Source organism: Novosphingobium sp. Chol11 (assembly GCF_900218065.1).
Classification (GTDB): domain Bacteria; phylum Pseudomonadota; class Alphaproteobacteria; order Sphingomonadales; family Sphingomonadaceae; genus Sphingobium; species Sphingobium agri.
Window position 1 is genome coordinate 1936969 of sequence record NZ_OBMU01000001.1, and the last position, 53524, is coordinate 1990492.

Consider the following 53524-nt stretch of genomic DNA (forward strand, 5'->3'; position numbering starts at 1 on the left):
CTGTCGAATATCTCCGGATGGATGTAGCATTTTCGGCAGACCGTCGGCGTGTTGCCGAGCCGAGCCGCCACCGTCTCGATGGCGGCCCGAATGTTTCGCTTTGCCGCCGCCTGGCTGTCGACCTTCTCAAGTTCAGCAAGCGCCAGCGCTGCGAGCACCGTGCCGCTCCACGTCCGGAAATCCTTGGCGGTGACGTCGCGCCCGGAGATTTCCTTCAAATAGCCATTTATATCGCCGGAGGTCACCTCCCGCTGCTCGCCCGCATCATCGATATATTGAAAAAGGTGCTGACCTGGCAGGTCCTGGCTGTTCTTGACGATCTTCGCGATACGACGGTCGCGCAGGGTCAGCCGCCATTGCTTCCCACTCTTGCCCTTGAACCGGAAACGCATTTCAGATCCATTCACATCGACATGCCGATCGCGCAACGTCGTCAGTCCATAACTCTTGTTCTGTTTGGCATAATCAGCATTTCCTACGCGGATCATTGTTGTCTCAAGCAGGCGGACGACAGCGGCGAGGACTTTCTCGCGTGGCATGCCTCTCAAACTCAGATGCTCTTCCACCTTAGCTCTGATCCTGGGCAGGGCAGCGGCAAATTCCAGCAAATGCTCATATTTGGTGCTGTCACGAATTTCGCGGAATTTTTGATGATAGCGATATTGTTTACGGCCTTTAGCATCCCTGCCCGTCGCCTGAAGGTGACCATTGGCGTCCGCGCATATCCAGACGTCGGTGTAGGCTGGCGGAATAGCAAGCTTGCGAATGCGCGCGAGGGTTTCCGCATCGCGAACCGCACTTCCATCCGCCCGGCGATATTGGAACCCCTTCCCTCGTTTGATCCGCCTGACGCCCTCTTCTTCATCGCTTGTGTAAACGAGCCCAGCCACTTCCGCAGCTTCTCGCGCGTCCACAATCGCGCCATTTTCGTTGTCATCGGGGACGATCGGCGAGGTTTCAAGGTTCATGGACGGAAATCGCCTGGGATGAGGCGCCGGTTCCCGCAATCTGAAATAACGGCGGCACTAACCGGAAAGTGAACCGTTCAAGAGCGCTGAAACGCGATCATATGAAGGGAATCCACCGATGACACTCGAAGGCAAGAAGATCGCCATTCTCATTGCGCCGCGCGGGACGGAAGAGCCGGAATTTACGCAGCCGAAGGCAGCGGTGGAGCAAGCGGGGGGCACAGTCACGGTGATCAGCCTGGAAGCGGGCGAGGCGCAGGCGGTCAACAATGATCTCGACCCCGGGGCAACCTTTCCTGTCGACAAGGCGATCGGCGAGGTTTCCGCCAAAGATTTCGACGCACTGGTCATTCCCGGCGGATCGGTAGGCGCTGACAAGCTGCGGGGGTCGAAGGAGGTCGTCGCGTTCGTGCGCGCATTCTTCGATCAATCCAAGCCTGTCGCCGCAATCTGCCACGCACCCTGGACACTGGTTGAGGCGGATGTCGTCAAGGGACGGACGCTTACCTCCTTCCCGACACTCCAGACCGATATCCGCAACGCCGGTGGAACATGGATCGATCAGGAGGTCGTCGTAGACAAGGGATTGGTGACGAGCCGCAATCCGAAAGACCTCCCCGCCTTCTGCGCGAAGCTAATCGAGGAGATCAGCGAGGGCAAGCATGCCGAAGAAGGAGAAAGCACCTAAGGTCTATCGAGTGTCACCAGATATCTTGTGTCGCAGCATCAACATCGCGGCGAGGTGCGAGCTTAATCCACCGCGAGCCGTTCTAACGCTGGACGCGCTAATAATTCACGCGGGTGAACATCGAGCCGTCGATGACGAAGTTCGCGCCCGTGGTGAAGCTCGACCGGGGGCTGGACAGGAAGAGGGCCGTCGCGGCGACTTCATCGGGTACTCCCATCCGGCCGGTGGGATGTAATGCCAGCATCGCGTTGAAATAGTCAGGCCGTTCCGCGCGCAGGCGGCCGACGCTGCCGTCTTCGTCATAGATCATGCCTGGGGAGATGGTGTTGAACCGGACCTTCTTGGGCGCATATTGGCGTGCAAATCCCTTTGTCAGGTTGGTCAGTGCGGCCTTCATCGCCGAGTAGGCGTCAGGTCCTCCGACTTGGGTGGACGCCATCGAAGATATGGTCAGGAATGAGGCATCCCCCTTTGCGGCGGCCGCAGCCTCCAGATAGGGGATCACCACTTCGGCAGCGGCAATCGCGCCGATCACGTCCGATTCGAACGCCAATCGCCATTCCGCTTCCCCATTGCCGGAAGCGATGCTGCTGGCGTTCGCGATATACATGTCGATACCGCCCAGTGCCGCGGCGGCCTCATGGATAAATGCCCGCAGCGCCGAACCATCGGTAATATCGACCGGAGCACCGAAGGCTGGAACGCCGTACCCCTCAAGCTTTTTGAGGGCGGCCGCAACATGATCGGCATTGCGCGCACAGATCGCGACCTTCGCTCCCTCGGCTGCAAATAGCTCGGCTGTGGCCCGGCCGATGCCACGGGTGCCGCCAGTAATGACGACTGTCTTTCCTTCAAGGTGCAGGTCCATGTCTTCCCCTTCCCGTTCGATTACCTTTGGCTGGGCATCCGTTTGCACCATATGAAAAGCAATGTGCACAAGGCACAACCGACTAAGATCGCGCCGACCTATGCCTCTAGCGCATAGCTGGGAGTGGAAATGCCAAGTGTCCGTTTTGGCAGCCGCCCTGCCCGTGGCGGCGCGGCAGGCGCCTTCATGCGGGCAGTATAAATTCGATCGGCGCGCTGAATTCGATACGCTCGCCAGGGAGCTCTACCGGGGCGCGGGGATAGGGGGACGCGCGCTGCAGCATCGCTCTGGCTTCCTCATCGAGAACCGGATTGCCCGAGCCCCTGATGATCGCGCCTTCCAGCAAGGTCCCGGCGCGATCCAGGATGAATCGAACCTGCACTTGCCCTTCCTCGCGTCGCATACGAGCGCGGCGGGGGTAAATTTTATGAGCGTAGAGCCAGGATCGAACCTTCGCGGCGTAGCTCCGGCTGGTGCCCGACGGGGCCTTGATATCAGCGCCATCTTCCACGCCGCGTGGGGGAAGCGAAGATGTGGCAGGCGAAGCCGCAGCCCGCTCAGCCCCGGACGCATCCGATGTAGTCATGACAGGGCTTGCGACTGGCGCGACAGGTGCGATCGGCACGAGGGTAGACGGCGGTGACTGATCCATCCTCAATGGCTGCACCACAGCGGAGGAAACCGACGGTCGAACTACCGGCCTCTGCTCAGCGGTTTGAGAGGAGCCTGCGGAAGCCGCCTCCCTTTCCTCCGCCCCTTGTTCAACCCCCTTCAGCTGCGCCAGCGACAGGACCGTCAGCGCAGGCGATTCCTGCCGTCGCGCCGCCTGCCCCATTCCCAGGTTCAGCAGCGCCGCGATCAGCAATCCGTTCACCAGCAGGGAAGCCGCTGCCGGACCGCTAATGCGGAAGGATGGAACCGCCCGCGCCATCATCGTCAGAATGTGTTCGCTACGCTGAACTTGAAGCTCTGTCCTTCGGCCGCCAACGCGGACAAGTGGCGGCGATATTGCTTGTCGAACAGATTATCCACGGCAACGCGGAACTCGAATCCCTTCGCCGCGCCGCTCCGTGGCTTGAACGCGAAGAAGAGGTTGTGGACACTATAGCCTGGGGTCGGCAAGCCCGATCCGGCAGAAGAAAAGACGCCCGTCGTCACCTTGTCCTGCCGTTCGGCGAACTCGCCGGTCCAACCGCCCGAAAGACCCGTTGCCGAATCGGCGTAGCCCAGCGTCAGGCGATAGTCATTGGCGGGAATGGTGTTGAGATAATTGTCCGTCAGGCGATCCTTGCCGTCGATAAAGGAAGCATTGGCCCGCGCGAAAAAGCCGCCGACGCTATATTCTGCCTCTATCTCCAGCCCCTTGAAACGCGACCGGTTGATATTCTGGAAATAGGGCGTCCCCGCAGGGGCGGCGACGTTGACGATCAGGTCCTTCACGTCGTTCTGGAACAGGGTGGTCTTCGCGCGGAACCGGTCTCCACGTCCCAGCGCATCATCGAAGGACAGGGTGAAGCCGACCTCATAATTGTCGGACTTCTCAGGCCGTAGATTAGGGTTCTCAGGCCGCGTCGCGGACCGGGTGAAGACCTCATCCACATTGGGCATGCGTACCGTACGTGCTGCAGACCCGAACAGGCCGAACCATGGGGTGACATTGTACAATGCGGCAAGCTTGGGCGAGACACCGCTGTCTTTCACCCGCCGCGTCAAAGTTGTGCCACCGACGACCGTGTCCCCAGGCTTAAGGTCTGTCCAGTCGATGCGAACGCCGGGCATGATGGTCAGCTTGTCGGACCAGACGATCTCCAGCTGGCCGAACAGCCCATAACGGCTCATGTCACCTTCCGGATGGGTGCCCGCACCCGGCGTCACCGTACCGTTCAGGGCCACGCGCGGATTGCGCCGCTCCTGCATACTCCACTGGCCACCGGCAATGAGGAAGGCCGTCCAGTCGCCGCCCATGTCGAAACGGCTGCTGTTCTGCAGCTTTGCCTGCCAGCTTTCGTAGGAAAAGTCCGAATAGGCCAACGGTCCAAGGAACGCCGTTTCGGTCTGGTGCACCTTCGACAGCGAATAGGCGATCTGCGCCTCTACATTGAAGATCTTGCTGCCGTCGAAATCGTTCACATAGCCCAGCACCGCCGTCTTATCGTGAACGCGGCGCCGCATCAGGCTGTTTCCGGTAGCCGCCGAAACCTGGTCGTAGACCTGCGGCGCGTCACTGATCCAATCCTGGTAGCTGGCCCAGATGGCGTGGTTCCGGTTGCCGCCGATGGAAACGCGGCCCTTTGCCAGCCAACTGTCCGATAGCGTTGCGGATGCAGCGACGATGCCGCCATTACCGCTCCTGTAATCATCGCTGCGGCGGTAATTATAGCTGCCCAGCAGTTCGACGCCCTCAACCGGCTGCGCGGCGACGATGCCCGACAGCGTATGCGCTTGCGCGTTGGTGTCTGTCGCGGCCTTCAGACGGACGGCCAGCGGATCTCCGCCGGTCAGGAAATCGGACGCATCCTTTGTCGTGAAATTGACGACGCCCGCCAGCGCGCCAGCTCCGTAAAGGGTCGAGGAGGCCGGGCCGCGCAGGACTTCGACCCGCTTGTAAAGCTCGGGCTCGGTGAACAGCGCGCCCATGCGATATTGCTCGTAGAATTTGGTGACGCCGTCGACATTGAGCAATATCCGATTATCGGAATCCCCCACGGCCGTGCCGATGCCGCGGATGTTGAAGCCCTGCCCCAGTTGGCCGACGCCGCCCTGCACGTTCACGCCCGGCATGTCTTCCAGCAGATCGCCGATCGTCATCGCCTGGGCTTGATCAATATCGTCCTGATCAAGCGTGCTGACGGCTTGGGGCGTATCGATGGCCACCTTTTCTGCCCCTGCGGATATGACCATGCGATCCAGGGTCATGCGCGTTGTTCCCGGCGCGTCGGCTGCCTGCTGCGCCCAAAGCTCGGCGGGCACGGCGATCAGCACGGCGCACATCAGAAGCTTTGCCTTGGTCTTCATCATCTTACCCCCTTTTGCATCTCCACGGGACATCAAGGGCCCCACACGGCGCTCGGCTTACCAATAATGAACGATATTGCAAGTGAGTCGCATTAGATATATCAGGAAACTGAAAGGGGATTTTGATGAAATTGTCGCGACTTCATTCTGCCGCGTGGCTTGCGATCATCTTGGGTGCTTCCACTGCCCAGGCGCACATGCCTTATGTGCTGCCCACCCAGTTCGATCTGGGCAAGGCTGACCATGTCACCGTTCAGTCGGCGTTTGCTGAGGATGCCTTTTTACCTGAAGTTGCCATGCGTGACGCGCCCTTCCACTTGATAGGGCCGGACGGAAAGCAACTTGCGATCGGCCCCGTCACGCATTTGCGCGACATCAGCATGTTCGAAGCGGCGATCCCTTCGGACGGGACTTACCGGGTGACGAGCGGCCTTCGCGCCGGACGCAAGGGCAAGATGTTCAAGGCCGGGAATGACTGGAAAATGCGCGGCGAGGGTAGCGAGCCGCCTGCTGGCACTGCGGAGGTCGATGTGCAGAGCATGACGTTGGCAGAAGCCTATGTCACACGCGGCCAGCCTACCCAGACCGCGCTGAAGCCGACTGGCAAGGCGCTGGAAATCCAGGTCATGTCTCATCCCAATGCGACCGTCGCTGGAACAGATGCGAGCTTCACGCTGCTCTTCGATGGCGAGCCGCTGGCTGGCGCGGACATCACCCTGTTCCGCAGCGCTGGCCTGTATGATGGGCGAAAGGTGGCCGCTCAGGTGAAGAGCGGCTCGGATGGCCGCTTCGTCCTGAGACCGCAAGATGCTGGCACCTATCTTATACTTGTACGCCATCGCGCCGCCGCTCCGGCGGGGTCAGAAACGCCCTATCGCAGCTACACCTACACTTTGGCCTTCGACGCGGCCTGACCCTTTTTCCAGCTAGAGGATATGATATGAAAATTCGGCTCTTCCTGACCGCCGCCCTGCTGGCAGCATCGGGCACGGCGTTCGCCGCTCCGCATGAAGGATCGGCCTTCATCCACGATTATGATGCCGATCATGATGGGCAGGTCACCCGCGCCGAGTTCGACGCCGTCCGGACTGCTCGCTTCAAGGCGACGGATGCCAATGGTGACGGGTGGTTGTCCGAAGACGAATATGTTGGCGAATATCGCGCCCGGCTTGAGCAGCAACTGGCAGCATCGGACCGCAGCGAGGAGAAAAAGGCAGAAGAGCGGCAGCGGCAGATGCGTCAGGCCAAAATTCGCTTCGGCGTGCTGGACAAGGACAAGGACACCAGGATGAGCCGGGCGGAATATGACGCCTCGGGCGCCCGTGCTTTTGCCGAGCAGGATGATGACAAGGATGGTGTCGTGACTGCTGCCGATGCGGCTGCCACTCGCGCGAAGCAACTCGCCGCACAGCAGAAAAACTAGCGTTACCCATGGCGGACTGAGAAAGGAGCAGAGTTGCAAGTGCGGCTCTGCTTCGCCTGGCGTCGCTTCTATTCAGGGCGACAGGTTTCGGGAGCCCAAGTGGGCAACGAGCATATCGATGGCTTGGGATAATTTCTCATCGAGAAGCGCAAGGAGCTTCGTCCAGCCCAGCATGTCGTTCAGTTCGCCAGGCCCATCGGAGATGCCGCGTAGGCCCATGAGCGGGACAGCGAAGCGCTGGCAGGCCCGGGCAATCGCGAAGCTTTCCATGTCGACCATTTCCGCGTCTATCAGCGCATATTCCTCGCCCCCTACGATATTCGCGCCGGTTGAAAGGCGCGCGGTGGGGAGGTCGAGGGGCGTGTGCAACGGTAGATCGACGGGGTGATCTATGAACGGCGTCACGCCCTTGGCAAAGCCCAGGCGGGAAGCGTCCATGTCTCGCCAGGAAACGCTGGCGACTTGATAGACTTCTCCCAACTGGCAGGTGCGGGACCCGGCTGATCCCAAGGAGACGGCGAGGTCGGGCAGAGAGTCCTGCTGGTGGAGGTGCTGAAGCGCGAGGCTGGTCGTAACGGCAGCTTCGATCGGGCCGACACCGGTCATCAGCGGTGTGACGCGGGAACGCAGATGCGGGCCATATTCGTCCTCGATCGCCATGATGAAGAGGACGCGATTTCCGGCGATTATTTCGCAATTTGGCAGGCCGGAGGGAAAATGCATGAAGAAAACCGTTAATTGCCGGGAAATTTGAGGAGGGCGGCGGTGGCGACGCCGTCGGCTTCGAGGGCGGCGCGGCCGCCTAGGTCGGGGAGGTCGATGGCGAAGAGGGCGAGGAACAAGGTCGCGCCCTGCTCGCGGAGGAGTTGGGCGGCGGCGAGAGCGGTGCCGCCAGTGGCGATGAGGTCGTCTACCAGCAGGACGCGAGTGCCCTGCCCTATCTGTCCTTCATGCAATTCGAGCCGATCGGTGCCATATTCAAGCACATAATCGATGCCGACAGTCCTTCCGGGTAGCTTGCCGGGCTTGCGGATGGGGACGAAGCCGAGACCCAGCGCATGGGCGAGCGCTGCACCGAGGACGAAGCCGCGAGCCTCTATGCCGACGACGATGTCAGCGTTCAGCGGACGCGCGATCGCGGCAAGTCTGCTGACGAGCGCGGAGAAGCCTTGAGCATTGGCCAGCAGCGTCGTGATATCGCGAAACAGGATGCCCGGCTTGGGGAAGTCGGGAATGGTCCGGACCAGCGCGGCGAGTTCATCGATATCCATGGCTACTCCCAATGAAAAAGGGGCGCGGTGTCACTCGACGCCGCGCCCCTTCCCTATTCATTCCTTCGGCCGAGCGGCGCTCAGGCGGCCTTCTTCTTGTCGGCCCAGATATTCTGGTAGGACATATAGGCCAGAGCCGTCGCGATCAGCAGGAAGACGATGGTTGCCAGACCCGCGCGGCGGCGGTTCTCAAGCTTCGGTTCGGCAGTCCAGGTGAGGAACGCCGCGACGTCCTTGGCCATCTGGTCAACGCTCGCCTTGGTGCCGTCACCATAGGTCACCTGGCCATCAGCCGTGAGCGGAGGCGCCATGGCAAGGTTCAGGTTAGCAAAATAGGGGTTGTAGTGGAGACCCTCAGGCGTCTTGGCGTCCGGGAAGTGCTTGAGCAGTTCAGCCGGTTGCTTCTGATAGCCAGTGATCAGCGAGTAGACATAGGCCGAGCCGTCGTGACGCGCCTTGGTCATGAGCGAGAGATCCGGCGGGATCGCATTGTTGTTCGCCGCAGCCGCCGCGACATTGTTCGCGAAGGGCTTGGGGAAATAATCAGCCGGAACGGGCTCACGCGTCGACATCTCACCCGTCTTGGGGTCAACGTCAGGCGTCTTGATCGCCCACTGCTTGGCGATCGCCTTAACTTCCGCCTCGTTATAGCCGATGCCCTGAAGGTCGCGGAAGGCGACGAACTTCAGGCTGTGGCAGGCCGAGCAGACTTCCTTGTAGACCTGGAAGCCGCGCTGCAGCTGAGCCTGGTCGAACTTGCCGAGAGGGCCGTTGAAGGAGAAGTCCACTTCCTTGGGATGCTTGTGGAACTCATGCTCCACCGTCTTGGCAGGCGGTTCGGAGACATAGGCCACCGCGCCCACCAGGAAGGAGATCAGCAGCCAGCCAGCAAAGAAGAGGCCGACGAGAAATGCGCCGATGCGAACCATGTTGATCTTGTCCCCTCTTAGCCGGCGTTCGACGGCTGCGGATCTGCGCCCATGCCGGGCAGCGCGTCCTGTTCGCCCTTGATGTTATGACGGTTGAGCACCGATTCCGTGATCGAGCCCGGCAGCGGCAGCGGCCGTTCAAAGCGCGAGATCAGCGGCAGGATGATCAGGAAGTGGGCGAAGTAGTAAGCGCCCGCAATCTGGGAGATCATCACATAGGGTTCTTCCGCCGGAGCACCGCCGCAATAACCCAGGATCAGCACGTCGATGATCAGGATCCAGAAGAACTTCCGGAAGGTCGGACGGTAATTGCCCGAACGCACCGGCGAGGTATCCAGCCAGGGCAGGAAGAAGAGCATCAGGATGGCGCTGAACATCGCCAGCACGCCCAGCAGCTTCGCGGGGACGAAGAAGAAGTCCACGGTGAAGGCGCGCAGGATCGCGTAGAAGGGCCAGAAATACCATTCAGGAACGATGTGCGCAGGCGTCGAAAGCGGGTTCGCTTCGATATAGTTGTCCGGGTGGCCGAGATAGTTCGGCGCGAAGAACAGCAGGATCGAGAAGAGGATCAGGAAAACGCCAACCCCGAAACCATCCTTTGCCGTGTAGTAAGGATGGAAAGGCACGGTGTCCTGCGGACCCTTCACTTCAACGCCGGTCGGGTTCGACGAACCCGGAATGTGCAGCGCCCAGATGTGCAGGATGATGACACCCGCGATCACGAACGGCAGCAGGAAGTGCAGCGAGAAGAAGCGGTTCAAGGAGGCGTTGCCAGGAGCAAAGCCGCCAAGCAGCCAAGTCTGGATCGGCTCACCCACGACCGGGATCGCGCCGAACAGGCCGGTGATCACCTTCGCGCCCCAATAGGACATCTGCCCCCAGGGAAGCACATAGCCCATGAAGGCCGTCGCCATCATCAGGAGGAAGATGACGAGGCCAAGCAGCCAGACCATTTCACGCGGTGCCTTGTAGGAGCCGTAGAAAAGGCCGCGGAAAATGTGGAGATAGACGACGATGAAGAAGAAGCTGGCGCCGTTGGCGTGGGCATAGCGCATCAGCCAGCCAGCGTTCACGTCGCGCATCGTCTGTTCAACGGTGCCGAACGCAACCAGCGTGTTCGCGCCATAATGCATGGCCATGATCACGCCGGTGACGATCTGGATCACCAGCGCGAGGCCAGCGAGAACACCGAAGTTCCAAAAATAATTGAGGTTGCGCGGGACCGGATAACCGGCGCCGATCGCATTGTAGACGAGGCGCGGAAGCGGCAGCTTCTCGTCGATCCACTGCATCGCGGGATGCTTAGGAGTATAGTGCTCAGCCCAGGGAAAGCTCATGGTTTCTTACCTCAGCCTACGAGAATGGCGGTGTCGGAAGTGAAGGCGAACTTCGGAACTTCCAGGTTCTTGGGCGCGGGACCCTTACGAATGCGGGCCGCCGTGTCGTAGGACGAACCGTGGCAGGGGCAGAAATAGCCGCCAAATTCACCCTTATTCTCACCCTCGCCCGCGCCGAGCGGCACGCAGCCCAGATGGGTGCAGACGCCCATGGTGACGAGCCACTGCTTCTTGCCATCGACGGTGCGTTCTTCCAGCGTCTGCGGGTCACGCAGGCCGGAAACGTCGACCTTGTCGGCTTCAGCGATTTCCTTGTCCGTCAGATGACGCACGAAAAGCGGCTGCGAACGGAAGGTCGTCTTGATCGCCTGACCCGGCTGGATCGCGGAAAGATCGACCTCGGTCGAAGCGAGCGCCAGCACGTCCGCACTCGGATTCATCTGATCGACGAGCGGAATGACGACGGCAACAGCCCCGACCCCCGCGAAGCTTACTGCGGCGATATTGATGAAGTCGCGACGGCGCACCCCACCTTCGCCGGATAGACCTTGGCTGTCCGTATGTTCAACGCTCGCCATGCACCTCAACCCTTGCAAAGACGTCCCTGATACCCGCCGCATTGCCGTTTCCGGCCCTGATTATGGAAGAGAGCCACGGCGCCCACGGAATATGGGCCCCGCCTTTCCCCCTGGCGTGGTTCGCGGGCCTGATAGACCCACTGTAGCTTCTTTGCCAACAGCAATTTGGCCATGGCTATGACAATTTGCCCTGCTGCATTATGCGCAGGCCATGCGTATTGCCCTTTACCAACCCGAGATTGCGGGGAATGTCGGCGCTATCCTGCGCCTTGCCGCCTGTTTTTCCGTGCCCGTGGACATCATCATGCCGATGGGATTCGCCTTTTCCGACGCCAAGCTGAAGCGCGCCGCGATGGATTATGGCGCGTCGGCAGAGGTGACTCGCCATGCCAATTTCGAGGCGTTCGACGAAATCCGGCGCAGGGAAGGCCGCCGCCTGGTGCTGATGAGCAGCCATGCTTCGCAGCCCCTTCCCGAGGTGCGTTTCCAAAGCAACGACATATTGCTGATGGGTTCGGAAAGCGCTGGCGTTCCGGACGCCGTGCGGGACATGGCCGACCTGCGCGTGCGAATCCCGATGGCGGCGGGGTTCCGGTCCTTGAACATCGCCGTTTCCACGGGCATCGCGGTTGCCGAAGCCCTTCGCCAGACTGGCCAGTTTCCACAATGATCGAGATTTCGCGATGACATTGCACCTCAACCCCCAGCAGCAGGCCGCCCGTAACTGGTTCGAATCGCTGCGCGACCGCATCTGCGCCGAGTTCGAAGCGATCGAGCGGGAAGCGGGAAGCGATGCTTCTTTCGTCTACACGCCATGGGATCGCGAAGCACCGGGGCTGACCCCGGGCGAAGGCGGCGGCGGCGTTCGCGGCGTAATGAAGGGCAGGATATTCGAGAAGGTCGGGGTGAATGTGTCGACCGTTTCGGGCGAGTTCGCTCCCGATTTCGCGAAGACCATTCATGGCGCGGGGGAAAACCCGGCTTTTTTCGCGACCGGGATCAGCCTGGTCGCGCACATGGCCAATCCGCATGTCCCAGCGGTCCATATGAACACGCGCTATCTGATCACGTCCAAAAGCTGGTTCGGGGGCGGCGCGGATCTTAATCCCCCCCTGCCCCGGGATGAGGACACGGCAAGTTTCCACGCGGCGTTCAAGGACGCGTGCGACGCGCATGACGCGGACTATTATCCCCGCTTCAAGGCATGGGCCGATGAGTATTTCTTCATTCCCCATCGCGGCGTCCATCGCGGCGTCGGCGGCATCTTCTACGACCATCTGGAGTGCGAGGATGATGCAGGGTTCGACGCGAATTTCGCTTTCACCCGATCGGTGGGCGAGGCGTTCCTGAAGGCCTTTCCCCCGATCGTGCGGCGGCGGATGGGCGAAAGCTGGAGCGAGGAGGATTATGCCCAGATGCTGGAATGGCGTGGCCGCTACGCGGAGTTCAACCTGGTGCATGACCGGGGCACGCTGTTCGGGCTGAAAACCGGGGGCAATGTCGACGCGATCCTGATGAGCCTGCCGCCGATGGCGAGCTGGAGCTGACTTCCATGCCGCTGACGCCGGTCGCCAATGACCAGATTGCGACGATCGTGACCTATCTGGAGATGGTGGAGCGGCCCCGGCCAGCGCCGATCCCGCCTGCTCCATTGCGGCTGGTGCCGTGGAAGACCCCTGCGCCGGATGCCTATCGCGCGCTGTTCCGGCGTGTGGGGGAGCCGTGGCTCTGGTTTTCGCGCCTCGTCATGAGCGATGCGGAGCTGACGGCGATCATCCATGATCCGGGGGTGCAGGTCTTTGCAATCACGGATCCGCGGGGCGTGGAGGTGGGCTTGCTGGAGCTTGATTTCCGGGCGCTGCCAGACTGCGAGTTGAGCTTCCTTGGCCTTGTACCCGGCCTGACCGGCAAGGGATTCGGGGCTTGGGTAATGGCGCAGGCCAAGTCGCTGGCGTGGCGCAAGGATGTGCGCCGCTTTTGGGTGCATAGCTGCACGCTGGATAGCCCGGGGGCGCTCGGCTTTTATCAGCGGGCGGGATTTGTCCCCTATAAGCGCGAGATCGAGACCTTTGCCGATCCTCGGCTGACAGGGCTATTGAGCGCCGACGCCGCGCCGCACGTGCCGATGCTGGGTCAGTCCGCCTCGGCCTGACGATAGAGCCGGGCGATCATGACGAGCATGTAGACCTGCACCACGGTGGAGACGACCGCCGCCGCGACGCCGCCAACGAGCCGCGCGCCTTCCGCTCCGGCGACCAGGCGGCCGACCAGGCCGAAGATGACCTGCGCGGCCGACCCGACGATGGCGGAGAGCAGCGTCAGTACGAGAAGGAAGCCGAACAGACGCCAGAAATGGCCGCGTGTGAGCGCCCAGCTGTGTCGAAGCGAGGCCATGACGCCCTCATTGCCGTCGATCACCACCGGATTGAGCAGCAGAAGGCGGACGCTGGCAAAGAGCATGACAGCGCCGCCGCCAGCCAGCAGTAGCATGACGAGGGCAGCGGCGATGGGCTTCGCCACCATGGAGAAGGCGACGACGACCATCATGCCGACAATGGCTATGGCAAGCAGGACGCCGATCACGACCAGGGCCGTGCCGAGCAGCACGGGCAAGCGGGAGAAGCTGAGCCGCAGCGCTTCGCCGACGCTGATGCCGGGCCTGAGCGCCAGGGCGAAGAGGGCGAGCGAGCCGAACCAGATGATGATGACTCCGATCAGCGTCGAGAGCATGAAACTGGCCGGGATGTCGGGCATCGCGCCCTTGTCCATGCGCCATGTGGCGAGTTCGGGCGGGGTCATCTCCTGAAGGATGAGGCCGGGCAGCGCGACGAACAGCAGGGCGACGGGGAAGAGCAGGCTGCGTTCGCGCGCGACGAAGGCGACCGCTTCTTCCCATGCCTTGCCGATCGACATCGCCGTCATATCTTCGCCTTTTCCCGTACTGAAATCGGGGAGGAGACTTGATCGCTCCCCTCGCCCAAGTCAAGGAAGTGCCATGTCATCCTCTCCCCCTTCGCCGGCCGGGGCCGAACAGATCGAATGGCGGGTCGATTCGGCGCCGGTCGACTATCCGCATGCGCTCGCCGACATGGAGGCGCGGGCGGCGGCGATCTTCGAGGGCGAGGCGCAAGAGCGGGTGTGGCTGCTCGAACATCCGCCGCTCTATACGGCGGGGACGAGCGCCGATCCGGCCGAGCTGATCGACCCGCGCTTTCCGGTGCATGATGCGGGGCGCGGCGGGCGCTACACCTATCATGGGCCGGCGCAGCGGATCGGCTATCTCAACATCGACCTCAGCGCGCGTGGCAAGGATGTGCGCAATTTCGTCCACCATCTGGAAGGATGGATGATCGATGCGTTGGCGGACCTGGACATAGCGGCGCGGCGGGCGGAGGGGCGGATCGGCATCTGGGCCGATGACCTGGACGGGCGCGAGGCGAAGATCGGCGCGCTCGGCATCCGGGTGCGGCGATGGGTGACGCTGCATGGCTTTTCCATCAACGTCGATCCCGACCTGTCGCATTTTGGCGGCATCGTGCCGTGCGGGCTTGCGGAATATCCTGTCACGAGCATCGCGGCGCTGGGCAAGAAAGCGTCGATGGCCGATCTCGACGCGGCGTTGAAGGCGCACTTTCCCGCTTTCCTCGGCCGGTTGCGGCGCTGCGGCGCGGGGGTTGAGCAATGCGGAGCGGGCCGCTAGGGTCCGCGCCTACGCCGGGTGGGGGCCGCCGGGCATCACATGTTTGGGAGACCCGGATGCGCTGTGAAGCGAGGATGATCTTTACTGCCCTGCTGTTGACGGCAAGCGCCATGCTGGGGGCGTGCGGCAAGGACGACAAGACGAGCAACACGGTCCAGATGAAGGATCTGGAGGTCGTCGACGGCACGACCACGGATGCCATGACGGACCTGGACGGCGTGCAGAGCGAGGCGCCGTCTGCCGCCCTGCCGTCCGTCGGAGGCAATAACAGCGCCGCTGCCGCATCTCAGTCGGAACCCGCCGCTGCCAACGCAACGCGGGGCGAGGCAGAAGTGCTTTCGGATCAATAGAAGAAGCAAGGCGTTCAGGCGCAATACAGGCGCCATCGGCAAGGCATATGACAAGGAAAGCCCTGCCCGACCGTCGTTCACCAAGGCCGCCCTTCACAAAGGGCCATCCATAAAGGGAAAGTCATGCGATCCAGTTCCACCCTGCGCCGGATCTGTTCCGGGTTGATGCTTGCCGCCGCGCCGCTGCTGGCGCAGCCTGCCGCAGCCCAGTTCTTCTGGTCGCCGCCCGATTTCTCCGCGCCGCCGCTGACCGATGCCGAAGCGGCCACCGCACTGGGCCTGCCGGGCGCGACGGCGGAGGAAATCCGCGCGGGCCTGGTGTGGAACCTGCGCGCCGCGCTCAACGTCGCCGCGCTCCAGTGCCAGTTCGAACCCACGCTGCTGTCGATCAGCAACTATAACGCGATGATCGCGCATCATGACGCCGAGATGGATTCGGCCCAGTCTGTGCTGCTCGGCTATTTCCAGCGCACCGTCGGCAAGGGCAAGCCCGGCCAGGCGGCGTCGGATCAATATGGCACACGCATCTATTCCGGTTATTCGACGGTGCAGGCGCAGCGGGGCTTCTGCCAGGCGGCGGCACAGGTCGGACGTCAGGCGATCTTCGCCAATCGCGGCAGCCTGCATGAGGTGGCGCGCACGGGCCTGGGATCGATCAAGAAGTCGCTGGTGCTGGCAGGCGAGCAATTTTACGGCGATCCGGGCCGGAGCTTTGCGCTGACCCTGCCTTCGTTCGACAAGAAATGCTGGAAGAAGGACAAGCTGCGGCCGAACTGCCAGGCGGATTATGAGCAGAAGGTGGCGGCCAGGTGATGATGTGAGGAGCGGAGTCTTCGGGGCTCCGCTCTTTTTTGGTCTTGTTCGCGAGGACAATTAACCCGTTCGGGCTGAGCCTGTCGAAGCCCCTAACTTCCTTCCAAGAAGTAGAGCCCTTCGACAGGCTCAGGGCGAACGGAGGAGGGGTAAGTTCGACTGGCGGGGGGGGGGCAGTTCGACCGCGACCTTTTACCGCAGCCCCAGATATTTGTGCGACTGAAGGCTCAGCCGCCATTTCGGGCGGGCCATGACGAGATCGATCGCCGCCTGCATGTTCGCCGCCGCGTCGGCGCTGTCGAGGGGTTGGATCAGCAGGTTATCAAAGGCCCAGCCTTCCATCGCCTCCACATCGCCGATGCTGTGTCCCCTGCCCGGTTGCGGCCAGACCAGTTTCAATTCGTTGCCGCTGCGCTGGACGACATCGCTGCCTGCCTTTGGGCTGATGCAGACCCATTCTATGCCGGGATGGGCCGGAATCGTGCCGTTGCTTTCGATGGCAATGATGAAGCCACGGGCGTGCAGCGCGTCGATCAGGGCATCATCGACCTGCAACATGGGCTCGCCACCCGTCATGACGATGTAGCGGCCTTCTTCGCCAGTGCCCCAAAAGGCGAGCGCCGCGTCGGCAAGCGCCTGCGCATCGGCGAATTTGCCGCCGCCTTCCCCGTCCGTGCCGACGAAATCGGTGTCGCAGAACTGGCACACGGCCTTGCGCCTGTCTTCTTCACGACCGGTCCAGAGGTTGCATCCGGCAAAGCGCATGAAGACGGCGCGGCGGCCGCTATGCACGCCTTCGCCCTGCAGCGTCAGGAACATTTCCTTGACGGCATAGGTCATCGACGAACCCCTTATGGCCTGACGGCGTAACGGGTGGGATCGGGCAGGCCCGCTTCCTCAAAGCCCTTGGACCGGAGGCGGCAGCTGTCGCAGAGGCCGCAATGCTGGTCGCCGGGCGCAGGATCATAGCAGGACCAGCTCATCCCAGCATCCAGGCCCAGCCGGTTTGCCTCCCGCGCGATGGCGGCCTTGCTCATATGCTGCAGGGGCGCGTTGATCCGGACGGGATGGCCCTCGACACCCGCCTTGGTCGCGAGCGACGCCAGATGCTGGAAGGCGTCGATAAATTCAGGGCGGCAGTCGGGATAGCCGGAATAATCCAGCGCGTTGACGCCGATGAAAATGTCGTTTGCCCCCGAAACTTCGGCAAGGCCAAGCGTCAGCGACAGGAAGATCGTGTTGCGCGCGGGCACATAGGTGTTGGGAATGCCCGGCCCCACCCCGTCCTTGGGCACGGGCATGTCCGCCGTCAGGGCCGAGCCGCCGAACGCGGTGAGGTCGAGGGGGAGGACGATGTGCCGCCGCGCGCCAAGAGCGGTGGCGATGCGCGCCGCCGCCTGCAATTCGACACGATGCCGCTGATTATAGTCGATGGTGAGCGCGACCAGTTCATAGCCCGCCTCACGCGCAAGTCCGCCCGCGACCATCGAATCCAGCCCGCCCGACAGCAGGACGACCGCAATTTTGGGATCATTGGAAAGCATCGCGTTGCGCTACCCCTGCCGGAGCGCTGGCGCAAGCCGCCCGGTCAACGGCACGCCCCGATCCGCCGTCCTTCCATGCTGAAGGAAAAAGGTGCGCCCCCGGCGATCCCTTGGGATTGGATCTGGACCAGACGCGGCGTTTCGATGCGCAGGTCCGTGCGGCCGCTGCCCGCCCCGCCACATTCGTAGCTTACCACCACCCGCTTCGCGCCTTCGTCAACCGGCAGCCGCTTGCAGCTGTCGCGGCCATGGCGGAGCTGGATCAACTGGCGAATGGCGGTGAGGCAGATGCGGCGCACGTCGCCCTTGCCGCCCTCTTCCGTCCGTTCGCGCAATTCCCATTCCCCCGGCTCAAGGCCCCGAAGTGGTTGTTGTGCAAGCGCCTGAGACGCGACTGGCAATGTCGCGATCAACATCGCAGCGGCCGCACCCATGGCGCGCAGACCTGACGTCATTCGATAGCCCCCGTATTTCATCGCGGACTCCGGAAAAATCGGCTTGCCGTGCACGGCGGCGTCACCTTCCATGCACCCAAATGCGGCCTGTTGATAGCGCCAGCCCCCGCTAGAGCATCAACCTCCCCCGAAATCGTAACGGATTCGTGTCAGCCTTGCGCGAAGCTGTCCAGCGAAACCGGAAAGAGGCGGGAGCAAAAGGCGCAGTCGACACCGATAACCCCCTGGTCATCAGCCATGTGCGCCCGTTCTTCCGCCGGGAATCGGCCGATCACGCTGCGGATATGCGCAAGGTCGCAGCGGCACCCCTTGCTCAAGGGCACCGGCTCTGTGACGCGGACGACCTCTTCCTCATGGAAAAGCCGCCAGACGATGTCGGTCAGCGGCAGCCCTTCGTCGGTCAGTTCCTTGTCGCTCAGCGTGACGGCCAGCGCCTTCACATGTTCCCATTCGGGATGATCATGGCGGGTATGCAGGCGTTCGCGGCCAACCTCTCCCTCGGGAAGATGCTGAAGCAGCATGCCCGCGGCGAGGCACCCCTGCCCCGCATCATGGCGCGTGGCGATGCGCACGATGCTGGGGATTTGTTCGGACTGGAAGAAATAATGTTCCGCCGCGTCCGCCAGCGAATCGCCGTCGAGCGGCACGATGCCCTGATAGCGCTCACCCGTGACCGCCTGGTCGAAGGTGATGGCGAGGAAGCCCTTGCCGAACAAGCCAAAGAGCGTCGGGTCGGGGCCAAGCTCCGCCAGCCTGTCAGCATCGAACTTGGCGTAGCCGCGCACTTCGCCGCCCTTGTAATCTGCGACAAGCAGGCTGACGACGCCATGTTCGTTATGCGCCTGCAATGTGAGCTGGCCGCCCGCATCCTTGAGCGTCGAACCAAGCAGTGCGGCAAGGACGAGCGCCGAGGCGAGCAGCCGTTCCACGGGCGGCGGATAGGCGTGGGCGGCCAGCACATCGTCCAGCACAGGGCCAAGGCGCAGGATGCGGCCGCGCGCATGACGCGACGGGATCGTGAAACCCTGGGCCTGGTCGATATCGGCGGGTGCGTTCAAGTCAGGCTCCAAAATGAGGTATAAGGCCGTCTTATGAAAAACCGTCATGCTGACCGTGTTTCAGCATCCATTTCTACCCGCGCGGAGAGGCCTGCGGGGCACGATGGACGCTGACAAGCCCGGCATGACGACTAGAAATAACGTCGCCTCTGCGTGTTTCGCCCTAGATAGGACGCGTCACCCGAATCTCAACCAAGGCGGCCCGCTGCCCAGAGCAGCACGGACTTTTGCGCGTGAATGCGGTTTTCCGCTTCGTCCCAGATCAGCGACTGTGGACCGTCGATCACTTCGGGCACCACCTCTTCGCCGCGATGGGCGGGAAGGCAGTGCAGGAATTTGGCGTCCGGCTTCGCCTTGGCTATCAGCTCTTGCGTGACCTGATAGGGCATCATGGCCTTGAGCTTTTCGTCGGCATGCGGCTGACCCATGGAAATCCAGGTGTCGGTGACGACCGCATCCACCCCCGCCACGGCCTCGACCGGGTCGCGGGTGAGCGTGATGCCGGCGCCGAGGTCTTGGGCTTGTCTGATAAAGGCGTGGTCGGGCTCATAGCCTTCGGGGACGGCAATGCGCAGGTCGAACTTGAACAGGCCCGCTGCTTCGATGATCGAGTGCAGGACATTGTTGCCATCGCCGAGCCATGCCCATTGGCTGCCCGGCAAGGCAACGCCATGTTCGACCAAAGTCAGCAGGTCCGCCATGATCTGGCAGGGGTGCGACAGGTCGGTCAGTCCGTTGATGACAGGGACGGTGGCGTGCCGAGTCATCTCCTCGATCTTGGCATGATCGTCGGTGCGGATCATGATCATGTCGACCATGCGGGAAAGGACCCGAGCGGTGTCCGCAATGCTTTCGCCACGACCCAGCTGGCTGGTCGCGCCATCTAGGATGAGCGAGGTGCCGCCGAGCTGGCGGATCGCCATGTCGAAGCTGACGCGGGTGCGGGTGCTGTTCTTTTCGAAGATCATCGCCAGCGTGTGCCCGGCGAGCGGCGCGTCGGCATCTGCCTGACCCTTTGGCAGGCCCTTGCGCGCGGCTTTTCGGTCGATGGCGTCGGCGATCATGGCAGCGAGCGCGTCTGCGCCCGCGTCGGAGAGATTCAGGAAATGTCTGGTCATAATCAAACCCCTCAACTCGTTCGGGCCAAGCCTGTCGAAGCGCACTTCTCTATTCAAAAGAAGGAGTGCCCTTCGACACGCTCAGGGCGAACGGAAGTTGGCTATGCCGTTTGCGCCTCCGCAAAGCTGCGGGCACCGGCGGACAGCTTTTCGATGCATTCGGCGACATGTTCCTCGCCGATCACAAGCGGCGGCAGGATGCGGACGACATTCTGCCCTGCCGACACCACCAGCAGCCCATGATTGTCGCGCAGATGCGCCACGAAGTTGCGGGCGTCGGCACTGTCCTTCAGCTTGACGCCGAGCATCAGGCCAAGGCCGCGCACATCCTCGAACATGTCGTGATTGGGAATGAGCTGCTCCAGCGCGGAACGCAGGCGCGCGCCGATGCTGTTCACATGGTCGAGAAAACCCTCGCCCAGCACTTCGTCCAGCACGGCCATGCCGACCGCCATGGCGAGCGGGTTGCCGCCATAGGTGGAGCCATGCGTGCCGAACACCATGCCCTTGGCCGCTTCCTCCGTCGCAAGGCAGGCGCCGAGTGGAAAGCCCGCGCCGATGCCCTTGGCGACGGCCATGATGTCGGGCTGCACGCCATATTGCTCATGCGCGAAGAAGGTGCCGGTACGGGCATAGCCGCACTGCACTTCGTCGAGGATGAGGAGCATGCCCTTCTCGTCGCAGAGCTGGCGCAGGCCGGAGAGGAAATCCTGGGTCGCGGGCGTCACGCCGCCTTCGCCCTGCACGGTTTCGACGAGGAAACCGGCGGTGTTGTCGTCGACGGCAGCCGCGGCCGCTTCCAGATCGTTGAACGGAACGACGGTGAAGCCGGGCAGCAGCGGTTCGAAGCCGTCGCGCATCTTGGGCTGGCTGGTGGCCGAGATGGTTCCCAAGGTCCGGCCGTGGAAGGCGTTGTCGAAGCTGATGATCTTGTGCCGGTGCGCTTCGCCATTGGCATAATGGTAGCGGCGCGCGGTCTTGATCGCGCATTCAACCGCTTCCGCGCCCGAATTGGTGAAGAAGACCGTGTCGGCGAAGGTCGAATCGACCAGTCGCTGTGCGAATTTTTCGCCAAGCGGCATGCCGTAGAGGTTCGACGTGTGCATCAGCGTCGCGGCCTGATCTGCGATCGCCTTCACAAGCTTGGGATGACCATGGCCGAGCAGATTGACCGCGATGCCGCTTGCGAAGTCGAGATAACGCTCGCCACGCTCGCCGATCAGATAGCAGCCCTCGCCTCGCACCGGGCGGACGTCGCACCGGGGGTAAACGGGCATGAGCGGCGTAATCGACATGGTGGCCCTCCCTTCGCTGGGCTGGTGAAAAGTCTCAAAACGCAAAAAGGCGGCCCCCGCCGGGCCGCCCTTTGCGAGCGCTGCCTATACTAGCGGCGCTCAGGTGGTGCAAGCACCCTCTCGCCTGAGACCCCAGCGTCCGCCGGGATGACGGTGAATTACCCGATCTGGTTCCAGGCGTCGGCGATTTCCGCGATGATGTCGCGGGCCTGCTCGGCATGGTCGGGCGAGCGTTCCTTGGCGCTCAGCAGCAGCAGGCGGCGCGCTTCGCGGTAGATTTGGGCGAGGCCCATGGCGATGTCGCCGCCCTTGTCGAAGTCGAGGCTGGATTCGAGCGCGATCAGGATCGACATGGCGCGGGCCTGCTTGTCGGAAACCTTCAGGCGGTCATTGTTGCGCTCGGCAAGCGCGGTGGCTTCAAGGGCGATCAGCAGCTCGTCGAACAGCACCTTGACGAGGGCATGGGGCGTCGCGCCTTCGATCCGGCTGCCCGAATGAACCGCTGCATAGCCGCGCGCCGCGCGATTGCCTGCATAGCCCTGCTGAGAATAGAACATCTTATCTGACCCCTGTTATCAATTATCGCTTTTGGTCCACATGGCGACCTGCTGCTCAAGATAGGTCTGCGTCGCCTTGAACGCGGAAAGCCGCTTTTCCATGTTGGTGTAGATTTTGGAGAGCTGCGCCTGGTAATCCGTCATCTGCTCGTTCAGCTTTTCCAGCTGCTCGGTGAGATTTTCGGCCAGCTTTTCATATTTGGTCTTGGCGGTGGCGAGCGGGCCGTCCTTCTGCTGGATCTTGTCGCGCACGCCGTCCATCAGCCCTGCAAGCCCAGGCGTCGTGTCCGACTTGACAGCCGGATTGAGCATCTGCGTGATCCCGGCCGCGTCGGCCGTCAGCGCCTTGTCGAGCGCGGCGGTGTCGAGCTTCAGCGTGCCGTCGCGGTTGGTGCTGACGCCGATCGATGACAGCGTCGTGTAGGCCCCGCTCGGCGCGAGCACCGCCGAGGTCATCTGCGACAGCTGCCGCTTCATGTCCCGAACCGACGATTCGCCGTTCAGCGCGCCAGCGGTGGAGGGGTCCGATCCCTTCGCGGTGGCGGTGTTGAGCGCCTTCATCAGCGTGTTGTAGGCATCGACGAACTCGACCATCAGGTCGCGCATCGTGGTGGTCGGCTGCGTCGTCGCCAGCGTCACGCTGGTGCCCTGCGCGGCCTTGTTTAGGTCGATGCGCAGATGGGCGATCGCGGTATCGATGGTGTTGCTGCTGTAGCGCTGCTCCACCCCGTCAAGGCGAATGATCGAATCCTGCGCCTGCACCTGGCGCGTCATGCCGCCAGTCGTGCCGTCCCATGTGAAGGCGTCGAGCGCGGCATTGGCAGGTGATGACGTATTCGTGAAGGTGAAGCTGTTCGCGGCCCCGGTGGCGCCCTTCATCACAAGGCGCGTGCCCTGATTGTCAGTTATGACGCCGGCCGTCACGCCTGCGCCGGACGCATTGATGGCGGCGGCAAGATCAGCATAGGTTGCGCCCGCCGCGAGCGTGATCGGAACGGCGGCGCCATTGCCCACCTTGAGCGAAAAGCTGCCAGCGCCAAGCACAGTGGACGCGGTTGCGTTCGCAGCGATAGCCGATGAGATGGTCTGAGCGGCAGCAAGTTGGCGCACTTCAAGCTGGGCGGGAAGCTTCGGCGTACCACCGGGGAGCAGGCTGACCGCCGCGATGCTGGGATCGTTGGAGGCTGGGTTGCCCGCATAGCCGGTGCCCGCGAGCAGGCTATTGAGCGCGTCGGCAAATGTGTCGAGCGAACTGGAAGCAGAGGCAAGCGCCGAAATACGCGCATTATTGGCGCTCTGCCGATCGACGATCATCTTCTGCTTCGGGTCGCGCGCGGCGCTCACCAGGCTGGTGACCAGCGCCCCGGTATCAATGCCGGACCCGATGCCGAGCGCTGTCGAAATACTGCTGCTTACCGAAGTCATCGTCCGTCCTTTCGAGGATGAGAACGGCTCTAGGACGAAGACCTTTAGGAATGATTTTCATGAGGAAAGGAAAGATCGCGCTTGGCGATCTTTTACCTCAATGGTCAGTCGAAAGCAGTTGATCCACCGTTCCACGCTTCAGATGGGCTTGTGCCGCATGCGCGTAGCTCGCCTGTTCGGCAATGCGCTTGCCCAGCGTCACCGCGCTTTCCACCGCTTCCTTCGAAGCGGGCGGCAGGGGCACAAGGATCATGGGCGCAGGCAGCAGCGTCTGGATTTCCGCTTCCGCGCCTTCCACGGTCGGCGTGGCCGAGGCCGATCGCAACTCCGCCAGGATGTCGGCCACGCGCGCATGCACCTTCGCATATTCGGCGGCGCTGGCGAGATCATCTTCGGAAAGGCCCATATTCGTGCCGCCGTCCTGCGGCTTGCCTGCTGGCGTGTCCGTACCCTGCTGGGCGGCTACAGGCTGGACCGCGGGCACGGCCGAAGGCGTTCGGGAAGACACCCGATCAACCTGCGTTAAGTCGCTCCGCGAAACATATTCGTTCATGACGCACCATCCTAATGCGTCCCCATGAATATATTACGGCCAGCAATGCCTAAGATTTAGTTCACCGTGAGGTTTTTTATCAAGGCGTGGCGCCTCTCATCAAAAATCACCCTGCCCCGTTCGGACTGAGCTTGTCGAAGCCCTTCACTTTTCATGAAGAAGAAAACGGCCCTTCGACAGGCTCAGGGCGAACGGGAGCAGGAGGCGGGTCCTAGAGCTTCTGTCCGTCAGCATCGAAGCGCAGGTCGTCGGGCACGCTGATGAAGGGCCGGTCCATCTCGCTCGCCATCCGGTTTTCCACGCGGAAGACGAAGGCGAGGACGGTCGCGACCGCCATGTAGAGCCCTTCATTGACGATCTGCCCGGCGCGCGAAGTGAAGTAGATGGCGCGGGCAAGATCGGGATATTGAAGGACCGTCACGCCATTCTGGTCGGCAAGCTCGCGAATGGCGGCGGCGATCGCGTCGCAGCCCTTCGCCACCACGACTGGCGCGGCATCCTGCCCCGGCTTGTAGCGCAGGGCGACGGCGAAGTGGGTCGGGTTGGTGATGATCACGCTGGCTTCAGCCACCGCCTGGCGCGTCGATCCGCTCAGCACCTCGAACTGGCGGCGGCGGATATGGCCCTTGAGTTCCGGCGAGCCTTCGCTCTCCTTATGCTCGTCCTTGATGTCCTGCTTGCTCATGCCGAGGCGTTTCGAACGCTGCATAATTTGCGCGGGGACGTCGATACCAGCGATGAGGAACAAGCCGCCCGCCATGACGAGGCAAGTCATGATGAACATGTTGCCCAGTTCCGACATGGCGGGAGCAAGGCCCGACGAGCCAAGGCCGATGATCGCGGTCAGCCGGTCCCAGATCAGCCAGACGCCGATGGAGCCGAGCAGTGCGACCTTGGCGATCGACTTCATCAGCTCGATAAGGCCCTGCATGCCGAAGATGCGCTTGAGGCCCGATGCCGGATTGAGCTTCGACGCCTTGGGCGCGAAGGCACCGGGGCGGAAGCCGAGCGAGCCGAGAATGGCGGGTCCCGCGATCGCGGCGAGCGTCGTTGCCAGCAATATGCCGCCCACCGGCAGGGCGATGCCGGTGAGCAGGCTCATGCCCCGCGCGGCGGGCGCGAAGTCCATGATATCCTCACGCCGGAAGCGCAGCGCCTCGATCAGCATCTGCGAGAGGGATTCGACGACGGAAGGTCCCGTCACCGCGATCCAGCCGAACCCTGCCATCACGACCAGAGCGGTCGCCAGTTCCTTGGACTGAAGGATGTCGCCCTTCTTGGCGGCATCCTGCAATTTCTTTTGTGTCGGCTTTTCGGTCTTTTCGCCGCCGCCATTGTCGCCAGCCATGTCAGCGGCCCTCCGCGATCGACTGGGCCTGGTCGAGCCCGGACTTGAGGGCGGCGGTCAGCCCCTCGCCCATCACCGGCGCGGCGATGGCAAGCAGGATGAGGCCCGCCATGACGGCGACGGGCATGCCTACGGCAAAGAGGTTGAGCGACGGTGCGCTGCGAGCGAGCATGCCCATGATGATCTGCACCAGCACGAGCGCGAAGCCGACGGGGAGCGCAATGGTGAGGCCCGCACCAAGCAGCGCGCCCCCGAACTGAACCAGATGCCACACCGCATCATTGCTGAGCATTGCGTCTCCGGGTGGCAGCGCCTTGTAGCTTTGCACCACGAAGCTGGCGAGCATCAGATGGCCGTCCATGCCGAGCAGCAGGAAGGTGGCGAGGATCGACAGGAATGTGCCGACCGCCTGGGTCGCCTGCCCCGAGGACGGATCGACCATCGCGGCGAAGTTCAGGCCCATGGTGTTGCCGATCGCCTCGCCCGCAACGAAGGCAGCGGCATAGCCGATCTGCACCGCGAACCCCATGGCGAGGCCGGCCAGCACCTCGCCCATGACCAGCATGACGCCCGCGAAACTGGCGACGCCGTCCTGCGGCAGCTGGATGGTGACGCTGTTGAGCGCGGCGAGGCCAAGCGCAAGCGACAGGATGAAGCGCAGCGGCAGCGGCACGGAGGGCGCGCCGAATACGGGCGCCGCGATGAAGGCCGCGCCCGGGCGGATCATGGCGATCAGCCAGATCCAGAGCTGCGTCTCCACATTCGCGAAGCCCGGCGCAATCATTGGAGCAGGTCCGGGATGCGTTCGAATATTTCGCGGGTGAAGTCCGCGATGAGGACAAGGATCGACCCGCCAAACAGCACCAGCATGCCGCCCACGACAATGATCTTGGGGATGAAGCTCAGCGTCTGTTCGTTGATCGAGGTGGCGGCCTGCACCATGCCGATGAGGACGCCAGCGATCAGGGCCGGGATCAGGATGGGCGCGGCGGCGAGCGCCGTGATCCAGAGCGCCTGTTGAGCAAGGCCCATGAAGAAGTCGGCGTTTTCCATGGCTAGATGCCTCGCGCGGTCATGTCGCGAAGGACCCGGCGAGAGACCCCATTGTCAGGGCCCAGCCATCCACCAGCACGAACAGCAACAGCTTGAACGGCATGGAGATGATCGTCGGCGACAACATCATCATACCGAGCGCCATCAGCGTGGAGGCGACAACGAGGTCGATGATGAGAAACGGCAGGAAGATCATGAAGCCGATCTGGAATGCGGTTTTCAATTCGCTCGTCACGAAGGCGGGGAGCAGGATCGAGAAGGGGATGTCGGCGGGTGAGCGAAAGGCGGGCGCTTCGGCGAGGTTGGCGAAGAGCTTCAGATCCGTCTCGCGCGTCTGCTTGGCCATGAAGCCGTGCAGCACTTTGCCCGATCGGCCGACCGCTTCCTCGATGCTGATCTGCCCCTTGCCATAGGGGTCGAAGGCCTGCGCGTTGATCTGGTCGATCGCGGGGCGCATCACGAAGAGGGAGAGGAAGAGCGAAAGGCCCACCAGCACCTGGTTGGGCGGGGTCTGCTGCAATCCCAGCGCCTGGCGCAGGATCGACAGGACGATGATGATACGGGTGAAGCTGGTCATCATGAGCACAAGCGACGGCAGTACCGACAGCAGGCTCATCAGGACGAGGATCTGGAGCGACAGGGACAGCGGACGGCCATCGCCCGAAATCGCGCCCATCGCGCGGGTCAGCGCGCCGCCATTGTCGATCGGCGCTGCGGGTGCGGCCTGCGCGGCTGCCTGGGCGAGCGCGGGTTCAGCCAGCAGCAGCCCAGCCGTCAGCGCAAGTCCGCCGATCAGCAGCGCCCTAGCGCGCACGATAGGGATCGCCTTCCGCGATTTTTTCGATCCGGCCGCGCGTGACGGACAGCAGTATCTTCTTGCCCTCGAATTCGACCACGGCGAGCTTGCCGAAGGTGCCGAGCGGGAGCGCTTCGAGCATCTTCAGGGATCGGCCGTCCTGCCCCGCGATCATGCCGGGCTGATATTTGCGCCAAAGCCACAGCGCGCCGAAGGCCATGCCGCCGACCAGCGGCAGGAGGATCAGCAGTTTGACGAAATACCAGAACATGAGGGCCGGTCCGCTATCATGGTTAACCGCCCTTCCGAATCAGAAAGATCGGCGCGCAGCAAGGGAAAAAGGATGGTGGCGCGATCAACCGCGCCGTTCGACCCCGGCCAGGCGGCTTTCGGCAGCAGCGATGTCGACGATGCGGATGCCATAGCGGCCATTCACCGTCACCACCTCGCCCTTCGCGATCAGCGCCCCGTTGACCATGATGTCGAGCAGGTCGTCGGCCTGACGGTCGAGTTCCACGATGCTGCCTTCGGCCAGGTCCATGACCTCCGCCAGGCGCAGCGACGTGGAGCCGACCTCCACCGACATGCGGACGGGAATGTCGGCCAGCAGGCGGAACTGGGGATTGCTGACCATGCGGCTCAATCCATTGTCGGCAAAGCCGTCCATCCGCGGCGCTTCGCTCATGTCGCTCATTGTTCAGGTCCCTGTAAAAGCTTTTCAATCTGGAATGCGGCGCGGCCGTCCTGTTCGCCGATCGATCCATGAGCGACGATGCGGTCGCCCACGATCAACGGGAGGCTGCGGCTGATATTGATTGGAATGATGTCGCCGGTCTTCAACTGCATGAGGTCGGCGAGCGAGAGATTGGGGCGCGCCAGCACGGTGCGGGCGGGCAGGCGGATGTCGCGCATGCGATTGGCGATGCGCGCCTGCCACACTGGATCGACGCGCTCCTCGTCCACCGGAGCCTTCGTCCCCATGAGCGGCTCCACCGCGCGCAACGACGACAGCGGGTAGAGCAGGTCGATCGGCCATTCCTGATCGCGCGCGATGCTGAGCATGAAGCGTTGCAGCACCATCTGCTCGCCGGGCTGCGCGGCGGATGCGAAGCCGATCCCGGTTTCGCGGATGACAAGGCCGATTTCCAGCGGCAGGATGTCGGTCCAACCTTCCGAAAGGCGCGCGATCACGCCTTCTGAAATGCGGCTGATCAGCCGGTCTTCGGTAGGGGTGAACTCGCCCCGGGCAGGCAGCGGGCGATTGCCGAGGCCGCCGTAGAAGCAATCGACCAGCGTCGAGATCATGGCCGCGTCCATGCGCAGCAGCATCTGACCCTTTAGCGGCGCGATGCGATAGACGCCGATGCTGGAAAAGGTGGGCACTTGCGCCGACCACTGACCGAAATCCAGCACTTGCGCGTCGAGCATGGCGATATGCGGGCGCACGCCCGAGATTGGCTCGAACAAGGCGCGCAAACGCCGGCCGAGCTTTTCGCCCAGCCGGTCGAGCCCGGACAGCAGCTGTGGTGTCTGCGATTCCCCGCGCCCGAAAGCGTAGGTCTGAACGTCGTTCATCATAGTCCCCTGCCCTAGCGGGTCAGGGGACTTCCCGACCTTTCAGGCACCCCTATTGAATAACGAAATTGGTAAAATAAACGTTATCGATGCCGCCATAGCCCGTCTTTTGCTTCAAAACATCGTTGATAACGCCCTTGATCCGGCCCTGGAGCTGCCGCTTGCCTTCCGGCGTCGCCAGCATCGCTTCGGGCTGTTGGGCGAGCAGCATCAGAACCTGACTGCGAATCGCCATTTCGTGCGTCTTTATCGCCTCGATCACGCGCAGGTCGTAATAGGTGGATACCGCCACCGAAATCTGGGCGAAGGCGTCGGTGTCCGACATGTTGGAGGTGAAGGGCGCCTGCAACTGGAAATAGGTCGCCTGATAGGCCGCCGGATTGGCGGGCGTGGGAAGGTCGATGCCCTTGCCCGGATGCGCGGGCGCATGGCCCCCGCCGCCGCCTTCACCATGCCCTTCGCCGCCCATGCCATGAGCCTTCGCGACTTCCTCGGCGCTCTCGCCCGCAAGGACGAGGACTGGCTTGTTGGGATCTTCCTTGGGGCCCTCTTCCTTGGCGCTGAAGAAACCGGCCGCGTAGAGCCCGCCAGCCGTGCCCGCACCACCCAGGACAAGCGCGGCGGCGGCCAGCAGGATCATCTTCATGCCCCCGCCCTTTTTCTTCTTCGCCTTCGCCTCGTCGCTCATCTGCCGGTCCCCCGAAAATCCTGGATCTTAAGCGTAACGCGCGCGCGCCCGGCCATGGGCGGCAGGCTGCGCGTCCGCATGGTTAAGAACGGCAGGATCGCCGGAGCCTTTAGGGCCAAAGCCGTTATTTTCGCGCCCCTGCCAGCGATTTTGCTGGCCTTGGGGCTGGCCCATATTCTGGCCGTTATTCTGCGCCCAGGCGGAGCTCTGAGAGCCTTGCTGCGACTGTTGTTGCTGCTGCTGAGACGATGACTGGCCACCTGTTTCGGCGCGGTGCGCTTCAGCCACCGCAGGCGCGCGTTCGACCTTCAACTCGGCGATGCGAACGGCAGCGAGGCCCGCGTCCAGCTTCAGCCGGTCGCTATCCTGCCGCAACGCCGCCTCCGCCGCCTCACTGGCAACGGTCAGGCTGACTGCGGCGCCGTCCGTGTCGTGGCGAATGTCCACCTGCACCGCGCCCAGATGCTGCGTATCGATCTGGAACCGTCCCTGCGCGCCGTTTGCCGACAGCCCTGCAATGTCGCGAGCAAGCCCGTCAATCCACTGGCCGGAAACACCCATGTCGACGACCTGAGCGCCGAGGCTGGCAGACAAATCGGGCGATGGCGAAGCGGGAACTGCGCTTGGTGGGGACAGGCTGGCGGTTTGCGGAGCCGCGACCGGAGGAGCAGCGGGAGCTGCGTCAGGGGACGGCGGAACGACGGACGAATCCAATGCCGGTTCGGCTGAACGCGCGGGCGTTTCGGCTTTCGCATGCGCAGCGGCGGAAACCTGTTCGCCGACGCGAATGGGCGCGCCGGTCTGGCGCGCGGCCACCTGTTCACGCACGATTGCCAGGAGAGCGATCGCTTCCGCCTTCACCGGCTTGCCATTGAGGACGGGCGCTGCGGGCGATACGCCTTCGGGGGCTGGGCTTTCGCCTGCCATCACCGCCACAGGCGCGTCTGGAACCGCCGAGGATATCTTCCCCTCGCCGCGAGCGTGGCGCTGGTCTGGGGCGATCCTTTCAGGGTCGCTTTGGATTGGCGCAGGACCGCGCGAGGGCGCCGATGGCACAGGAACCGTCATAATCGGTGCCACATTGGGTGCGGCAGCTACAGGTTCGGAGCCGTCTGTTGATGCATCGGCTACAGGTTCAGGATTGACTGGCGGAACGGCTTCAGCTGCCATGACGGGCTGCGGCACTGGAGCCGTAGCCGCAGGGTCCTGCTCCGTACGTTCGACCTTTGCCTTCTGCTTGGGCGAGGATTGGGTTTCGACCGGCGAGGCTTCCGCCATGACGGGAATGGCAGGCCCCGGCTCAGGCTCATCCTTGTGAGCGGCAGGATGAGCCTTGGGCGACTGGGCAGGCTTAGTCCCCTTATCCGGTACTGCGGCTTCCGGCTGGACGGGTGCTTCACCCGACGCATCTGGCTCAGGGATGGGTGCTTCGTCCGGCAAGCTTGTCTCGGACTGCGCCTGGGAAGGCGAAGGCTCAACCTGCGGCTGCTGCTCCACCGGAACATCTGCGGCCTGCTTGACGAACCCGAGCGCTCGGCCGGGCGGCAATTGCGACGGCAAGGATTTGCCGGCGGCAACCGCTATGGCAAGCCCGTGCGGAACGTGGCCCTGCGCAGGCGTGGCCTCGGGCGGAGCCATGTTTATTAGAAGGCCGGAGGGAGCGGTAGCTGTGTCCCGCTGTTCAATGGGCGGGATATCAGCCGCAACGGGCGGCAAAGCTGGTCCCTCGATCTGCGGCAGGGCCGGAGCAACGGCGGTCTCTTCCGCCATCGTGCCGTTGAACAGCGCAGCGAAATCGGCCGTCTCGCCCGGCGAGGCAGGCTGAACCGCCGCTACGCCCGGCGCGGCCGTGGAAAAGAGCAGTGCCTTCAGGCTGGAAAGCATGTTCATCTCATAGGTCTCCCGTCCGCTGCATCCGGCGGTAGCGCGGCAGGGCCGCCAGCTTGTTTTCCCGCCATTCCTCCAGGTCCGCGCGGGCGCGATCCTTGAGCTTTTCGGCGATTTCGCGATCCCGATTGGCCGCAAGGGTCAGGCCCTCCTTGGCCTCTACCTTGCGGCGCGCATCGTAGAGCGCGCCATCCAGCTGACGGCCAGCCTGCTCGAGCCGGCCAGCAAGTTCCTGCATCGCTGCAAAATTCGCGCCAGTTGCCATGCCGGGGTCGGAAAAAAGATCGTTCCGCACCTTGCGCAGCCGGTCGGCATTGCGTTCGATGCCGTCTGCCTCGTCACGGGCACGGGCCGTTTCAGCGACAGCCATGGCATGTTGCACATGGCGGACGCGCAGCACGCGGTGGCGCGTCTTGAGCGCGCCCTTCATGCGCCGAACTCAGCGATGAGAGCACCAGCGCTGGTGTCGAGGTCGATCCGGCTTTTCTGATCCTGCCGGATGAAATCGAGGATTTCCTGGCGGCGTTGCACGGCTTCGTCGATCACCGGGTCATTGCCCGGGCGGTAGGCGCCCATCAGGATCAGGTCGCGATTTTCTTCATAGGCGGCCCACAGGCGGCGGTAGGAGGCAGCGGCCATGCGATGATCGTCCGGCACCACGTCAGCCATGACGCGCGAGAGGGACTTGCCGATGTCGATGGCGGGGAAGATCGCCTGTTCCGACAGATGGCGCGAAAGGACGAAATGGCCATCCACGATAGCGCGGGCGGCGTCTACGATGGGATCGTCGGTGTCGTCACCGTCCGCCAGCACGGTGTAGAGCGCGGTGATCGAGCCGCCGGTGCGGGCGTCCACCCCTGCCCGTTCGACCAGACGGGGGATGAGAGCAAGCGCGGAGGGCGGATAGCCCTTCATCGCGGGCGGTTCGCCAAGGGCCAGGCCGATCTCGCGCTGGGCATGGGCGCAGCGGGTCAGGCTGTCGATGAGGAGCAGCACCTTCTTGCCGCGCGCGCGGAAATATTCGGCGATGGCGGTGGCCCGCGCGGCGGCGCGCAGGCGCAGCACCGGGGGATGATCGGCGGGCACGGCGACGACGATGCTCTTGTGCATCGAATTTTTGAGCTTGGTTTCCAGGAAGTCGCTGACCTCGCGGCCGCGTTCGCCGATCAGGCCCGCGACGACGATGTCGGCTTCCGCGCCTGCGATCATCTGGCCCATCAGGACGGACTTGCCCACGCCCGACCCAGCGATGATGGCAATGCGCTGGCCGCGCCCGGCGGTGAGCAGCGCGTTGACCGCGCGCACGCCAAGGTCGAACGGTTCAGTCACGCGGCCCCGGTCGAGGACATTGCCCTTGACGCCATTGAGCGGCCAGCTGCCGCCGGCGATAATCGGTCCCTTGCGGTCGAGCGGCTGGCCCATGGCGTCGATGACGCGGCCGATTAGCCCCTCGCCCACCTGCACCATGTTCGCCTGGCTGTCCGGTTCTACCCGTGCACCATTTTCCAGCGGTGCGTCGGCATCCAGCGGCACGAGCAGCGTCTTGTCGCCGCGAAAGCCGACCACCTCGGCGCGGCAGATGGTGCCGTCCGACGCGATCACCCGCGCGCCTGCGCCGATCGGCTTGCGAAAGCCCGTGACCTCCAGCATGCCCGCATCGTGGCTGACGAGACGGCCGACGTGACGGGGTGAACGGTTCTGGACCTGGAGATGGTCGAACAGGCTTTCCGCCTGGGCAAGCGATGCCTTGATCATGCCCAAACCCCCTTCATGAACGGCCTTCCATGTCGTCCATCAGCGCACGCAGGCGCGACAGGCGCACGTCCGGGCCATCCTCGATCCAGCCGTCTGCGGTTTCGAGCCGCACGCACCCGCGATGCATGGCGGGATCACCGACCAGCTTCACGCCGATCGTTTCGCCTTCCAGCATGGCGACATCGTCGGGATGCAGGTGGAGCGCGCTCTTGTCCTCGTTATCCTCGATGAAGGCGGCGACCGTGTCGCAGCGCTGGACGAGCCGCTCCAGATCGATCTCGACCTCGCCGACAATCTGTTCGACCAGCCGGACTACCGTGGCCGACAACATGGTGGACAGCATGCCGCTGGGCGCGGGCGAAAGATTTTCCAGTGCTTCGGCGAGGCGAGCGCGTGCTTCGGCATCCGCGGCGGCGGCGTCGCCGACCACCCGGCATCCTTCATCGAAGCCGAGCGTGAAGGCCTCCATCCGGGCCTGTTCGATGATGTCCTCGTCGGTCATGGCGGGCGCGGCATCGTGCATCGTCCTGCCGGGTGCCGGGGCCGCGTCGGAATAAAGGCTGCGGAAGCTGCCGTTTTTTACCTGCCCCATGCCGCCCAAGGGGATGCTCGACGCGTCCCGGCTGCTGCTTGCGTCCCAGACCTTAAACAAAGTCGTTCCCCTTGCCGCCGAGCATGATGGTGCCAGCGTCGGCCATGCGGCGCGCGGTGGCGATGATCAGCTTTTGCGCCTCCATCACCTCTGCCAGGCGAATGGGTCCGCGTTCCTCGATCTCGTCGGCGATCGCCTGCGCGGCGCGGGCCGACATCGCGCCGAAGATCTTGCCCTTCAGCATCTCGTTCGCGCCCTTCAGCGCCACCACCAGCACGCTGCTGTCGATGGTGCGCATCAGCGTGCCCATATTCTTGTCATCCATGTCGATCAGGTTATCGAACACGAACATCTCTTCTTCGATGGTCTGCGCGATCATCTTGTCGCGCTTGGCCACCGCCTTCATGATCCGCTGTTCATTTTCCTTGCGGACATTGTTCATGATGGCAGCCGCCTCGATCGTGCCGCCGCGCTGGGACGCCGCACCCTGCTTCTTGGCCGTGGAGCCACGCAGCAGCAGCTGTTCCAGATCGTCGAGCGCCTCGTTCGACACCGGGCCCAGGGTTGCGATGCGATAGACGATCTCTTCCTGATATTCGGCCGGAAGCAGCTGCAGCACATCGGCGGCGACGGGCGCTTCCAGATGGGCGAGCACGATTGCCATGATCTGCGGATGCTCCGCCTCGATGAGGGACGCCACTTCCTTGGCGTCCATCCACTTCAGCATTTCGAGCTGGGTGGAGCGGGTCGGCGGCGTGATGCGCGCCAGGATCGTCTCGGCGCGTTCCTCGCCCAGCGCCTTGGTCATCGCGCCCCGGATGTGACGGGTAGCGCCATAACCGATGGTGGTGCGCTTCTTCGCCTTGGTGACGAAATGGTCGAGCGCCTCGTTGACTTCCTCGACAGCGACGTCGGCGACATCATACATGGCATAGCCAAGCTGGCGAACTTCGTCGGGTTCCAGGCGCGAAAGGATCTGGGCGGCTTCATCCTCGTCGAAGAGCATCAGCAGGACGGCGGCGGCGGCGCTGCCCTTGATGGCGGCGGGAGCGGTATCGACCTCAGCCATTGTCTTTCTTCCCTTCCTTCAGGAGGTCGCGGACGACAAGGGCGGCACGATCCGGGTCCTGCTTCACGAAGTTGCGGATAAGGTCGGCGCGCTGTGCATAGTCATAGGTGGACGAGATCATGTCGAGCGTCACTGCCTTGCTGCCGTCCGGCGCGATCGCCGCCTGCTTGGTGATCTCGGAGGAGATTTCACGGCCGATCTTCTGACCCTGCGCAGCGGTCTGCTCGGCGGCGGCTTCCTGAGCAGCGGCGCGGCGCTTCAAGAGCGGGCGGCCGATGCCGAAGATCACCAGCAGCGCGACGGCCAGCGCCGACAGGTTGCGCACCAGCGGAGAAATCCAGTCCGCTTCATACCAGGGCGCTTTCACTTCCTCCGCCTTGACGAAGCTGCGGGAGGAGAGAGCGACCACGTCGCCGCGCGCCTGATCGAAGCCGACCGCGCCCTTCACCAACGCTTCCAGAGCGGCGATTTCCTGTGCCGAGCGGGGCTTGCCATCCGCGCCATTGTCCAGCGCCACGGCGACGGACAGCCGCTTGACGGTGCCGACCGCGTCCCTGGTCACAGAAACTTCGCGGCCCAGTTCGAAGCTGCGGTTGAAGGTTTCCTCGGTCTTCATCGGCGCGCTTGCCGGGGTTGCAGGCTGATTGGCCTGCGTGCCCTGGCTGACAGCCTGACCGTTGGGATTGGTCTGGGTGACGGTCGGGTTGACCGGGGCCTGATTGCTGAGTGCGCCCGGTACGCCGCTGGCTTCGCCGCCAGCGCCCTGACCGCGTGGGTCGGACGCCCAGCTGCCGGTTTCGGTGCGCAGGCGGGCTTCGTCCTGCGGATAGGTTTCGCGGGTCGCCTGACGCTCTGCGAAGTTGAGTTCGGCGCGGACTTCCGTCGAGAATTTGCCTTCGCCCAAAATCGGGGTCAGCAGTGCGATCACCGACTGGCGATAGCGGTCCTCGATCTTGCCCTGCACCGCAAGCTGGCGATCGTCGGCGGCATTGCCGTCATTGTTACTGAGCAGTCGGCCATTCTGATCCACCAGCGAAATCTGGTCGGGGCTGAGTTCCGGCACCGATGAGGCGACGAGGTGGACGATGGCGCTCACCTGCGCATCGGTCAGCGTGCGGCCCGAAGCCAGACGCAGCATCACCGAGGCGGAGGGCTTGGCCCGTTCGCGCAGGAACACGCTTGGCGGTTCGACGGCGAGGTGAACCTTGGCGCTTTCGACGCTGTCGATCGCCTCGATCGTGCGAGCCAGGTCCATTTCGCGGGCGGAACGGAGCTTTTCGCCCTCGACCGCGCGGCTGGCGCCCATGGGCAGGCTGTCGATCATGCTGTTGCCGTCGGGCGCGCTCTTGGGCAGGCCTTGAGCGGCGAGCATCATCTTCGCCTTGAAATAATCATCCTCGGCCACGGTCATCGCGCCCGAATTGTCGAAGTCGTAAGTCAGGCCATTCTGGTCCAGCACCTGTGCCACGGCCGACTTGTCCGCATCGGGCAGGCCACGGAACAGGTCACGCTGGGGCGGTTCGCGCAGCGCCAGCCAGGCAGCGCCAGCGGTGGCGACGACGCCCAGCAGGCCGAGCAGCGGCAGGCTCTTCGCCACCGCAGGCTGTTTGATGAAGCCGGTGAAGCGCGCTTTCAGCGCATCGGCGCCCTTCGCGCCGCCAAAGGCAGGGGCGCTGGTGGCGGGGAGAGCAGCGCCAGCGCCGCCGTCGAGGGTGAGTGCGTTCTCGCTCATGGATTATACCGGCATGCTCATGATGTCCTTGTAAGCGGACAGGAGTTTGTTGCGGACCTGGAGGGTCGCTTCGAAGCTGACCAACGCCTGCTGCTTGGCGAGCATGACAGCGGCGATGTCGGTTGTTTCGCCCCGTTCGAAGGCGGAAGCCGCCTCGCCTGCCTGGGCTTGCAGGCCGTTGACCTGCTGGAGGGCGGAGTTGAGCGCTTCGGTGAAGCCGCCGGGCTTGGTGCCCTCGGCCCCGCCAACGTTTGACCCGCCGCCGACCGTACCGGTCTGCGCAACATCGCGGAGAGCCGCGTTCTTCTGGAGGATGGCGTTGCGGATCGCCATCACGCTGTCAGTCGGGGAAATGCCGGTCATGCCCTACCTCCCTCAAGCCGCTGCAAGTTCGCGCATTTCGGCGAGCCGGTAGCGCAGGGTGCGTTCGGAGATGCCGAGCTTGCGCGCGGCGGCGGCGCGGTGGCCGTCCGTCTCACGCAGCGCGGCGCGGATGGCGTCGAGCTTCGACTGGCGAGCGACGTCGCGCAGGCTGATCGTCCCGGCGGGCGCGGGCTGTGCATCGAAGACGCGCAACTGCGGCGCGCCAGCGATGTGCAGGTCTTCCGCGTCGATCCGGTCGCCTTCGCGCAGCACGATGGCGCGCTGGAGGACATTGCCAAGTTCGCGGGCATTGCCGGGCCACACATGGGCGGCGAGCTTTTCCAGTGCCGCAGCGGTCGGCCAGACGAATTCCTGATGGCGCAGCAGCATGGCGGCGGCGATGGCGGTCACGTCGCCCGCGCGCTCGGCCAGCGGGCGCAGTTCCAGCGGCATGACATTGAGGCGCCAGTAAAGGTCTTCGCGGAACCGTCCGGCGGCGACTTCGGCGGCGAGGTCGCGGTTGCAGGCCGCGATGATGCGAACATCGACCGGCACGGGATGGGTCGCGCCGACGGGCAGGATTTCCCCTTCCTGCAACGCACGAAGCAACTTCGCCTGCAGCGCCAGCGGCAGTTCGGCGATTTCGTCCAGGAACAGCGTGCCGCCATCAGCGGCCAGGAACAGGCCATCGGAAGCGTTGGCCGCGCCGGTGAAGCTGCCCTTTTTATGCCCGAACAGCATCGCTTCCATCATCGTTTCGGGAAGCGCGGCACAGTTGACGGCAATGAAGTCGCGGCTGATGCGGCCCGACTGGGCATGGAGGAAGCGTGCCATGCCTTCCTTGCCGGTGCCGGTGTCACCCTGGATCAGGACCGTGGCGTCGCTGCGGGCAACACGGCCAGCCAGCGTCATCAGGCGAGTGCTGGCTGCGTCGCCCACTGCCGGGACGCTTGCGGGGCGGGCGAGCTCGGCGATGAGCGCGAAGGCAAAGCCCATATCTTCGATATTGAATGCCACGCGGGCAGGCAGGCCGTTGGCGGCAGGCACCAGCGAAGGCTTTCCGTCGATCAGATTGATCAGGATATCGCGATGGGTCGCATGGCCGATCTCCGTCGCCAGCAGCACGCGGCGCTCGTCACGCTCGCGCGGGCTCTGCGCATCGACGATGCGTACCATGTAGAAGGCATTTTCCAGCCAATGCTGCAGGCCAGGAACGAGCGCGCAGACACCTCGGCTCACGTCAAGCGACGACATGACAGTCCCATCCATTTTCGGCTGGCTTGTGCCCCCGCACGCCCCAACCCCCTTCGATGCTCTGACAAATGCCCTTCGCATGGTTATCATCTGGTTAATGCGGCAATAACCTTGCTGCCGGGCGGCAATTTTCTTCCGCTTTGCCGGAGCGGTGGACTGGCTTCCATTTGGCGCGGTTATGCAAGACCCGCTGATTTCGGGGCTTTTTGAACTTTCTCAGAAAAAAATGCGCCGAGCCCTAAAAGCTTTTTTCGCCGCGCCGTTATCCCCTTTCGAGGCCGCAAGCAGCCTGATGGCAGCGACCTGATAGGACATAGAAAGGGAATATCATGACTGTTATCGGAACCAACTCCTCCGCTCTGCGCGCCGCCAATGCTTCGGCTCTCGCAGGCAAGTCGCTGAGCACCGCCATGGAGCGTCTGTCGAGCGGCAAGCGCATCAACAGCGCCAAGGATGACGCAGCAGGCCTCGCGATCAGCTCGCAGATGACCTCGCAGATCAAGGGCATGACCCAGGGCATCCGCAACGCCAATGACGGCATCTCGCTCGCTCAGACGGCGGAAGGCGCGCTCGGCGAAGTTGCCAACATGCTGCAGCGTATCCGCGAACTGGCCGTCCAGTCGAAGTCGGAAACCTACTCGGCGACCGACCGCACCAACCTGAACGCTGAAGCGACCGCACTGAAGACGCAGATCACGAGCGTCCTCGCCACCACCGAATTCAACGGCGTCCGCATCTTCAACAGCGCAGCCGGCGCAACCTACACCGCCAAGGCTGGCGACGTCGATATCCAGGCCGGTGCCAATGCAGGCGACGTTGTGAACATCGCCTTCGCAGCCCTGACCAACCTTGCTTCTTCGGACGTCAGCACGACGACCGGCGCCGCCACGGCCCTGACCGATGTCGACACCATGCTGAAGGATGTGGCAACGACCCGCGCTTCGCTCGGTGCAGCCCAGAACCAGCTGGAATCCACGGTTAACGGCCTGACCAACAACATCACCAACCTCTCTGACGCCCGCAGCCGCATCGAAGACGCCGACTTCTCGGCCGAAACGACCGCTCTCGCCAAGGCGCAGATCCTGAACCAGGCTTCGACGGCGATGCTCGCTCAGGCGAACCAGAGCCAGCAGAACGTCCTGAAGCTGATCCAGTAATCTGGACTAGCTCACCGAAATTGACCGGCTGAGGTATTGGTCACCTGACAGCCAGTCATGGGAACCCGGCGCATCAACAGTCCCCACCGCGCCGGGCAACCACCTTCGATCGAACGGCCAGCATATCGAAGCCTCCGTCCCCCCGGGCGGAGGCTTCACCGCATTTTGGACGGCCAAGGCTTGCATTATGCGATCATGCGCCCATCATTACGGCCATGATCGATATCGACCGCCGCGCGCTGATCGGCGCATCAGGCGCTGCCCTCCTTCTTCCCGGAACCGCTTTTGCCCAGAAGGGCGGCGAGCGCTTTGGCTGGGAAACGGTGATCGCCCGCGCCAGAAGTCTCGCGCGCCAGCCTTATCGGGAAACGCCGCACCATCCCGGCGCGCGCAAGGTGGACTATGACGCGCTCTACAAGGCGCGTTTCCGCGAGGACCGCACGATCTGGGGCAAGCTGCCCGGCGATACCGGCGTGCAGCTTTTCCCCTTGAGCGCCTCTGCTGAACAGCCGGTGGAGATTGCGCTGGTGGAGAATGGCCGGGCCACGCCGCTGCGCTATGATCCGACCATCTTTGACGCGCCTGCCGACAATGCGGTGCGGCAGTTGGGGCCGGACGCTGGCTATGCGGGCTTTCGCGTCATGAACGCCGCGCGCGATGGCGATTGGCTGTCCTTCCTCGGCGCGAGCTATTTCCGCTCCCCCGGCGCGACCAAACAATTCGGGCTGTCCGCTCGCGCGATCGCGGTCAACACCAGCATACAGGGCAAGGAGGAATTCCCCCGCTTCACCCATTTCTGGCTGGAGCGCACGGGTCCGAGCAGCCTCACCATCTACGCCCTGCTGGACGGCGCTTCGATCACCGGGGCCTATCGCTTCGTGACTGAAAAGACGACGCAGGGCGTGCGGCAGGATGTCGATGCCGCACTGTTCGCGCGCCGCCCGATCGCGGAACTGGGGCTGATGCCGATGACCAGCATGTTCTGGTATGATCAGGCGAGCCGCGCATCCCGCACCGACTGGCGGCCGGAAATCCATGATTCCGACCTGCTGGCAATCGGCAGCGCGGACGGAACGATCCATGCGCGTCCGCTCATCAATCCCGCCGCACCGCGCGTCGACGCCTTTGCCGAACGCAACCCAAAGGGCTTTGGCCTGATGCAGCGGGACCGGAATTTCGAAAATTATCAGGATGACGGCGTCTTTTATGAACGCCGCCCCTCTCTCTGGGCTTCGCCGCGCAAGCCGTTCGGTGCGGGGCAGGTCCGGCTCTACGGATTTTCCACGACCAGCGAATATGTCGATAATGTCTGCGCCTATTGGACGCCAGCGGCGGCGGTTCGGGCGGGCAGCCGGATCGATGCGAGCTACCGGCTCGACTGGTCGTCAGCGGGCGGACCGGCAAAAGGCATCGCAGTGCTCGACAATGTGTGGACCGGGCAGGCCGGTGAGGCGGGCGTGGACCGTCTGATCCTGGATTTCTCTGGCGTGGCAAAGGATGCGCAGCCCGACATCTGGGTCGATCTGGCTGGCGCTACTCTGGTCAGGAAGGGCGGATATCCCGTCCTTCATCAACCTGGCCTCTTCCGCGTGGCGCTCGATCTGCGACGTGAGAGGGGCAACGCGGCCGATGTCCGCGTCCAGCTTCGCTCCGTCAATGCGGCCATGAGCGAATATGTGCATTATCCGCTGGGCGCTTGACGGAACCGGCAGGGACCGGGCGCTTTGACGCGTCCGTCATGATTTTGGAACGGACAGACGTGAAATGGCGATGATCAGCGGGCAAACGGATAGCCGCAAGGAGCAAGCCTCCGCACGCGCGTTCGAGCATGTGCCTGCCGAAATGCCGCTCCCGATGCCGGAGCAGGATTTCAGCGAGCATCCGCGCGACTTTCCGCACCGGCCGCTGAACATCGATCAATGGGCCCGGCGCATGCTCGTCATATTGCTGGCCCTATTGCCTGCGTCCATGGCGGCCCATGAAATGCGGCGCTCCATTGGTCTCGACGGCATTTCTCTGTGGGAAGGCGTCTATCTTGCCCTTTTCATCCCGCTATTCGCCTGGATCGCCTTCGGCTTCGCCACCAGCCTGATCGGGTTCCTGATCCTGACCATGGGAAAGGCTTCGGCGGCCCAGCCCTATCGAACCTCCTTTGCCACGCCCCTTCGGGGGCGGACGGCCATATTGCTGCCGGTCTGCAACGAGGATTTTCTGGGCGTCATGGGCCGCCTGTCGATCATGGAGCGATCCCTGGCACAGGTCATGGGCAATGAACGCTTCGAATTCTTCATCCTGAGCGATTCCAACCCGGACAATGGCGAGATAGAGCGCAACACTTATCTGGAAATGCGCAAGGGCTTCTCGCGGCCGGTGCATTACCGCCGCCGCGCACTCAACATCGGCCGCAAGCCCGGCAATATCGCTGAATGGGTACAGCGGTTCGGCGGCGGCTATGACTATATGATCGTGCTGGACGCGGACAGCGTGATGAGCGGGCAGACGATGGCCCGGCTGGCGCTCGACATGGAACGGCATCCGCATGTCGGCCTGATCCAGACCGTGCCGACGATCGTGGGGGCATCCACCTTCTTTGCGCGCTGGCAGCAGTTCGCCAGCCGCCTGTTCGGCCCGATTTCGGCTGCGGGCATGATCTGGTGGGCGGGATCGGAAGGCATGTTCTGGGGGCATAACGCCATCCTGCGCACCAAGGCCTTCGCGCAGAGTTGCGGCCTTCCCGAACTGCCCGGCCGCGCCCCGTTTGGCGGCCATATCATGAGCCATGACATGATCGAAGCCGCGCTGCTTCGCCGCCGCGGCTGGGACGTGCACATGGTCATGGCCGACGACAGTTTCGAGGAGTTTCCCCCTTCCCTTCCCGATCTCGCCACCCGTGACCGCCGCTGGTGCCAGGGCAATATCCAGCATGTGCCGCTCATCCCCAAGATCAGGGGCTTGCATCTGGTCAGCCGGTTCCAGCTGCTGGTCGGCGCGTCGGCCTATTGTACGTCGCCGCTATGGCTGGCGCTCTTGCTCGTCGTGCTGGGCGGTGCGTTGGCTGGCGTCTGGCCGCCGAGCGCGATCCTGCCATCGGGCGGGCTGCTGGCGCTCACCGCAGTGCTGCTCTTCGGGCCGAAGCTGCTCGCGATGGGATGGGCGATGGCCGATCCGGCGCGGCGCATCGGCTTTGGCGGAGCGGCGCGCATGAGCCGGGGCGTCATGGCGGACATCGCGCTCTCGATCCTGATGGCGCCCGTCAGCATGCTCACGCAGACGATCAACCTGTTCGGCATATTGATGGGGCGCAAAAGCAGCTGGAGCGGGCAGGTTCGCGACCGGGACGGCATGTCGATCGGGGGCGCCGTCTGGCTGTTCAAATATCATATCATGCTGGGCGGCTTGCTGACTGCTTTGGCGATCCAGGGCGGCACGTCGGTGGGATGGATCATACCCGTGGTCGCGGGGCTTGTGCTTGCTCCCGTCCTTGCTGCCGTCACGGCGCGTAAAGGTCTGGGCCAGAAGGCGGAACGCAGCGGACTTTTTCAGGTGGCAGAGCCCTGGTGGCGGACAAACAGCTATCGCGCGCCGCACTATCCTGAGCAGGCCAGGGGATGCACCTCGCTAAGCCAAGCGGTCGTGAACGATCACTGAAGTTTCGTCATGCCGGCATAAGCTGGCGTCTCAGACCTGACGTTCAACCAAGCGTCACGAGATCCCAGCTTCCGCTGGGATGATGCCTTCTCAATCCCACTCGCGAAGCTTTTCGCGTAGCTTGTCCAGCGCCGCCTTCTTGATCTGGCACACGCGGGCTGCGCCGATGTCGAGCGCCTGGCCGATCTCCTCAAGGTTCAGTTCTTCGACGAAATAGAGCTGCAAGACCAAGGCCTCGCGCTGCGGCAGTTCGCCGATACAGGTGGCGAGCGCGGCTTTCAGCGACTCGCGTTCCATCACATCGTCGGCGCGATCTTCGACATCGGCGAACCACATGGATTGGTCGGAATAGACCTCGTCCATGCTGGTGTGCTGGACCATCTCGCAGCTATCAGCGAGTTCGCGATAGGCGGCTGCCTCCATGCCTAGCTCGCCCGCCATTTCGGCTTCGAGCGGCGCGCGGCGCAGTTGCTGCTCCAGTCGATTGCGGACGGAGGCGAGCTGCTTGCGGTTGGCCATGGCTGACCGGGCGATCGTCGCGCCGCGCCGCAGATGATCGATCATCGCGCCGCGCACACGCATCTGCGCATAGGAGGCAAAGCCAAGGCCTCGATCCTCAAAGCCATTGGCGGCCTCGACCAGTGCGACCATGCCGATCTGCAGCAAGTCCTCGACTTCGACCGCGCTCGATACGCGGCCATGCACATGCCAGGCGATCTTGCGTACCAGTGGCATGTATCGGCGGGCCAGCTGCTCCGGGCTGTTGTTCGACCGGCCGTAGGTGTTGGCGTCGGAACCGGCGATGACCTTCTTCATGAACATGGGTCAGTTATCCTCAGGCGACGCGTTCGCGAGTTGGCAACGGATCGTGACGGGGTGCGGGCCGCTGTTCGCCGCCGACCACGGCGACGACCTCCACGCCCTTGCCATCGGGGATTTCCAGGAAGGACAGCACCGGCGTTTCGGGCAGATGCGGCTTGAACAGGCGGGCGAGCGCGCGGCGCGCGACCGGTGAGGTCACGATGGCGAAGTTGCGCGCCTGCCCCATTATCGGACGGGCGGCCTGCACCACTGCTTCGATGATGCGGTTGGCGAGTGCGGGTTCGATCGGATGCTTGGCATCTCCAGCAACCCGCATCGCCTGGGCGAGCAGCGCTTCCAGATCGCCATCCAGCGTGATGACCGGCAGCGGCATCTTCACCGGCACGAGGCCCTGGATGATGAGCGCGCCGATGCGCTGACGGACGGCCTCGACCAGTTGCTCGTGGCTCATGTCGGGCCGTGCGGCATCGACCATCGCCTCGCAGATGCGGCGGAAGTCCTTGAGCGCGATGCCTTCGGACAGCAGCGCACGGCACAGCGCGGAAATCTGCGTCAGGCTCAGCGTGCCGGGGGTCAGGCCATCGACCAGCTGCGGCGCGGCGTCCTTCAAATTGTCGAGCAGCTTGCGCGCTTCATCGATGCCGAACATCTCGCTCGCATTCATGGCGATCAGCTGGTTCAGGTGCGTCGCGACCACCGTCGGCGGATCGACCACGGTGTAGCCTGCGACCACCGCTTCGCTGCGCTTGGCGGGCGAGATCCACACCGCATCGAGGCCAAAGGTCGGGTCCTTCGCCTCGCGGCCGGACACCACACCTTCCAACGCGCCGCTATCGAGCGCCAGCAGATCGTCAGGGAAAATTTCATCCTCGCCGACGACCACGCCAGCGATGGTGATACGATATTGGTTGGGCTCCAGCGCCAGATTGTCCTTCACACGGACCATCGGCACGACGAAGCCCAGCTCCTTCGACAGCTGGCGCCGGATGCCGGTGATGCGGGCCATCAGCGGCGCGCCCTTGCGCTCGTCGACCAGCCCGATGAGGCCATAGCCGATTTCGAGGCCCAAGATCGCGCCGTCCGACACGTCATTCCACTCGATCAGCGCCGGGTTGGCGGGCTCCGGCATTGGTGCAGGCTCGGCCGCCTTGGCCTTGGCGCTCTTGCGCAGGGTCCAGGCGATATAGCCCGCGACCGCTGCGGCGGGCAGGATGATCATGTGCGGCATGCCGGGCAGGATGCCGAGGAAGGTCAGGATCGCCGCGACCGGCGCCCAGGCCTTGCTCGATCCGAACTGGCCGGTGATCTGGTTGGACAGGTCGTCTTCGCTGCCAACCCGCGTCACAATGGCGGCGGCGGCGATGGAGAGCAAAAGCGCCGGAACCTGCGCCACCAGCGCGTCGCCGATGGCAAGGACGATATAAGTCTGCGCGGCCTCGCCCATCGAGAGGCCATGGCTGACCACGCCCAGGATGATGCCGCCCACGATGTTGATCGCCAGGATCAGGATGCCCGCAACCGCGTCACCCTTCACGAACTTGGACGCACCATCCATGGAGCCGTAGAAATCCGCCTCGGTCGCGACTTCGCGGCGGCGGACCTTGGCTTCTTCAGGCGTCAGCAGGCCGGCGTTGAGGTCGGCGTCGATCGCCATCTGCTTGCCGGGCAAGGCGTCCAGGGTGAAGCGCGCGCTGACTTCCGACACGCGGCCCGCACCCTTGGTGATGACCACCAGGTTGATGATCATCAGGATCGCGAAGACGAAGATGCCGACGACATAATCGCCGCCGATCAGGAAATGGCCGAACGCCTCGATAACATGGCCCGCAGCGTCCGATCCTTCATGACCCGACACCAGCACCACGCGCGTCGATGCGACGTTCAGCGCGAGGCGCAGCAAGGTCGCGAACAGTAGCACCGTGGGGAAGCTGGAGAAGTCGAGCGGCTTGGCGGCATTGAGCGCCACCATCAGCACGGCAAGGCTGATCATGATGTTGGTGATGAAGCCCAGGTCCAGCATGAACGCAGGCACCGGCACCATCATGAACAGCACGACCATCAGCGTCGCGATGGGCAGCACGGCCCCCTTGGCGGCGCTCATCCAGATCTTCGCTTTGACTTGGGCGGGAGTCATAGGTGGCCGTTACCTTCCGAGGGTGGCGAGCATGAGATAGGCGAGACGCGCGGTTTCCGGCTGCGGCTTGATGCTGACATCGGCCGCCGTCGCGAGGCGCTGGGTTTCGATCCGCACATAATCAGCGGGCTGCACGGTCTTCGCGCCTTCGGGCAGCGCAGCGGAGGCATATTGAATAGGACCGGTGTTGATCGAATCGACGCCGCGCTGAAGCTTTGACGCGAAACGATCACGGATTTCGGCGAAGCTGCGAGGACTGCCGGAGCGATCGTAGAAGATGGAGCGGTTGGCCCGCGCGGCGGCGGGGAACATGGACGCGGCGGTTGCACCGGGCGCGCGATCATGGACCGAAAGGAACTTGCTCGCCCCGCCGACGCCCAGGAAGTGGGCGAGGTAGAGATCGACCGGCTCAGCCTCACGGCCAAGCCGCTGTTCGAGATAGGCCTTGTTGTCGGCGGCATGCTGCGCAGCCATGACGGAGGCGGTTTCGGGGTGGTTGCGCAGATTCAGGATCTGCTGGCGCATTTCCGGGTTCGCGACATAATAGCGGCCGTTCTGGCCCCGGCTGATCATGTCGGCGGCCCAGCCAAGCCCATATTCGCCGCCATGCTTGTCGATGACGGCGAGCCAGCTCTGGTCGATAAACTGATACAGGCCCGTTGCTGACGAGGTGCTCGCGCGCGCCGTGGGATTAAGGCTGCTTTCGATCTTCGCCTGGCCCAGCAGATAGGCGAAGTCCACGCCCGTCCTGCGGCTCGCCATGGCGATCGCGTTCGTCACGCGATTGCCGGTCGAAGCGCCTGTTGCTGCTATGTCTGCAAATGCCGACAATGAAATAATCCCCGTTGGTACCGGGGAGCATTAGAGCAAGGCTTATGCCAAGATTTGGTTAACGCGCGCTCCATAAATGTTGCTGGCGCGTTCAGCATGCAAAGAAAAAGGCGCCTCTGGGGCGCCTCGTCTCACAACATCAGAGTTTAACCTACCGTTCGGGGGAGCGGAGCCCCTAGCCTCTATCGCCCGTAAACCAGCGGAGCCTGGGTCGACCCATGCGCCGCCAGCAGCGACAGGCGCTGTCCCGCATGATCGGTCAGCACATTGATCCGCACCCGCGCCGCCTCGATCATCGGCAGCAGCGCCGTCACTCGCTCGCGAATGGCGTCATCCGCGCGCCATGCGCCGATCGCACGCACTGCGGCGGCGCTCCGGCTCACATGGGCGGCCGCAGCATCGATGGCCGCGACGTCGGTGCCGTCAAGCGCGACCCGCAGCTCATCGAAAGCCGAGAAAAGGTCATCCAACGCTGCAAGGCCGAGCGGCATGATAAGCCTTAACCGTTGATCGGCAGATCGAGCGCGAGCATCTTGTCGGCGATCGCAGCCGGATCGACCGGATAATTGCCCGACGCGATGGCCGCCTTGATCGCCGCGACACGGTCCATATCGACCGGCGCGCCTTCCGCCGCCATGCGGGCTGCGGGACTGGCGGATGCCGAAAATGACGACACGCTCACCGAACCCTTGTCCGAAGCGCTGCGCGTCTTGCCGCTGTCCCGCAACCGGGAAGCCTCTATGGCGGCGCTCATATTCTGGCCGACAGATTTGATCATGGCTTACAATCCTTCACTCGTCCCGTTCACCCTATAACGGCAGGGTTCAAAAATCATTAAATCCCGGAATGCGCACGGTGCCCATTTCGACCACCTGCGCGAGGACAGGCGTGGACCGCTTGTCCTCGCGCACGCGGATGGTGTCGCCCACGGCGCCGTCTTCATCCGCGATCATCGCGCGCGAGACGCTGAAACTCGCATTGCCGGCGAGCAGCTGGACCGGGTCCCCCCGCTTCACCACCAAATCGCGCTGCGCAGGACGCGCAGCGACGCCATAGCGCGCAACCGGTGCCGCAGCAGCGCCGCCGCCGCCGCTCAAGGGCACGCGGATACGCCATCCTACGGAGTCGCACTTCACGATCGCCGCACCGAAAGTCGGCCCTTCGACGCTCGGCGTCACAGGGCAGGCTGCCAGCCGCAGTCGCCGGTCAACTGGCGCGATGGGCCCGCCAGGCGCTCCGATATTGGCGCCGACGGTCATCGCGACCAAGCCGTCCAGCCGATCCAGATTCTCGAATTTCTGTTGCGCCAGCGCAGGCTGACAAACTGCTGTGGCCAGCACCATGGCGGCAATAAGGGGCAGCGTTTTCACAGCATATCTCCGGATGCGGACAGATTCATGCCACGCATTAAGCATCCGATATGGCTAACAAGTCGTTAACGCTGCCCGGCAGCTTCCCCGATGCGGATCAGCTGGCCCTTGCCCGTGCCGCCGTCCATCTGGTCGAGGCCGCGAATGCGCAGCCGGTCACTGGCCAGACCCTGCGCCTTCAACTCGCGCGCCACCGCGCCAAGCCGCGCCGCCGCGAGATCCCAAGGATCGAACCGCCGCCGCGCGGGATCGGTGCCAAGGCTGCTGATGTCGATCCTGCCGCTGCCCGATTTCAGGCCTGCTGCCACTCTTGCCAGCGCTGCCCTGCCCTGACCCGACAACAGCGCCTCATCCGGCAGGAACAGCTCCGCCGCGCGCAGTTCCATGTCCTTGGCCACCGCGCGCCCGCCAAATTGCTGACGCACCTGCGCCAGCATCGCGTCGCGCTTCTGCCCGCTTGCCTGCAACAAAATGAAGAAGCCGAGCAGCAACAACAGCAGGTCGGCGAAACTCACGGCCCAACGGTTGCGCCGGGCTTGCGAGGCAGCAGCGATCATCACGCCACCTCGCGCATGGCTGCCCGCAGCGTCGTCACATTCTCCCGCCGCGCGATGGCGACCAGGCGGCTGGCCGCTTCCTTCTGCCAAGCCAATTCCCGCTCCGACAGGTCGGCAAGGCGGCTCGCGATGGGAGCGGCGATGACATTGGCGATCACCACGCCGTACAGCGTCGTCAGCAGCGCCAGCGCCATGGACGGCCCCAGAGCCGCCGGATCGTCCATCGCCGCGAACATGCCGATCAGGCCCAATATGGTGCCCGCCATGCCCAGCGCGGGGGCGGCATCGGCAATCGACAGCCAGACGTTGCGCGCACCGGCATGGCGGCGCGCCCGGTCGGCCAGCGCCTGCGCTGCCCAAATCTCGAACTGCTCGGTCTTTTCGCTGTTGGCGAGGCGCCGTGCCGCTTCAGCGAGGAAGGGGTTGGCGGTCTTCACCCGATCCGTGCAGGCAAGCCCGCGCAGTTGCGCGACCTGGTCGATCTTCAGCAAGGCCGCGCGCGCCGTCGCCTGATCCTTGTCCGGATCGGCGCGCAGCAGCGGCACCAGCGCGGCGAAACCACGCCCGATCGCCGGACCGCCATTCTGGAACAGCGCCACCGCGCCCACCCCGCCGATCATGATCAGCAGCGTCGGGGGATCGAAAAGCTGCGCCAATAGTCCGATCATCAACCAGTCCCCCATTCACCCGGATCACCAGCGGCAAAGCCTTGCCCAGGACCGGCAAAATCTTGCCGCCCCTGCCGCCGCCTTCATCCGAACCCAAGGATTTCCGCCGTTTCCGCACACGCCGATGCGTCACCCACGCAAATTGGCACGGCTCTTGCGAATACCGGTTCGGATCACCCGCGGTTCACGCCATCAGGCTTCAGAACGGCGAATGACCCGCAACTTTTAGGCCCCTCGGGGCAAAAAGATGGAAAGACGGAAATGTCGCTGGAAGACGGATTGTTCGGAGTACATGGAAAGGCGCTGGCGCTTCGCTCGCAACGCCTGTCCCTGCTCGCGTCCAACATCGCGAACGCCTCGACGCCGGGCTACAAGGCGCGGGACATCGATTTCGACGCTGCGCTGAAGGAAGCGACGACGCGCCAGCAGGGCAGCGGAATAGCGGATGTCAGCAAGGCCGTGGACGACAGCATGGGCTATCGCGTGCCGCTTCAGCCCAGCCTAGACGGCAACACCGTCGAACTCAGCACCGAACAGACGCTGTTTGCTGAAAACGCCGTCAAATACCGCACGACCCTCTCCTTCCTGGAAGGGCGCATCAACACCATCACGCGCGCGCTGAAGGGAGAATGAGCATGAGCGGTTCTGGCCCCATGAATGTCTTCGACATCGCCGGCCGCGCCATGAGCGCGCAGCTTGTGCGATTGAACGCCACGGCTTCCAACATGGCCAATGCGGGCAATGTCACCGGAAGCGAGGCGGACGCCTATCGCGCCATCAAGCCGGTTTTCCAATCGGTCACCGACAAGCCCGGCGTGTCCACCGTGAAGGTCGCCAACGTCCTCACCACCGACGCCAAGCCGACCAAGCGCCACGACCCCAACCACCCGCTCGCCGACCAGAACGGCGATGTGTGGGAAGCGGCTGTCGATAGCAGCGCGGAGCTGGTCGACATGATCGAGACCGCCCGCATGTACCAGAACAATGTGCAGGTGCTGAACACCGCCAAATCCCTCATGCTCGAAACCATAAGGATCGGCAAATGAGCACGACCTCCACCGTCACCGACAGCGCGGGCCTTTCCGTCTATAATCCGTACAAGAATGTCGGCACGGGCAAGGCGGAGATGGGCCAGGCCGATTTCCTGCGCCTCCTCACCGCGCAGATGCAGACGCAGGACCCGTTCGCGCCGATGGATAACGCACAGATGGTCGCCCAGATGGCCACCATCACCAACTCCAGCGGCATTGCGGAAATGAACCAGACGCTGAAAGGCCTTGCCTCGCAGCTCACCGGCTCACGCCTTGGTGACGCGGCAAGCTGGATAGGCAAGTCGATGCTGGTTCAAAGCAACATCGTCGCCCCTGATGCGTCAGGCCAATATATCGGCCAGGTCAGCTTCAAGGACGCGACCAGCGGCGCGACCGTCGATCTGCTCGACGGGTCCGGCAACGTGCTCAAGACCATCGATCTTGGCAATCAGCCCGCAGGCGACGTCAACTTCTACTGGGACGGCAAGAATGGGGCGGGAGAGCGGGTCGCCACCGATGCGCTCAAGATCCGCGTCAACGGCGCTTCACCGTCGCGTGTCGCCAGTTGGGCCACCATCGCCGCCGTCCAGTCACCCGCCGACGGCAGCGCCTCCAAGCTCATCACTCCATTGGGCAGCTACAGCCCGTCGGACGCCATTTCACTCGCCTAACCTCGTCACCCAGAAATACTTCAAATCCTTTTCACCCCCAGATCCTTTTCACCCAAGGAGCAACGCCATGTCCTTCTACATCTCGCTTTCCGGCCTCAAGGCCGCCCAGACCGATCTGGCGACCATCGCCAATAACGTCTCCAACGTGAACTCCACCGCCTTCAAGAAGAGCAAGGCCGTGTTCGGCGATATCTTCGCCGCCGCGCCGATGCAGACGACCACGCAGGTCGCTGGCCAGGGCGCGCGCGTGCAGGGGATCACCCAGCAGTTCACGCAGGGCACGATCGAGGGCACCGACAAGACGCTCGACCTCGCCATCACTGGCGAAGGCTTCTTCACCGTCAAGCGCACCGGCGACAGCCAGGTCAGCTTCACGCGTAACGGCGCCCTGTCGCTGACGGAGGACCGCTTCGTCGTCGACACGACCGGCGCCCGCGTGCAGGTGATCCCGGTCGATCCCACGACTGGCCAGCCCAGCGCTGCGATAGCCGCTGGCCTTGCCGCCGGCACGCTGACTTCCGCTGACCTTGCCGATCTTCAGGTTCCCACCAATTGGCCAGCCGGCGGCACCGGTAACCAGCTCAACAGCGTCGGCGTCGGCAAGGATGGCCAGATCACCGGCGTCTATGCCGATGGGTCGACCGTTTACCTCGGCACCACCGCCATGGCGGCCTTCAACAGCCAGGACGGCCTGCGCCAGATGGGCGACGCACACTGGACCTCGACCTCGGCCAGCGGCGAGCCGCGCTTCGGCACCGGCAACAGCGGCCTTTACGGCTCGGTACGCTCGGGTGCTCTCGAACGCGCCAATGTCGACATCACCGAGGAACTGGTCGCCCTGATCTCGGCCCAGCGCAACTTCCAGGCGAACTCGAAGGCGATCGAAGCTGCCAACACGCTGTCGACCACCATCGTCAACATGCGCACCTGATCTCGACTGACGCCCGCTAGAAACAGGACACACCTATGGACCGGCTCGTCAACACGGCACTCACCGCAATGCGCGGCGCGATGGCGCGGCAGGCGGCGATTTCCAACAATCTCGCGAACGTCAACACCGTTGGCTTCCGGGCGGAGATCGCCAATGCAGAGACGCGCTGGATCAAGGGCGATGGTTTCGACACGCGGGCGCAGGCGTCCGAACAGGTGATCGCGTCCGACATGGCGCAAGGAGCGGTCATCGAAACCGGCAATCCGCTGGACGTGGCCATGAACGGCGATGCACTGCTCGCCGTTCAAGCCGCGGACGGCAGCGAGGCCTATACGCGCCGCGGCGACCTTAAACTCTCCGACAGCGGCCTCCTCACCACCGGCGACGGCCTGCCGGTTCTTGGCGAAGGCGGCCCGATCACCCTGCCGCAGATGGACAGCGTCTCGATCTCGCAGGACGGGAGCATCTGGGGCGTGCCCCAGGGCGGCGACCCGGCGAACCCGCAGCGCGTCGATGGCCTGAAGCTCGTCCGCGCGGTCGGCTCCAGCATCGCCAAGGGCACGGATGGCCTTTTCCGCGAAACCAATGGCGGCGTCCTGCCGACCGATCCCCTCGCGACCGTCACCGGCGGCTCCGTCGAAGGCTCCAACGTCAACGCCACATCGGCGCTTGTGCAGATGATCGAGGCGAGCCGCGCCTGGGAAACCCAGGTGAAGCTGATCGACACGGCGAAGCAGTTGGATGACGGCGGCGCGTCGCTCATGCGGCTAGATGGTTAATCTGGCACGAACCTTGCTCTTAATTTTGCAAGCCTGACCGGCACCACGGAGTTTCAAGACGATGAGCAATGCAGCCCTTCACGTCGCCCGCACCGGCCTTGACGCGCAGAACACGAAGATGCGCGTCATCGCCAACAACCTGGCGAACGTCAACACGACCGCCTTCAAGCGCGACCGCGCCGATTTCGAGACCCTCGCCTACCAGCAGATGGTCGCAGCGGGCGCTAACTCGGACGCTGAGAACAAGTTCGCCACTGGCCTCAATCTGGGCTCGGGCGTCGCGATGCAGGGCACCAGCAAGATCAACACGCAAGGCACGTTGCAGCAGACCGGCAACGCGCTCGACATGGCGATCGAAGGATCGGGCTTTTTCCAGGTCCAGCGCCCGGACGGCTCCACCGCCTATACCCGCGCGGGCAATTTCAGCACCACGGCGGAAGGCGTGGTCGTGACCAGCGACGGCCTCCCCCTCGTTCCGCAGCTCACCGTGCCGCAGGGCGCGACCGGCATCACGATCGGCAATGACGGCACCGTCACCGCAACGCTTCAGGGCCAGACCGAACCGACCCAGCTCGGCCAGATCGAACTGGCAAGCTTCATGAACCCGGCCGGGCTTCAGCCGATCGGCGGCAACCTGCTCACCGAAAGCGCCGCCAGCGGCACGCCGCAGGTTGGTGTTGCTGGGCTCGAAGGCCGGGGAGTCATACGCTCGGGCAATCTTGAAACCTCGAACGTCAACGTGGTCGAGGAACTGGTCGACATGATCGAAACGCAACGCGCCTATGAGGTGAACAGCAAGATGATCAAGGCGACCGACGAAATGCTGCAATATGTGAACCAGCAGCTGTGAGCGGGATGATGCGCTTCG

General features: G+C 63.6%; 63 protein-coding genes (2 of these 63 running past the window's edge). 20 read left to right on the plus strand and 43 right to left on the minus strand.

Annotated elements, in window-relative coordinates; genetic code table 11:
* Window positions 1–968: the 5' portion of a DNA topoisomerase IB gene (locus NCHOL11_RS09695; protein WP_097092122.1), read on the minus strand. The gene continues 151 nt to the left of window position 1, outside the view; only the first 968 of its 1119 coding nucleotides appear in the window; it begins with the start codon at window positions 966–968; the stop codon falls past the left edge of the window.
* Window positions 969–1086: 118 nt separating this feature from the next.
* Between NCHOL11_RS09695 and NCHOL11_RS09700 the strand changes: the two genes are divergently transcribed.
* Window positions 1087–1656: a type 1 glutamine amidotransferase domain-containing protein gene (locus tag NCHOL11_RS09700; protein WP_097092123.1), complete on the plus strand. Its 570-nt coding sequence runs from the start codon at window positions 1087–1089 to the stop codon at window positions 1654–1656.
* 97 nt (window positions 1657–1753) lie between these two features.
* Here the strand turns inward: NCHOL11_RS09700 and NCHOL11_RS09705 are convergent, their stop codons facing one another.
* The 3 genes from NCHOL11_RS09705 to NCHOL11_RS09715 form a co-directional block, all read right to left on the minus strand.
* On the minus strand, window positions 1754–2524 hold the full coding sequence (locus NCHOL11_RS09705; RefSeq protein WP_097092866.1) for an SDR family NAD(P)-dependent oxidoreductase: 771 nt from the start codon (window positions 2522–2524) through the stop codon (window positions 1754–1756).
* Between the two features lie 184 nt (window positions 2525–2708).
* On the minus strand, window positions 2709–3455 hold the full coding sequence (locus tag NCHOL11_RS09710) for an energy transducer TonB (protein WP_097092867.1): 747 nt from the start codon (window positions 3453–3455) through the stop codon (window positions 2709–2711).
* Between the two features lie 5 nt (window positions 3456–3460).
* Window positions 3461–5542, minus strand: a complete 2082-nt coding sequence (locus NCHOL11_RS09715) for a TonB-dependent receptor domain-containing protein (RefSeq protein ID WP_097092124.1) — start codon at window positions 5540–5542, stop codon at window positions 3461–3463.
* Between the two features lie 122 nt (window positions 5543–5664).
* On the opposite strand from NCHOL11_RS09715, the gene NCHOL11_RS09720 reads away from it, so the two are divergent.
* Both NCHOL11_RS09720 and NCHOL11_RS09725 read left to right on the plus strand, forming a co-directional pair.
* Window positions 5665–6453, plus strand: a complete 789-nt coding sequence (locus NCHOL11_RS09720; protein WP_097092125.1) for a DUF4198 domain-containing protein — start codon at window positions 5665–5667, stop codon at window positions 6451–6453.
* 26 nt (window positions 6454–6479) lie between these two features.
* Entirely contained in the window at window positions 6480–6962 is a 483-nt protein-coding gene (locus tag NCHOL11_RS09725; RefSeq protein WP_097092126.1) for a hypothetical protein, read from the plus strand.
* 72 nt (window positions 6963–7034) lie between these two features.
* Here the strand turns inward: NCHOL11_RS09725 and NCHOL11_RS09730 are convergent, their stop codons facing one another.
* The 5 genes from NCHOL11_RS09730 to petA all read right to left on the minus strand — a co-directional run bounded on the left by NCHOL11_RS09730 (window position 7035) and on the right by petA (window position 11077).
* Entirely contained in the window at window positions 7035–7685 is a 651-nt protein-coding gene (locus tag NCHOL11_RS09730) for a 5'-methylthioadenosine/S-adenosylhomocysteine nucleosidase (protein ID WP_097092127.1), read from the minus strand.
* Window positions 7686–7696: 11 nt separating this feature from the next.
* The gene (locus tag NCHOL11_RS09735; RefSeq protein WP_097092128.1) at window positions 7697–8233 is read right to left on the minus strand and encodes an adenine phosphoribosyltransferase; all 537 of its coding nucleotides are present in this window, start codon (window positions 8231–8233) and stop codon (window positions 7697–7699) included.
* 80 nt (window positions 8234–8313) lie between these two features.
* A complete protein-coding gene (locus tag NCHOL11_RS09740) occupies window positions 8314–9162 on the minus strand; it encodes a cytochrome c1 (protein ID WP_097092129.1) in 849 nt (282 codons plus the stop codon).
* Window positions 9163–9179: 17 nt separating this feature from the next.
* A complete protein-coding gene (locus NCHOL11_RS09745; RefSeq protein ID WP_097092130.1) occupies window positions 9180–10499 on the minus strand; it encodes a cytochrome b in 1320 nt (439 codons plus the stop codon).
* Window positions 10500–10510: 11 nt separating this feature from the next.
* Window positions 10511–11077 carry a ubiquinol-cytochrome c reductase iron-sulfur subunit gene (gene petA / locus NCHOL11_RS09750; RefSeq protein WP_097092131.1) on the minus strand — a complete coding sequence of 189 codons (567 nt, stop codon included), beginning with the start codon at window positions 11075–11077 and terminating at the stop codon, window positions 10511–10513.
* 211 nt (window positions 11078–11288) lie between these two features.
* Here petA and NCHOL11_RS09755 point away from each other — a divergent pair, with 211 nt between their 5' ends.
* Genes NCHOL11_RS09755 through NCHOL11_RS09765 form a run of 3 tightly spaced genes read left to right on the plus strand, consistent with a single transcriptional unit; the run spans window position 11289 to window position 13229 of the window.
* Window positions 11289–11747: a tRNA (cytidine(34)-2'-O)-methyltransferase gene (locus NCHOL11_RS09755; protein ID WP_097092132.1), complete on the plus strand. Its 459-nt coding sequence runs from the start codon at window positions 11289–11291 to the stop codon at window positions 11745–11747.
* Window positions 11748–11760: 13 nt separating this feature from the next.
* Window positions 11761–12624, plus strand: coding sequence for an oxygen-dependent coproporphyrinogen oxidase (gene hemF / locus NCHOL11_RS09760; RefSeq protein ID WP_097092133.1), 864 nt, complete (start codon window positions 11761–11763; stop codon window positions 12622–12624).
* Window positions 12625–12629: 5 nt separating this feature from the next.
* Complete coding sequence (locus tag NCHOL11_RS09765) at window positions 12630–13229, plus strand: GNAT family N-acetyltransferase (RefSeq protein ID WP_097092134.1); 600 nt, start codon at window positions 12630–12632, stop codon at window positions 13227–13229.
* On the opposite strand, the gene NCHOL11_RS09770 is transcribed toward NCHOL11_RS09765, so the two are convergent.
* Window positions 13211–13999: a glycerophosphoryl diester phosphodiesterase membrane domain-containing protein gene (locus NCHOL11_RS09770; protein WP_097092135.1), complete on the minus strand. Its 789-nt coding sequence runs from the start codon at window positions 13997–13999 to the stop codon at window positions 13211–13213. The two genes, NCHOL11_RS09765 and NCHOL11_RS09770, sit on opposite strands and share 19 nt — an antisense overlap.
* A 73-nt stretch (window positions 14000–14072) precedes the next feature.
* Here NCHOL11_RS09770 and lipB point away from each other — a divergent pair, with 73 nt between their 5' ends.
* The 3 genes from lipB to NCHOL11_RS09785 all read left to right on the plus strand — a co-directional run bounded on the left by lipB (window position 14073) and on the right by NCHOL11_RS09785 (window position 15940).
* Window positions 14073–14777, plus strand: coding sequence for a lipoyl(octanoyl) transferase LipB (gene lipB, locus NCHOL11_RS09775; protein WP_097092136.1), 705 nt, complete (start codon window positions 14073–14075; stop codon window positions 14775–14777).
* A gap of 74 nt (window positions 14778–14851) precedes the next feature.
* Window positions 14852–15127: a hypothetical protein gene (locus NCHOL11_RS09780; protein WP_255254758.1), complete on the plus strand. Its 276-nt coding sequence runs from the start codon at window positions 14852–14854 to the stop codon at window positions 15125–15127.
* Window positions 15128–15250: 123 nt separating this feature from the next.
* Entirely contained in the window at window positions 15251–15940 is a 690-nt protein-coding gene (locus NCHOL11_RS09785; RefSeq protein ID WP_097092138.1) for a hypothetical protein, read from the plus strand.
* A gap of 192 nt (window positions 15941–16132) precedes the next feature.
* On the opposite strand, the gene queE is transcribed toward NCHOL11_RS09785, so the two are convergent.
* The 25 genes from queE to NCHOL11_RS09910 all read right to left on the minus strand — a co-directional run bounded on the left by queE (window position 16133) and on the right by NCHOL11_RS09910 (window position 38057).
* A complete protein-coding gene (queE, locus tag NCHOL11_RS09790) occupies window positions 16133–16780 on the minus strand; it encodes a 7-carboxy-7-deazaguanine synthase (protein WP_097092139.1) in 648 nt (215 codons plus the stop codon).
* 11 nt (window positions 16781–16791) lie between these two features.
* Window positions 16792–17484: a 7-cyano-7-deazaguanine synthase QueC gene (gene queC, locus NCHOL11_RS09795; protein WP_097092140.1), complete on the minus strand. Its 693-nt coding sequence runs from the start codon at window positions 17482–17484 to the stop codon at window positions 16792–16794.
* A gap of 44 nt (window positions 17485–17528) precedes the next feature.
* Window positions 17529–17939 carry a DUF3617 domain-containing protein gene (locus NCHOL11_RS09800; RefSeq protein WP_176502214.1) on the minus strand — a complete coding sequence of 137 codons (411 nt, stop codon included), beginning with the start codon at window positions 17937–17939 and terminating at the stop codon, window positions 17529–17531.
* Window positions 17940–18088: 149 nt separating this feature from the next.
* Window positions 18089–19045 carry an Hsp33 family molecular chaperone HslO gene (gene hslO / locus NCHOL11_RS09805; RefSeq protein WP_097092141.1) on the minus strand — a complete coding sequence of 319 codons (957 nt, stop codon included), beginning with the start codon at window positions 19043–19045 and terminating at the stop codon, window positions 18089–18091.
* A 140-nt stretch (window positions 19046–19185) separates the two neighbouring features.
* A complete protein-coding gene (gene argF / locus NCHOL11_RS09810) occupies window positions 19186–20115 on the minus strand; it encodes an ornithine carbamoyltransferase (RefSeq protein ID WP_097092142.1) in 930 nt (309 codons plus the stop codon).
* A gap of 101 nt (window positions 20116–20216) precedes the next feature.
* On the minus strand, window positions 20217–21410 hold the full coding sequence (locus NCHOL11_RS09815) for an aspartate aminotransferase family protein (protein WP_097092143.1): 1194 nt from the start codon (window positions 21408–21410) through the stop codon (window positions 20217–20219).
* A 158-nt stretch (window positions 21411–21568) separates the two neighbouring features.
* Window positions 21569–21967, minus strand: coding sequence for a flagellar export chaperone FliS (locus NCHOL11_RS09820; protein WP_097092144.1), 399 nt, complete (start codon window positions 21965–21967; stop codon window positions 21569–21571).
* A gap of 18 nt (window positions 21968–21985) precedes the next feature.
* The gene (gene fliD / locus NCHOL11_RS09825) at window positions 21986–23392 is read right to left on the minus strand and encodes a flagellar filament capping protein FliD (RefSeq protein WP_097092145.1); all 1407 of its coding nucleotides are present in this window, start codon (window positions 23390–23392) and stop codon (window positions 21986–21988) included.
* Window positions 23393–23489: 97 nt separating this feature from the next.
* Window positions 23490–23945 carry a hypothetical protein gene (locus tag NCHOL11_RS09830; protein WP_097092146.1) on the minus strand — a complete coding sequence of 152 codons (456 nt, stop codon included), beginning with the start codon at window positions 23943–23945 and terminating at the stop codon, window positions 23490–23492.
* A gap of 211 nt (window positions 23946–24156) precedes the next feature.
* Window positions 24157–25293, minus strand: a complete 1137-nt coding sequence (gene flhB, locus NCHOL11_RS09835; RefSeq protein ID WP_097092147.1) for a flagellar type III secretion system protein FlhB — start codon at window positions 25291–25293, stop codon at window positions 24157–24159.
* A 1-nt stretch (window position 25294) separates the two neighbouring features.
* A complete protein-coding gene (fliR, locus tag NCHOL11_RS09840; protein WP_097092148.1) occupies window positions 25295–26077 on the minus strand; it encodes a flagellar biosynthetic protein FliR in 783 nt (260 codons plus the stop codon).
* Window positions 26074–26346 (minus strand): flagellar biosynthesis protein FliQ, encoded by a 273-nt coding sequence (fliQ, locus tag NCHOL11_RS09845; protein WP_097092149.1) that lies wholly within the window; start codon window positions 26344–26346, stop codon window positions 26074–26076. Before fliQ ends, fliR begins: the two co-directional genes overlap by 4 nt.
* Window positions 26347–26365: 19 nt before the next feature.
* Complete coding sequence (fliP, locus tag NCHOL11_RS09850) at window positions 26366–27160, minus strand: flagellar type III secretion system pore protein FliP (protein ID WP_097092150.1); 795 nt, start codon at window positions 27158–27160, stop codon at window positions 26366–26368.
* A complete protein-coding gene (locus NCHOL11_RS09855; RefSeq protein WP_097092151.1) occupies window positions 27150–27413 on the minus strand; it encodes a FliO/MopB family protein in 264 nt (87 codons plus the stop codon). The genes fliP and NCHOL11_RS09855 overlap by 11 nt, the downstream gene beginning before the upstream one ends.
* An 84-nt stretch (window positions 27414–27497) precedes the next feature.
* Entirely contained in the window at window positions 27498–27836 is a 339-nt protein-coding gene (fliN, locus tag NCHOL11_RS09860) for a flagellar motor switch protein FliN (RefSeq protein ID WP_097092152.1), read from the minus strand.
* Window positions 27833–28717, minus strand: coding sequence for a flagellar motor switch protein FliM (locus NCHOL11_RS09865; RefSeq protein ID WP_097092869.1), 885 nt, complete (start codon window positions 28715–28717; stop codon window positions 27833–27835). Before NCHOL11_RS09865 ends, fliN begins: the two co-directional genes overlap by 4 nt.
* A 52-nt stretch (window positions 28718–28769) precedes the next feature.
* Window positions 28770–29405 carry a flagellar basal body-associated FliL family protein gene (locus NCHOL11_RS09870; RefSeq protein ID WP_097092153.1) on the minus strand — a complete coding sequence of 212 codons (636 nt, stop codon included), beginning with the start codon at window positions 29403–29405 and terminating at the stop codon, window positions 28770–28772.
* A 27-nt stretch (window positions 29406–29432) separates the two neighbouring features.
* Window positions 29433–31295, minus strand: coding sequence for a flagellar hook-length control protein FliK (locus tag NCHOL11_RS09875; protein ID WP_255254759.1), 1863 nt, complete (start codon window positions 31293–31295; stop codon window positions 29433–29435).
* 1 nt (window position 31296) lies between these two features.
* Complete coding sequence (locus NCHOL11_RS09880) at window positions 31297–31722, minus strand: flagellar FliJ family protein (RefSeq protein WP_097092154.1); 426 nt, start codon at window positions 31720–31722, stop codon at window positions 31297–31299.
* Window positions 31719–33047, minus strand: coding sequence for a FliI/YscN family ATPase (locus NCHOL11_RS09885; protein WP_097092155.1), 1329 nt, complete (start codon window positions 33045–33047; stop codon window positions 31719–31721). Before NCHOL11_RS09885 ends, NCHOL11_RS09880 begins: the two co-directional genes overlap by 4 nt.
* 13 nt (window positions 33048–33060) lie before the next feature.
* Window positions 33061–33639 (minus strand): FliH/SctL family protein, encoded by a 579-nt coding sequence (locus NCHOL11_RS09890; RefSeq protein WP_097092871.1) that lies wholly within the window; start codon window positions 33637–33639, stop codon window positions 33061–33063.
* 52 nt (window positions 33640–33691) lie between these two features.
* Complete coding sequence (gene fliG, locus NCHOL11_RS09895; protein ID WP_097092156.1) at window positions 33692–34708, minus strand: flagellar motor switch protein FliG; 1017 nt, start codon at window positions 34706–34708, stop codon at window positions 33692–33694.
* Window positions 34701–36440 (minus strand): flagellar basal-body MS-ring/collar protein FliF, encoded by a 1740-nt coding sequence (gene fliF / locus NCHOL11_RS09900; RefSeq protein ID WP_097092157.1) that lies wholly within the window; start codon window positions 36438–36440, stop codon window positions 34701–34703. Before fliF ends, fliG begins: the two co-directional genes overlap by 8 nt.
* Before the next feature lie 3 nt (window positions 36441–36443).
* On the minus strand, window positions 36444–36803 hold the full coding sequence (fliE, locus tag NCHOL11_RS09905; RefSeq protein WP_097092158.1) for a flagellar hook-basal body complex protein FliE: 360 nt from the start codon (window positions 36801–36803) through the stop codon (window positions 36444–36446).
* A 12-nt stretch (window positions 36804–36815) separates the two neighbouring features.
* Complete coding sequence (locus tag NCHOL11_RS09910) at window positions 36816–38057, minus strand: sigma-54 interaction domain-containing protein (protein WP_097092872.1); 1242 nt, start codon at window positions 38055–38057, stop codon at window positions 36816–36818.
* A 151-nt stretch (window positions 38058–38208) separates the two neighbouring features.
* On the opposite strand from NCHOL11_RS09910, the gene NCHOL11_RS18370 reads away from it, so the two are divergent.
* The 4 genes from NCHOL11_RS18370 (at window position 38209) to mdoH (ending at window position 42862) form a co-directional block, all read left to right on the plus strand.
* Window positions 38209–38364: a hypothetical protein gene (locus tag NCHOL11_RS18370; RefSeq protein ID WP_217991058.1), complete on the plus strand. Its 156-nt coding sequence runs from the start codon at window positions 38209–38211 to the stop codon at window positions 38362–38364.
* Window positions 38365–38386: 22 nt separating this feature from the next.
* A complete protein-coding gene (locus NCHOL11_RS09915) occupies window positions 38387–39214 on the plus strand; it encodes a flagellin N-terminal helical domain-containing protein (protein ID WP_097092159.1) in 828 nt (275 codons plus the stop codon).
* A gap of 215 nt (window positions 39215–39429) precedes the next feature.
* Entirely contained in the window at window positions 39430–40914 is a 1485-nt protein-coding gene (locus NCHOL11_RS09920; RefSeq protein WP_097092160.1) for a glucan biosynthesis protein, read from the plus strand.
* A 70-nt stretch (window positions 40915–40984) separates the two neighbouring features.
* A complete protein-coding gene (gene mdoH / locus NCHOL11_RS09925) occupies window positions 40985–42862 on the plus strand; it encodes a glucans biosynthesis glucosyltransferase MdoH (RefSeq protein WP_097092873.1) in 1878 nt (625 codons plus the stop codon).
* 90 nt (window positions 42863–42952) lie between these two features.
* Here mdoH and NCHOL11_RS09930 read toward each other — a convergent pair whose 3' ends face one another.
* The 8 genes from NCHOL11_RS09930 to NCHOL11_RS09965 form a co-directional block, all read right to left on the minus strand.
* Window positions 42953–43684 (minus strand): sigma-70 family RNA polymerase sigma factor, encoded by a 732-nt coding sequence (locus NCHOL11_RS09930; protein ID WP_097092161.1) that lies wholly within the window; start codon window positions 43682–43684, stop codon window positions 42953–42955.
* Window positions 43685–43697: 13 nt separating this feature from the next.
* The gene (gene flhA / locus NCHOL11_RS09935) at window positions 43698–45818 is read right to left on the minus strand and encodes a flagellar biosynthesis protein FlhA (RefSeq protein WP_097092162.1); all 2121 of its coding nucleotides are present in this window, start codon (window positions 45816–45818) and stop codon (window positions 43698–43700) included.
* A gap of 9 nt (window positions 45819–45827) precedes the next feature.
* On the minus strand, window positions 45828–46649 hold the full coding sequence (locus tag NCHOL11_RS09940; protein ID WP_097092163.1) for a flagellar biosynthesis protein FlgJ: 822 nt from the start codon (window positions 46647–46649) through the stop codon (window positions 45828–45830).
* A 182-nt stretch (window positions 46650–46831) separates the two neighbouring features.
* Window positions 46832–47140: a hypothetical protein gene (locus NCHOL11_RS09945; protein ID WP_097092164.1), complete on the minus strand. Its 309-nt coding sequence runs from the start codon at window positions 47138–47140 to the stop codon at window positions 46832–46834.
* Between the two features lie 8 nt (window positions 47141–47148).
* On the minus strand, window positions 47149–47427 hold the full coding sequence (flgM, locus tag NCHOL11_RS09950; protein WP_097092165.1) for a flagellar biosynthesis anti-sigma factor FlgM: 279 nt from the start codon (window positions 47425–47427) through the stop codon (window positions 47149–47151).
* A 46-nt stretch (window positions 47428–47473) separates the two neighbouring features.
* Window positions 47474–47992 carry a flagella basal body P-ring formation protein FlgA gene (locus tag NCHOL11_RS09955; protein WP_097092874.1) on the minus strand — a complete coding sequence of 173 codons (519 nt, stop codon included), beginning with the start codon at window positions 47990–47992 and terminating at the stop codon, window positions 47474–47476.
* A 92-nt stretch (window positions 47993–48084) separates the two neighbouring features.
* Window positions 48085–48576, minus strand: a complete 492-nt coding sequence (locus NCHOL11_RS09960; protein ID WP_097092166.1) for a flagellar motor protein MotB — start codon at window positions 48574–48576, stop codon at window positions 48085–48087.
* Window positions 48576–49244 carry a motility protein A gene (locus NCHOL11_RS09965; protein ID WP_097092875.1) on the minus strand — a complete coding sequence of 223 codons (669 nt, stop codon included), beginning with the start codon at window positions 49242–49244 and terminating at the stop codon, window positions 48576–48578. Before NCHOL11_RS09965 ends, NCHOL11_RS09960 begins: the two co-directional genes overlap by 1 nt.
* Window positions 49245–49505: 261 nt before the next feature.
* Between NCHOL11_RS09965 and flgB the strand changes: the two genes are divergently transcribed.
* The 7 genes from flgB to NCHOL11_RS10000 all read left to right on the plus strand — a co-directional run.
* Window positions 49506–49877 (plus strand): flagellar basal body rod protein FlgB, encoded by a 372-nt coding sequence (flgB, locus tag NCHOL11_RS09970; protein WP_097092167.1) that lies wholly within the window; start codon window positions 49506–49508, stop codon window positions 49875–49877.
* A 2-nt stretch (window positions 49878–49879) separates the two neighbouring features.
* Window positions 49880–50290 carry a flagellar basal body rod protein FlgC gene (gene flgC / locus NCHOL11_RS09975; RefSeq protein WP_097092168.1) on the plus strand — a complete coding sequence of 137 codons (411 nt, stop codon included), beginning with the start codon at window positions 49880–49882 and terminating at the stop codon, window positions 50288–50290.
* Window positions 50287–50946, plus strand: coding sequence for a flagellar hook assembly protein FlgD (locus NCHOL11_RS09980; protein ID WP_097092169.1), 660 nt, complete (start codon window positions 50287–50289; stop codon window positions 50944–50946). The genes flgC and NCHOL11_RS09980 overlap by 4 nt, the downstream gene beginning before the upstream one ends.
* A 67-nt stretch (window positions 50947–51013) precedes the next feature.
* Entirely contained in the window at window positions 51014–51877 is an 864-nt protein-coding gene (locus NCHOL11_RS09985; protein WP_097092170.1) for a flagellar hook-basal body complex protein, read from the plus strand.
* A 35-nt stretch (window positions 51878–51912) separates the two neighbouring features.
* Window positions 51913–52656 carry a flagellar basal body rod protein FlgF gene (locus tag NCHOL11_RS09990; protein WP_097092171.1) on the plus strand — a complete coding sequence of 248 codons (744 nt, stop codon included), beginning with the start codon at window positions 51913–51915 and terminating at the stop codon, window positions 52654–52656.
* 61 nt (window positions 52657–52717) lie between these two features.
* Window positions 52718–53506 (plus strand): flagellar basal-body rod protein FlgG, encoded by a 789-nt coding sequence (gene flgG, locus NCHOL11_RS09995; RefSeq protein WP_097092172.1) that lies wholly within the window; start codon window positions 52718–52720, stop codon window positions 53504–53506.
* An 8-nt stretch (window positions 53507–53514) separates the two neighbouring features.
* A protein-coding gene (locus NCHOL11_RS10000; protein WP_097092876.1) for a flagellar basal body L-ring protein FlgH crosses the window boundary here: on the plus strand, window positions 53515–53524 show its 5' end (the start). 668 nt of this gene lie beyond the right edge of the window; the window shows 10 of its 678 coding nt (coding positions 1–10); the start codon lies at window positions 53515–53517; its stop codon lies off the right edge, out of view.

What these genes read in the sequence shown, in the direction of transcription:
- NCHOL11_RS09700 (WP_097092123.1), top strand. Translation starts at nt 1,087, where the DNA reads ATGACACTCGAAGGCAAGAAGATCGCCATTCTCATTGCGCCGCGCGGG.
- NCHOL11_RS09705 (WP_097092866.1), bottom strand. Translation starts at nt 2,524, where the DNA reads ATGGACCTGCACCTTGAAGGAAAGACAGTCGTCATTACTGGCGGCACC.
- NCHOL11_RS09710 (WP_097092867.1), bottom strand. Translation starts at nt 3,455, where the DNA reads ATGGCGCGGGCGGTTCCATCCTTCCGCATTAGCGGTCCGGCAGCGGCT.
- NCHOL11_RS09715 (WP_097092124.1), bottom strand. Translation starts at nt 5,542, where the DNA reads ATGATGAAGACCAAGGCAAAGCTTCTGATGTGCGCCGTGCTGATCGCC.
- NCHOL11_RS09720 (WP_097092125.1), top strand. Translation starts at nt 5,665, where the DNA reads ATGAAATTGTCGCGACTTCATTCTGCCGCGTGGCTTGCGATCATCTTG.
- NCHOL11_RS09725 (WP_097092126.1), top strand. Translation starts at nt 6,480, where the DNA reads ATGAAAATTCGGCTCTTCCTGACCGCCGCCCTGCTGGCAGCATCGGGC.
- NCHOL11_RS09730 (WP_097092127.1), bottom strand. Translation starts at nt 7,685, where the DNA reads ATGCATTTTCCCTCCGGCCTGCCAAATTGCGAAATAATCGCCGGAAAT.
- NCHOL11_RS09735 (WP_097092128.1), bottom strand. Translation starts at nt 8,233, where the DNA reads ATGGATATCGATGAACTCGCCGCGCTGGTCCGGACCATTCCCGACTTC.
- NCHOL11_RS09740 (WP_097092129.1), bottom strand. Translation starts at nt 9,162, where the DNA reads ATGGTTCGCATCGGCGCATTTCTCGTCGGCCTCTTCTTTGCTGGCTGG.
- NCHOL11_RS09745 (WP_097092130.1), bottom strand. Translation starts at nt 10,499, where the DNA reads ATGAGCTTTCCCTGGGCTGAGCACTATACTCCTAAGCATCCCGCGATG.
- petA (WP_097092131.1), bottom strand. Translation starts at nt 11,077, where the DNA reads ATGGCGAGCGTTGAACATACGGACAGCCAAGGTCTATCCGGCGAAGGT.
- NCHOL11_RS09755 (WP_097092132.1), top strand. Translation starts at nt 11,289, where the DNA reads ATGCGTATTGCCCTTTACCAACCCGAGATTGCGGGGAATGTCGGCGCT.
- hemF (WP_097092133.1), top strand. Translation starts at nt 11,761, where the DNA reads ATGACATTGCACCTCAACCCCCAGCAGCAGGCCGCCCGTAACTGGTTC.
- NCHOL11_RS09765 (WP_097092134.1), top strand. Translation starts at nt 12,630, where the DNA reads ATGCCGCTGACGCCGGTCGCCAATGACCAGATTGCGACGATCGTGACC.
- NCHOL11_RS09770 (WP_097092135.1), bottom strand. Translation starts at nt 13,999, where the DNA reads ATGACGGCGATGTCGATCGGCAAGGCATGGGAAGAAGCGGTCGCCTTC.
- lipB (WP_097092136.1), top strand. Translation starts at nt 14,073, where the DNA reads ATGTCATCCTCTCCCCCTTCGCCGGCCGGGGCCGAACAGATCGAATGG.
- NCHOL11_RS09780 (WP_255254758.1), top strand. Translation starts at nt 14,852, where the DNA reads ATGATCTTTACTGCCCTGCTGTTGACGGCAAGCGCCATGCTGGGGGCG.
- NCHOL11_RS09785 (WP_097092138.1), top strand. Translation starts at nt 15,251, where the DNA reads ATGCGATCCAGTTCCACCCTGCGCCGGATCTGTTCCGGGTTGATGCTT.
- queE (WP_097092139.1), bottom strand. Translation starts at nt 16,780, where the DNA reads ATGACCTATGCCGTCAAGGAAATGTTCCTGACGCTGCAGGGCGAAGGC.
- queC (WP_097092140.1), bottom strand. Translation starts at nt 17,484, where the DNA reads ATGCTTTCCAATGATCCCAAAATTGCGGTCGTCCTGCTGTCGGGCGGG.
- NCHOL11_RS09800 (WP_176502214.1), bottom strand. Translation starts at nt 17,939, where the DNA reads ATGACGTCAGGTCTGCGCGCCATGGGTGCGGCCGCTGCGATGTTGATC.
- hslO (WP_097092141.1), bottom strand. Translation starts at nt 19,045, where the DNA reads ATGACGGTTTTTCATAAGACGGCCTTATACCTCATTTTGGAGCCTGAC.
- argF (WP_097092142.1), bottom strand. Translation starts at nt 20,115, where the DNA reads ATGACCAGACATTTCCTGAATCTCTCCGACGCGGGCGCAGACGCGCTC.
- NCHOL11_RS09815 (WP_097092143.1), bottom strand. Translation starts at nt 21,410, where the DNA reads ATGTCGATTACGCCGCTCATGCCCGTTTACCCCCGGTGCGACGTCCGC.
- NCHOL11_RS09820 (WP_097092144.1), bottom strand. Translation starts at nt 21,967, where the DNA reads ATGTTCTATTCTCAGCAGGGCTATGCAGGCAATCGCGCGGCGCGCGGC.
- fliD (WP_097092145.1), bottom strand. Translation starts at nt 23,392, where the DNA reads ATGACTTCGGTAAGCAGCAGTATTTCGACAGCGCTCGGCATCGGGTCC.
- NCHOL11_RS09830 (WP_097092146.1), bottom strand. Translation starts at nt 23,945, where the DNA reads ATGAACGAATATGTTTCGCGGAGCGACTTAACGCAGGTTGATCGGGTG.
- flhB (WP_097092147.1), bottom strand. Translation starts at nt 25,293, where the DNA reads ATGGCTGGCGACAATGGCGGCGGCGAAAAGACCGAAAAGCCGACACAA.
- fliR (WP_097092148.1), bottom strand. Translation starts at nt 26,077, where the DNA reads ATGATTGCGCCGGGCTTCGCGAATGTGGAGACGCAGCTCTGGATCTGG.
- fliQ (WP_097092149.1), bottom strand. Translation starts at nt 26,346, where the DNA reads ATGGAAAACGCCGACTTCTTCATGGGCCTTGCTCAACAGGCGCTCTGG.
- NCHOL11_RS09855 (WP_097092151.1), bottom strand. Translation starts at nt 27,413, where the DNA reads ATGTTCTGGTATTTCGTCAAACTGCTGATCCTCCTGCCGCTGGTCGGC.
- fliN (WP_097092152.1), bottom strand. Translation starts at nt 27,836, where the DNA reads ATGAGCGACATGAGCGAAGCGCCGCGGATGGACGGCTTTGCCGACAAT.
- NCHOL11_RS09865 (WP_097092869.1), bottom strand. Translation starts at nt 28,717, where the DNA reads ATGAACGACGTTCAGACCTACGCTTTCGGGCGCGGGGAATCGCAGACA.
- NCHOL11_RS09870 (WP_097092153.1), bottom strand. Translation starts at nt 29,405, where the DNA reads ATGAGCGACGAGGCGAAGGCGAAGAAGAAAAAGGGCGGGGGCATGAAG.
- NCHOL11_RS09875 (WP_255254759.1), bottom strand. Translation starts at nt 31,295, where the DNA reads ATGAACATGCTTTCCAGCCTGAAGGCACTGCTCTTTTCCACGGCCGCG.
- NCHOL11_RS09880 (WP_097092154.1), bottom strand. Translation starts at nt 31,722, where the DNA reads ATGAAGGGCGCGCTCAAGACGCGCCACCGCGTGCTGCGCGTCCGCCAT.
- NCHOL11_RS09885 (WP_097092155.1), bottom strand. Translation starts at nt 33,047, where the DNA reads ATGATCAAGGCATCGCTTGCCCAGGCGGAAAGCCTGTTCGACCATCTC.
- NCHOL11_RS09890 (WP_097092871.1), bottom strand. Translation starts at nt 33,639, where the DNA reads ATGGGGCAGGTAAAAAACGGCAGCTTCCGCAGCCTTTATTCCGACGCG.
- fliG (WP_097092156.1), bottom strand. Translation starts at nt 34,708, where the DNA reads ATGGCTGAGGTCGATACCGCTCCCGCCGCCATCAAGGGCAGCGCCGCC.
- fliF (WP_097092157.1), bottom strand. Translation starts at nt 36,440, where the DNA reads ATGAGCGAGAACGCACTCACCCTCGACGGCGGCGCTGGCGCTGCTCTC.
- fliE (WP_097092158.1), bottom strand. Translation starts at nt 36,803, where the DNA reads ATGACCGGCATTTCCCCGACTGACAGCGTGATGGCGATCCGCAACGCC.
- NCHOL11_RS09910 (WP_097092872.1), bottom strand. Translation starts at nt 38,057, where the DNA reads ATGTCGTCGCTTGACGTGAGCCGAGGTGTCTGCGCGCTCGTTCCTGGC.
- NCHOL11_RS09915 (WP_097092159.1), top strand. Translation starts at nt 38,387, where the DNA reads ATGACTGTTATCGGAACCAACTCCTCCGCTCTGCGCGCCGCCAATGCT.
- NCHOL11_RS09920 (WP_097092160.1), top strand. Translation starts at nt 39,430, where the DNA reads ATGATCGATATCGACCGCCGCGCGCTGATCGGCGCATCAGGCGCTGCC.
- mdoH (WP_097092873.1), top strand. Translation starts at nt 40,985, where the DNA reads ATGATCAGCGGGCAAACGGATAGCCGCAAGGAGCAAGCCTCCGCACGC.
- NCHOL11_RS09930 (WP_097092161.1), bottom strand. Translation starts at nt 43,684, where the DNA reads ATGTTCATGAAGAAGGTCATCGCCGGTTCCGACGCCAACACCTACGGC.
- flhA (WP_097092162.1), bottom strand. Translation starts at nt 45,818, where the DNA reads ATGACTCCCGCCCAAGTCAAAGCGAAGATCTGGATGAGCGCCGCCAAG.
- NCHOL11_RS09945 (WP_097092164.1), bottom strand. Translation starts at nt 47,140, where the DNA reads ATGCCGCTCGGCCTTGCAGCGTTGGATGACCTTTTCTCGGCTTTCGAT.
- flgM (WP_097092165.1), bottom strand. Translation starts at nt 47,427, where the DNA reads ATGATCAAATCTGTCGGCCAGAATATGAGCGCCGCCATAGAGGCTTCC.
- NCHOL11_RS09955 (WP_097092874.1), bottom strand. Translation starts at nt 47,992, where the DNA reads ATGGTGCTGGCCACAGCAGTTTGTCAGCCTGCGCTGGCGCAACAGAAA.
- NCHOL11_RS09960 (WP_097092166.1), bottom strand. Translation starts at nt 48,576, where the DNA reads ATGATCGCTGCTGCCTCGCAAGCCCGGCGCAACCGTTGGGCCGTGAGT.
- NCHOL11_RS09965 (WP_097092875.1), bottom strand. Translation starts at nt 49,244, where the DNA reads ATGATCGGACTATTGGCGCAGCTTTTCGATCCCCCGACGCTGCTGATC.
- flgB (WP_097092167.1), top strand. Translation starts at nt 49,506, where the DNA reads ATGTCGCTGGAAGACGGATTGTTCGGAGTACATGGAAAGGCGCTGGCG.
- flgC (WP_097092168.1), top strand. Translation starts at nt 49,880, where the DNA reads ATGAGCGGTTCTGGCCCCATGAATGTCTTCGACATCGCCGGCCGCGCC.
- NCHOL11_RS09980 (WP_097092169.1), top strand. Translation starts at nt 50,287, where the DNA reads ATGAGCACGACCTCCACCGTCACCGACAGCGCGGGCCTTTCCGTCTAT.
- NCHOL11_RS09985 (WP_097092170.1), top strand. Translation starts at nt 51,014, where the DNA reads ATGTCCTTCTACATCTCGCTTTCCGGCCTCAAGGCCGCCCAGACCGAT.
- NCHOL11_RS09990 (WP_097092171.1), top strand. Translation starts at nt 51,913, where the DNA reads ATGGACCGGCTCGTCAACACGGCACTCACCGCAATGCGCGGCGCGATG.
- flgG (WP_097092172.1), top strand. Translation starts at nt 52,718, where the DNA reads ATGAGCAATGCAGCCCTTCACGTCGCCCGCACCGGCCTTGACGCGCAG.